58 protein-coding genes, 1 tRNA gene and 1 pseudogene (1 of these 60 cut by a window edge) are annotated in these 55167 nt (G+C 69.9%); 32 read left to right on the top strand and 28 right to left on the bottom strand.

From position 1 onward, the window contains the following. Positions 1-788: the 5' portion of an ATP-dependent DNA helicase gene (locus FKR81_RS10055; protein ID WP_235921425.1), read on the bottom strand. The gene continues 1216 nt to the left of window position 1, outside the view; only the first 788 of its 2004 coding nucleotides appear in the window; it begins with the start codon at positions 786-788; its stop codon lies beyond the left edge, outside the window. Between the two features lie 78 nt (positions 789-866). Here FKR81_RS10055 and FKR81_RS43460 point away from each other — a divergent pair, with 78 nt between their 5' ends. Beyond that, positions 867-1295, top strand: coding sequence for a hypothetical protein (locus FKR81_RS43460; protein ID WP_186762885.1), 429 nt, complete (start codon positions 867-869; stop codon positions 1293-1295). Here the strand turns inward: FKR81_RS43460 and FKR81_RS10045 are convergent. The 4 genes from FKR81_RS10045 to xrtP all read right to left on the bottom strand — a co-directional run bounded on the left by FKR81_RS10045 (position 1292) and on the right by xrtP (position 4637). Then, positions 1292-2005 carry a hypothetical protein gene (locus FKR81_RS10045; protein WP_146350691.1) on the bottom strand — a complete coding sequence of 238 codons (714 nt, stop codon included), beginning with the start codon at positions 2003-2005 and terminating at the stop codon, positions 1292-1294. The genes FKR81_RS43460 and FKR81_RS10045 overlap by 4 nt on opposite strands. Positions 2006-2015: 10 nt before the next feature. Then, the gene (locus tag FKR81_RS10040; RefSeq protein WP_146350690.1) at positions 2016-2600 is read right to left on the bottom strand and encodes a biotin transporter BioY; all 585 of its coding nucleotides are present in this window, start codon (positions 2598-2600) and stop codon (positions 2016-2018) included. 110 nt (positions 2601-2710) lie between these two features. Further along, positions 2711-4084 carry a glycosyltransferase gene (locus tag FKR81_RS10035; RefSeq protein ID WP_146350689.1) on the bottom strand — a complete coding sequence of 458 codons (1374 nt, stop codon included), beginning with the start codon at positions 4082-4084 and terminating at the stop codon, positions 2711-2713. A 34-nt stretch (positions 4085-4118) separates the two neighbouring features. After that, positions 4119-4637: an exosortase P gene (gene xrtP / locus FKR81_RS10030; protein WP_235921424.1), complete on the bottom strand. Its 519-nt coding sequence runs from the start codon at positions 4635-4637 to the stop codon at positions 4119-4121. Positions 4638-4932: 295 nt separating this feature from the next. Here xrtP and FKR81_RS10025 point away from each other — a divergent pair, with 295 nt between their 5' ends. The 4 genes from FKR81_RS10025 to FKR81_RS10010 all read left to right on the top strand — a co-directional run bounded on the left by FKR81_RS10025 (position 4933) and on the right by FKR81_RS10010 (position 7927). Next, complete coding sequence (locus FKR81_RS10025; RefSeq protein WP_146350688.1) at positions 4933-5706, top strand: choice-of-anchor P family protein; 774 nt, start codon at positions 4933-4935, stop codon at positions 5704-5706. Between the two features lie 10 nt (positions 5707-5716). Continuing rightward, positions 5717-5893, top strand: a complete 177-nt coding sequence (locus FKR81_RS10020; RefSeq protein WP_146350687.1) for an LPXTG cell wall anchor domain-containing protein — start codon at positions 5717-5719, stop codon at positions 5891-5893. Between the two features lie 61 nt (positions 5894-5954). Further along, on the top strand, positions 5955-7127 hold the full coding sequence (gene wecB / locus FKR81_RS10015; RefSeq protein ID WP_146350686.1) for a non-hydrolyzing UDP-N-acetylglucosamine 2-epimerase: 1173 nt from the start codon (positions 5955-5957) through the stop codon (positions 7125-7127). Between the two features lie 143 nt (positions 7128-7270). Beyond that, positions 7271-7927, top strand: coding sequence for a hypothetical protein (locus tag FKR81_RS10010; RefSeq protein WP_146350685.1), 657 nt, complete (start codon positions 7271-7273; stop codon positions 7925-7927). 192 nt (positions 7928-8119) lie between these two features. On the opposite strand, the gene FKR81_RS10005 is transcribed toward FKR81_RS10010, so the two are convergent. Beyond that, positions 8120-8677, bottom strand: a complete 558-nt coding sequence (locus FKR81_RS10005) for an isochorismatase family protein (RefSeq protein WP_146350684.1) — start codon at positions 8675-8677, stop codon at positions 8120-8122. A 1-nt stretch (position 8678) separates the two neighbouring features. Beyond that, complete coding sequence (locus FKR81_RS10000) at positions 8679-9968, bottom strand: nicotinate phosphoribosyltransferase (RefSeq protein WP_146350683.1); 1290 nt, start codon at positions 9966-9968, stop codon at positions 8679-8681. 79 nt (positions 9969-10047) lie between these two features. On the opposite strand from FKR81_RS10000, the gene clpS reads away from it, so the two are divergent. The 6 genes from clpS to FKR81_RS09970 are packed head-to-tail and all read left to right on the top strand — an operon-like array spanning position 10048 to position 13586. Then, positions 10048-10347 (top strand): ATP-dependent Clp protease adapter ClpS, encoded by a 300-nt coding sequence (gene clpS, locus FKR81_RS09995; RefSeq protein WP_146350682.1) that lies wholly within the window; start codon positions 10048-10050, stop codon positions 10345-10347. Beyond that, the gene (locus FKR81_RS09990) at positions 10344-10901 is read left to right on the top strand and encodes a DUF2017 domain-containing protein (protein WP_146350681.1); all 558 of its coding nucleotides are present in this window, start codon (positions 10344-10346) and stop codon (positions 10899-10901) included. Before clpS ends, FKR81_RS09990 begins: the two co-directional genes overlap by 4 nt. After that, entirely contained in the window at positions 10898-11824 is a 927-nt protein-coding gene (locus FKR81_RS09985; RefSeq protein ID WP_146350680.1) for a P1 family peptidase, read from the top strand. Before FKR81_RS09990 ends, FKR81_RS09985 begins: the two co-directional genes overlap by 4 nt. Before the next feature lie 45 nt (positions 11825-11869). Further along, a complete protein-coding gene (locus FKR81_RS09980; RefSeq protein ID WP_146350679.1) occupies positions 11870-12175 on the top strand; it encodes a hypothetical protein in 306 nt (101 codons plus the stop codon). Further along, positions 12172-13107, top strand: a complete 936-nt coding sequence (locus FKR81_RS09975) for a hypothetical protein (RefSeq protein WP_146350678.1) — start codon at positions 12172-12174, stop codon at positions 13105-13107. Before FKR81_RS09980 ends, FKR81_RS09975 begins: the two co-directional genes overlap by 4 nt. Further along, the gene (locus FKR81_RS09970) at positions 13104-13586 is read left to right on the top strand and encodes a YbaB/EbfC family nucleoid-associated protein (protein ID WP_146350677.1); all 483 of its coding nucleotides are present in this window, start codon (positions 13104-13106) and stop codon (positions 13584-13586) included. Before FKR81_RS09975 ends, FKR81_RS09970 begins: the two co-directional genes overlap by 4 nt. A gap of 17 nt (positions 13587-13603) precedes the next feature. Here FKR81_RS09970 and FKR81_RS09965 read toward each other — a convergent pair whose 3' ends face one another. Beyond that, positions 13604-14146 (bottom strand): SRPBCC family protein, encoded by a 543-nt coding sequence (locus tag FKR81_RS09965; protein WP_146350676.1) that lies wholly within the window; start codon positions 14144-14146, stop codon positions 13604-13606. After that, positions 14143-14487: an ArsR/SmtB family transcription factor gene (locus tag FKR81_RS09960; protein ID WP_146350675.1), complete on the bottom strand. Its 345-nt coding sequence runs from the start codon at positions 14485-14487 to the stop codon at positions 14143-14145. Before FKR81_RS09960 ends, FKR81_RS09965 begins: the two co-directional genes overlap by 4 nt. Positions 14488-14595: 108 nt before the next feature. Between FKR81_RS09960 and FKR81_RS09955 the strand changes: the two genes are divergently transcribed. Genes FKR81_RS09955 through FKR81_RS09945 form a run of 3 tightly spaced genes read left to right on the top strand, consistent with a single transcriptional unit; the run spans position 14596 to position 16277 of the window. Next, positions 14596-15006: a Mov34/MPN/PAD-1 family protein gene (locus tag FKR81_RS09955; RefSeq protein ID WP_146350674.1), complete on the top strand. Its 411-nt coding sequence runs from the start codon at positions 14596-14598 to the stop codon at positions 15004-15006. A 42-nt stretch (positions 15007-15048) separates the two neighbouring features. Next, entirely contained in the window at positions 15049-15321 is a 273-nt protein-coding gene (locus tag FKR81_RS09950) for a MoaD/ThiS family protein (RefSeq protein WP_146350673.1), read from the top strand. Positions 15322-15326: 5 nt separating this feature from the next. Further along, positions 15327-16277 (top strand): PLP-dependent cysteine synthase family protein, encoded by a 951-nt coding sequence (locus FKR81_RS09945; protein WP_146350672.1) that lies wholly within the window; start codon positions 15327-15329, stop codon positions 16275-16277. Positions 16278-16316: 39 nt separating this feature from the next. Here the strand turns inward: FKR81_RS09945 and FKR81_RS09940 are convergent, their stop codons facing one another. Beyond that, positions 16317-17177, bottom strand: a complete 861-nt coding sequence (locus FKR81_RS09940; RefSeq protein ID WP_328593136.1) for an SMP-30/gluconolactonase/LRE family protein — start codon at positions 17175-17177, stop codon at positions 16317-16319. A gap of 32 nt (positions 17178-17209) precedes the next feature. Between FKR81_RS09940 and FKR81_RS09935 the strand changes: the two genes are divergently transcribed. Genes FKR81_RS09935 through FKR81_RS09915 form a run of 5 tightly spaced genes read left to right on the top strand, consistent with a single transcriptional unit; the run spans position 17210 to position 20256 of the window. After that, positions 17210-17821, top strand: coding sequence for a rhomboid family intramembrane serine protease (locus FKR81_RS09935; protein WP_146350670.1), 612 nt, complete (start codon positions 17210-17212; stop codon positions 17819-17821). Beyond that, positions 17818-18582: a glutamate racemase gene (murI, locus tag FKR81_RS09930; RefSeq protein WP_146350669.1), complete on the top strand. Its 765-nt coding sequence runs from the start codon at positions 17818-17820 to the stop codon at positions 18580-18582. The genes FKR81_RS09935 and murI overlap by 4 nt, the downstream gene beginning before the upstream one ends. 1 nt (position 18583) lies before the next feature. Then, entirely contained in the window at positions 18584-19345 is a 762-nt protein-coding gene (locus FKR81_RS09925; protein ID WP_146350668.1) for an MBL fold metallo-hydrolase, read from the top strand. 19 nt (positions 19346-19364) lie between these two features. Then, positions 19365-19856 (top strand): hemerythrin domain-containing protein, encoded by a 492-nt coding sequence (locus FKR81_RS09920; protein ID WP_146350667.1) that lies wholly within the window; start codon positions 19365-19367, stop codon positions 19854-19856. After that, the gene (locus FKR81_RS09915; protein WP_146350666.1) at positions 19846-20256 is read left to right on the top strand and encodes an OsmC family protein; all 411 of its coding nucleotides are present in this window, start codon (positions 19846-19848) and stop codon (positions 20254-20256) included. Before FKR81_RS09920 ends, FKR81_RS09915 begins: the two co-directional genes overlap by 11 nt. Here the strand turns inward: FKR81_RS09915 and FKR81_RS09910 are convergent. Then, positions 20214-20714 (bottom strand): DUF2231 domain-containing protein, encoded by a 501-nt coding sequence (locus FKR81_RS09910; RefSeq protein ID WP_146350665.1) that lies wholly within the window; start codon positions 20712-20714, stop codon positions 20214-20216. The genes FKR81_RS09915 and FKR81_RS09910 overlap by 43 nt on opposite strands. Before the next feature lie 49 nt (positions 20715-20763). Here FKR81_RS09910 and rph point away from each other — a divergent pair, with 49 nt between their 5' ends. Both rph and rdgB read left to right on the top strand, forming a co-directional pair. Then, positions 20764-21528 carry a ribonuclease PH gene (gene rph / locus FKR81_RS09905; RefSeq protein ID WP_146350664.1) on the top strand — a complete coding sequence of 255 codons (765 nt, stop codon included), beginning with the start codon at positions 20764-20766 and terminating at the stop codon, positions 21526-21528. Next, complete coding sequence (gene rdgB, locus FKR81_RS09900; protein WP_146350663.1) at positions 21525-22127, top strand: RdgB/HAM1 family non-canonical purine NTP pyrophosphatase; 603 nt, start codon at positions 21525-21527, stop codon at positions 22125-22127. The genes rph and rdgB overlap by 4 nt, the downstream gene beginning before the upstream one ends. On the opposite strand, the gene FKR81_RS09895 is transcribed toward rdgB, so the two are convergent. From FKR81_RS09895 to FKR81_RS09870, 6 genes are all read right to left on the bottom strand, one after another. Beyond that, positions 22124-25189, bottom strand: a complete 3066-nt coding sequence (locus tag FKR81_RS09895) for an NACHT domain-containing protein (RefSeq protein WP_146350662.1) — start codon at positions 25187-25189, stop codon at positions 22124-22126. The two genes, rdgB and FKR81_RS09895, sit on opposite strands and share 4 nt — an antisense overlap. A gap of 17 nt (positions 25190-25206) precedes the next feature. Then, positions 25207-25524, bottom strand: a complete 318-nt coding sequence (locus FKR81_RS09890; protein ID WP_146350661.1) for a DMT family transporter — start codon at positions 25522-25524, stop codon at positions 25207-25209. Between the two features lie 94 nt (positions 25525-25618). Beyond that, a complete protein-coding gene (gene bcp, locus FKR81_RS09885) occupies positions 25619-26086 on the bottom strand; it encodes a thioredoxin-dependent thiol peroxidase (RefSeq protein WP_146350660.1) in 468 nt (155 codons plus the stop codon). An 11-nt stretch (positions 26087-26097) separates the two neighbouring features. Next, entirely contained in the window at positions 26098-26619 is a 522-nt protein-coding gene (locus FKR81_RS09880; protein WP_146350659.1) for a hypothetical protein, read from the bottom strand. A gap of 348 nt (positions 26620-26967) precedes the next feature. Beyond that, on the bottom strand, positions 26968-27996 hold the full coding sequence (locus tag FKR81_RS09875) for an LLM class flavin-dependent oxidoreductase (RefSeq protein WP_146350658.1): 1029 nt from the start codon (positions 27994-27996) through the stop codon (positions 26968-26970). Positions 27997-28107: 111 nt separating this feature from the next. Further along, on the bottom strand, positions 28108-28998 hold the full coding sequence (locus FKR81_RS09870; RefSeq protein ID WP_235921423.1) for a serine hydrolase: 891 nt from the start codon (positions 28996-28998) through the stop codon (positions 28108-28110). A 79-nt stretch (positions 28999-29077) separates the two neighbouring features. On the opposite strand from FKR81_RS09870, the gene FKR81_RS09865 reads away from it, so the two are divergent. Next, complete coding sequence (locus FKR81_RS09865; protein WP_146350657.1) at positions 29078-30106, top strand: NAD(P)-binding domain-containing protein; 1029 nt, start codon at positions 29078-29080, stop codon at positions 30104-30106. Here the strand turns inward: FKR81_RS09865 and FKR81_RS09860 are convergent. Beyond that, a complete protein-coding gene (locus FKR81_RS09860; RefSeq protein WP_146350656.1) occupies positions 30083-31381 on the bottom strand; it encodes a styrene monooxygenase/indole monooxygenase family protein in 1299 nt (432 codons plus the stop codon). The genes FKR81_RS09865 and FKR81_RS09860 overlap by 24 nt on opposite strands. A 53-nt stretch (positions 31382-31434) precedes the next feature. Then, the gene (locus FKR81_RS09855; protein ID WP_235921422.1) at positions 31435-31845 is read right to left on the bottom strand and encodes an SRPBCC family protein; all 411 of its coding nucleotides are present in this window, start codon (positions 31843-31845) and stop codon (positions 31435-31437) included. A gap of 35 nt (positions 31846-31880) precedes the next feature. Here FKR81_RS09855 and FKR81_RS09850 point away from each other — a divergent pair, with 35 nt between their 5' ends. After that, positions 31881-32432, top strand: coding sequence for a TetR/AcrR family transcriptional regulator (locus FKR81_RS09850; protein WP_146350655.1), 552 nt, complete (start codon positions 31881-31883; stop codon positions 32430-32432). Here the strand turns inward: FKR81_RS09850 and FKR81_RS09845 are convergent. Then, positions 32374-33165, bottom strand: coding sequence for an SDR family NAD(P)-dependent oxidoreductase (locus FKR81_RS09845; RefSeq protein ID WP_222598212.1), 792 nt, complete (start codon positions 33163-33165; stop codon positions 32374-32376). The genes FKR81_RS09850 and FKR81_RS09845 overlap by 59 nt on opposite strands. Positions 33166-33213: 48 nt before the next feature. Between FKR81_RS09845 and FKR81_RS09840 the strand changes: the two genes are divergently transcribed. Then, positions 33214-33519 (top strand): winged helix-turn-helix transcriptional regulator, encoded by a 306-nt coding sequence (locus FKR81_RS09840; RefSeq protein ID WP_222598211.1) that lies wholly within the window; start codon positions 33214-33216, stop codon positions 33517-33519. On the opposite strand, the gene FKR81_RS09835 is transcribed toward FKR81_RS09840, so the two are convergent. Next, on the bottom strand, positions 33473-36115 hold the full coding sequence (locus FKR81_RS09835; protein ID WP_146350653.1) for a glycoside hydrolase family 97 catalytic domain-containing protein: 2643 nt from the start codon (positions 36113-36115) through the stop codon (positions 33473-33475). The two genes, FKR81_RS09840 and FKR81_RS09835, sit on opposite strands and share 47 nt — an antisense overlap. 181 nt (positions 36116-36296) lie before the next feature. Here FKR81_RS09835 and FKR81_RS09830 point away from each other — a divergent pair, with 181 nt between their 5' ends. Continuing rightward, on the top strand, positions 36297-38591 hold the full coding sequence (locus FKR81_RS09830) for an ATP-binding protein (protein ID WP_186762883.1): 2295 nt from the start codon (positions 36297-36299) through the stop codon (positions 38589-38591). A gap of 175 nt (positions 38592-38766) precedes the next feature. On the opposite strand, the gene FKR81_RS09825 is transcribed toward FKR81_RS09830, so the two are convergent. Next, positions 38767-38843 (bottom strand) — tRNA-Leu (locus FKR81_RS09825). 63 nt (positions 38844-38906) lie between these two features. Here FKR81_RS09825 and FKR81_RS09820 point away from each other — a divergent pair. Next, positions 38907-39128: a DUF3618 domain-containing protein gene (locus FKR81_RS09820; protein ID WP_146350651.1), complete on the top strand. Its 222-nt coding sequence runs from the start codon at positions 38907-38909 to the stop codon at positions 39126-39128. Positions 39129-39158: 30 nt separating this feature from the next. Here FKR81_RS09820 and FKR81_RS09815 read toward each other — a convergent pair whose 3' ends face one another. After that, positions 39159-39773 (bottom strand): TetR/AcrR family transcriptional regulator, encoded by a 615-nt coding sequence (locus FKR81_RS09815; protein ID WP_146350650.1) that lies wholly within the window; start codon positions 39771-39773, stop codon positions 39159-39161. A 240-nt stretch (positions 39774-40013) separates the two neighbouring features. On the opposite strand from FKR81_RS09815, the gene FKR81_RS09810 reads away from it, so the two are divergent. From FKR81_RS09810 to FKR81_RS09800, 3 genes are all read left to right on the top strand, one after another. After that, a complete protein-coding gene (locus tag FKR81_RS09810) occupies positions 40014-42311 on the top strand; it encodes a glycosyl hydrolase family 95 catalytic domain-containing protein (protein WP_146350649.1) in 2298 nt (765 codons plus the stop codon). Between the two features lie 37 nt (positions 42312-42348). Further along, the gene (locus FKR81_RS09805) at positions 42349-44013 is read left to right on the top strand and encodes an NPCBM/NEW2 domain-containing protein (protein WP_146350648.1); all 1665 of its coding nucleotides are present in this window, start codon (positions 42349-42351) and stop codon (positions 44011-44013) included. A gap of 165 nt (positions 44014-44178) precedes the next feature. Continuing rightward, positions 44179-45213: a zinc-dependent alcohol dehydrogenase family protein gene (locus FKR81_RS09800; protein ID WP_146350647.1), complete on the top strand. Its 1035-nt coding sequence runs from the start codon at positions 44179-44181 to the stop codon at positions 45211-45213. Here FKR81_RS09800 and FKR81_RS09795 read toward each other — a convergent pair. Beyond that, on the bottom strand, positions 45203-45781 hold the full coding sequence (locus FKR81_RS09795; protein WP_146350793.1) for a TetR/AcrR family transcriptional regulator: 579 nt from the start codon (positions 45779-45781) through the stop codon (positions 45203-45205). The genes FKR81_RS09800 and FKR81_RS09795 overlap by 11 nt on opposite strands. A 100-nt stretch (positions 45782-45881) precedes the next feature. Here FKR81_RS09795 and FKR81_RS09790 point away from each other — a divergent pair, with 100 nt between their 5' ends. Beyond that, the gene (locus FKR81_RS09790; RefSeq protein WP_146350646.1) at positions 45882-47375 is read left to right on the top strand and encodes a flavin-containing monooxygenase; all 1494 of its coding nucleotides are present in this window, start codon (positions 45882-45884) and stop codon (positions 47373-47375) included. On the opposite strand, the gene FKR81_RS09785 is transcribed toward FKR81_RS09790, so the two are convergent. Next, positions 47335-48042 carry a type 1 glutamine amidotransferase gene (locus tag FKR81_RS09785; protein ID WP_146350645.1) on the bottom strand — a complete coding sequence of 236 codons (708 nt, stop codon included), beginning with the start codon at positions 48040-48042 and terminating at the stop codon, positions 47335-47337. The genes FKR81_RS09790 and FKR81_RS09785 overlap by 41 nt on opposite strands. Then, entirely contained in the window at positions 48035-49282 is a 1248-nt protein-coding gene (locus FKR81_RS09780) for a MurT ligase domain-containing protein (protein WP_328593135.1), read from the bottom strand. The genes FKR81_RS09785 and FKR81_RS09780 overlap by 8 nt, the downstream gene beginning before the upstream one ends. Before the next feature lie 27 nt (positions 49283-49309). Between FKR81_RS09780 and FKR81_RS44935 the strand changes: the two are divergent. Then, a pseudogene (locus FKR81_RS44935) lies at positions 49310-49459 on the top strand (transposase); the annotation flags it as partial. Between the two features lie 117 nt (positions 49460-49576). On the opposite strand, the gene FKR81_RS09770 reads toward FKR81_RS44935, so the two are convergent. Together FKR81_RS09770 and FKR81_RS09765 are read right to left on the bottom strand one after the other, a co-directional pair. Next, positions 49577-50056, bottom strand: coding sequence for a helix-turn-helix domain-containing protein (locus tag FKR81_RS09770; RefSeq protein ID WP_146350644.1), 480 nt, complete (start codon positions 50054-50056; stop codon positions 49577-49579). A 140-nt stretch (positions 50057-50196) separates the two neighbouring features. Beyond that, positions 50197-51738: an LCP family protein gene (locus tag FKR81_RS09765; RefSeq protein WP_235921421.1), complete on the bottom strand. Its 1542-nt coding sequence runs from the start codon at positions 51736-51738 to the stop codon at positions 50197-50199. Positions 51739-52164: 426 nt separating this feature from the next. On the opposite strand from FKR81_RS09765, the gene FKR81_RS09760 reads away from it, so the two are divergent. Continuing rightward, complete coding sequence (locus FKR81_RS09760) at positions 52165-55095, top strand: glycine--tRNA ligase (RefSeq protein WP_146350790.1); 2931 nt, start codon at positions 52165-52167, stop codon at positions 55093-55095. Positions 55096-55167 lie beyond the last annotated feature (72 nt).

The raw sequence follows: 55167 nt of genomic DNA, 5'->3' as shown, positions 1-55167 counted from the left end.
GTCGCCACCAGCGAGCCGCTCAGCTCCTCAGTGGCCACCGACGTCACGCGGTCGACCAGGTCGTGCGCCTCGTCGATCACCGCGACGTCGTGGTCGGGCAGGACCTGGTAGCCCTCCAGCGCGTCGATGGCGAGCATCGCGTGGTTCGTGACCACGACGTCCGCCTTGCCCGCCTCGGCGCGAGCGCGTTCGGCGAAGCAGTCGGCGCCGATCGGGCACTTGCTGACGCCCAGGCACTCCTTGGCCGTCACCGACACCTGGCGCCACGCCTGGTCGCTGACGCCGGGCACCAGCTCGTCGCGGTCGCCGGTCTCGGTGTCCGACGACCACTCGTGCAGCCGCTTCACCTCCCGGCCGAGCCGCGACACCGCGAACGGGTCGAACAGCGCCGCCTCGTCCGGCTCGTCCGGCGCGCCGTTGTGCACCCGGTGCATGCACAGGTAGTTGCGCCTGCCCTTGAGGATCGCGAACGTCGGCGTCCGCCCCAGCTCGGGCTTCAGCGCCTTCGCGAGCCGCGGCAGATCCCGGTCGACCAGCTGTCGCTGCAGCGCGATGGTCGCCGTCGACACGACCACGGTCTCGTCCTCGGCCACGGCGTGCCTGATCGAGGGAACCAGGTACGCCAACGACTTCCCAGTACCCGTCCCCGCCTGCACCGCCAGGTGCTCGCCGGTGCGGATCGAGTGGTCGACCGCCTCGGCCATCTCCACCTGGCCTGGCCGTTCCGCACCACCGACGGACTCGACGGCGGAGGCGAGCAGGCTGCGGGTGGGGGGTACTTCGGGCACGGGTGAACCGTACCTGGACGCACCGACAGGTTCGGGCGGCACGGCCGCACCTGTGGACAACTCCGTCATGATGTGCGCATGAACCGGAGACTGGGGGCGGTCCTGGCCGGGTGTCTGGCGCTCAGCGCGTGCTCGCCGGGCAGCGACGGCAAGGTGATCGTGGGCAAGGGCGAGAACGGCGACGTGGTGGCGGTGCTCGGCATCTGCGCCACCGACCGCTCCGTGCACCTCCAGGTGGCAGGCCCGGTCGGCGCGGCCGGTCCCGGCCACGACGAACAGCTGCTGGTGAACGAGCACGCGTTCGTCTCGGGCGACGTCGGCAGGATCGTGCTGGAGGAACTGCCCGGCCGGGGGACCGTCAGGGTGGGGGCGAGCGTCAAGGTCGCGAAGGTGAGGGGGAGCGACGGCGAGCTCATCGACCACCACATGCAGCCCGTGGTGCTCGACCTGGCCACCGTGCCGGACCTCCCGCCGGACGTCGACGAGGTGGCGCGCTCCTACTGCTAGCCAGCGGCCAGCACGCGCTTGCCCAGCTCCAGCGCGGCGGCGCCGTGGTCGACGGTCAGCTCGACCGACGACGGGTCACGGCGCGCGGCGACCAGGTCCAGCAGCAGCGGAGCCAGGTCCGGCCACCGAGCGGCGGCCAGTTCGGCGGCGCGCGACTTCGACACGATCTCGCCCGTCCGGATGGTGTGCCACAGCCGGGCGGGCCCGAACGCGATCCACAGCAGCGGCTCGCGGAACACCGGCCGGTGCTCCTCGCGGTTGGTCAGCACGCGGTCGGCCTGCTGGAGCAACGGCTCCCAGTACGACCGCAGGTTCTCCCGGCAGTGCGCCACGACGTCCTCGCGCGTCACCGGGCAAGCGGGCCGCGTCCCGCGCACCGTGGAAGAAAGCGTGCGCAGCTGTTCCCACAGCACCGGTGTGAGGTCACCCTGCGACGACGCGTCGACCTTCCCGTCCCGGCCCCACGCCACGGTCGACGCCGACGAGACGGGCTTCACCAGCTCGCCGGCCAGCACGTAGATCACGTCCACGTCGACGGGGGCCATCAGCACGGAAAGATCGGCGGGCACGTGCGCCAGCTCGATGACGACGTCCAGGTCCGAGTCGGCCACGACGTCGTCCATGACCGCGGACCCGACGACGTGCGCCCCGACGACAAGCCCGGGAGCAGCGGAATCGAGCTGCGCGAGCAGCTCATCAGCGGAAGTCACGCGATCGACGCTACCGGCGGAAGCGGTGCACCAGCGCCCACGCGCCCGGCAGCAGACCCGCCGCCAGCGCGATCTTGACCGCGTCACCCAGCAGGAACGGCAGCACCCCGACCGCGACGGCACGGGAGAAGCCGATCGACGCGGCGGCCATCAGCCACGGCACACCGACCGCGTAGATCACCAGGTTGCCGAGCGCCATCGTGCCGACCGTCCGCAACGGCGTGCGGTCACCACCGCGCGACGCCAGCCCACCCACGAGCGCGCCCGCGAACACGAACCCGACGACGTACCCGAGCGACACCGGCGCACCGGACGTGCCGCCCTGGAACCACGGCACACCGGCCACACCCGCGATCAGGTACAGCAGCATCGAGGTGGCACCGCGCTGCCAGCCGAGCGACGCGCCGACGAGCAGCGCGGCGAACGTCTGACCGGTCAGCGGGACAGGGGATCCCGGGATGGGCACGGCGATCTGGGCGGCGAGCCCGACCACGACGGCGCCGGTGGCGACCAGAGCGAGGTCGCGCACGACAGAGGTCGACACGAGGTCGGCGAGCACCACGCGACGCCTTGACGACACGGCGAGTACGGACACCACGGCCTCCTGCGGTTTCCACCTGTTCCACTTCGGAGGCTAAACGGCGAACAGCCGCAGGTCTTTGTCGATTGCCTACAAATCACATCCGAGTGACACGACACACACCATCAGTGATCCAGTGCCACCTTGCCTGCGACGTGCTCGGTGTTGCGGCGGGTCTTCGTCCACCCGTTGTGCCCGCGCACCAAGCGAATCAGCGCGCGCCACGACGTGATGTAGAAGGTGTAGATGTAGAGCGCGTAGCCGAATCCGTAGCCGATGGACCGCCACACGGACGTACCCGGTTCGCACCTGGCGCGGTAGACGGGTCCCCAGAGGACGAACGGCAGTAGTCCGAACGCACCATAGACCGCGAACAGAATCCAGGCACCGTCGAAGAACCACGCCGCGACCTCGCCGGGATCTGTCAGGAACCGCCACCCCATCAGGAACATCGGGATCGGGTAGATGAGCGTGCCGAGCAGCTGCATCCACGGCTGGGCGAGGTAGTACATCATCTCCGCGGCGCCCAGCGTGGACAGGTGCTCGGAGTCCCAGATGCGGCGCAGGTACCGCATGCACTGCATCGTCCCCTGACCCCAGCGCGTGCGTTGCGCGAGGAACCGCCGCAGGCTGTACAGGCCCTCCTGGTTCACGTGCGTGTCCATGGTGAACCCGGTGCGCCAGCCCGCGGTCAGCAGGTGCACGCCGAGCTCGAAGTCCTCCAGCAGCGACCCGCGCCACGGGCTGCCGGTCGGGCCCGCGATCGAGTCCAAAGCGGACAGTCGGGTGAACTGGCCGTTGCCGCCCATGGAGATCGTGCCGCTGACGCCGCGCGACATCTGGATCGCCGCGATGGCCGTGCGGAACTCCAGGTCCTGCATGCGCACCAGCGAGGCGCCGAAGAACCGGCGCCAGCGCGCGACGCCGACCTGTCGCTCACCCTTGTTGATCATCCGGACGTCCACCTGCACGGCACCGATCCGCGGGTCGCCGAACAGGTGCTCCGCCGCGCACACCTCGAGGCAGTTGGTGCCGGGACGGCCGTCCGCGTCCACCACCACGATGATCGCGCGGTCGGCGTCCGCGTGCCGCCCCATCCACATCTTGACCGTGCGGTAGGCGTCGTTCAGCGCGTCGCCCTTGCCGGTGCGCGCCTGCGGGCGGTGCCGCTGCACCAGGTGGATGTGCTTGTCGGTCTCGCCGCCGTTGCGCCGCAGCATCCGCACGACACCGGCGGTCTTGTCGTCGGAGTCGTCGTCGATGACCCACACGTGCGCGATGGGGAAGTGCCCGCGCAGGTACCTGATCGTGTCGCCGATGACGGCCTCCTCGTCGCGGCAGGGCACGAAGAAGTGCCACTCCAGCGAGTTCGGCACGCCCAGCGGCGCCGGCTTGCGTCTCAGGTACGGCACCACGATCACGAAGACGTACGTCACGAAGGCCACGCTCATGGTGAGAGCGAGCGCCTGCGTGAACCCGAGAACCAGGTCCAAGTTCATGGCGCCTCCGCTGCGAAAAGTACGTCGGCGCGGTTCACTTCCGCGTGGCCAGCCAGACGAAAGCGACGAGCGCGGCCGCGCCGCCGAACACGCTGACCATGGAACCCAGCAGCGTGTGGCCCCAGTAGTACCCGGTGTCGACGCCCAGCCACTTCACCAGCCCGACGAGCGTGAGCACGCGGAACTGGTTGACGATCACCACCGCCAGCGCGGCGACCCCCAGTGCGACCAGGACGCGCTGCTGGATGCGCGGCCGCAGCGCGATCATCACAGCACCGACCACGAGCAGCGGCAGCACCAGGAACGCGGACGTGCACTCGGGCGTCATGCGCAGCCCGAGCGGCGTGTCCGAGCCGAGTCCGAAGTAGACGGTCTGCCGTTCAGCGGCCACGTGCACGCCGTCCGAGCTGAGCAGTGCGAGCACCGCGCCGGACAGCGAGATCTCAGCAGTCCGGTACAGGCGGTGCGCGAGCACCAGACCGGCGGCTGCGGCGAGCAGGACGACGACCGTCACCCGGCTCGGGAAGGCGGTGCGGCGGACGGCAAGCGTCACCCCAGGATCCTTTCCACCGATGGAGAGCGCCCAGACGGGCTACACCCAAGGCCATCGGTCCACACAACGTCAGCCCTCACCCCCGGATCGGGTGACGCCTTCACCCGTTTTCGCCACAGAAACGCACGATGAGTGGTCTCGATTGGGCGTTCTGGGTGGTCGCGTCACTAGATACGGGGAGTAACCCTCAATTCCCCCGTTGGAAAGCCGATCTGGGTAATTGCCCCCCAGATGCGTGAACCAGATTGGTTCGACCGCGCTCTGGAAGGCCCCGGAGGAAAGGAAAAAGAGCTACATGCGTGTGCGAATGACGCGTCGCGGTGGCCTGGCCGGTGTGGTCGCCATCGCGGCGCTGCTGGTCGGTGCCGCACCGGCCTCAGCTGCACCGGGGGACGCCTCGGCCTACGGCGCGAAGCTCAACCTGACGCTGCTGAACAGCCCGGCGGTGTCTGCCGGCCCGTTCGCCGCAGCCGATGCGAACGGTCCCACGAAGAACACGTTCGTGGGCGTGGACCTCACCGGCGTCCTGAAGACCGGCGTGATCAACACGTCGGCGTCGCGGGACGAGAAGACCGGCGGGGTGTACTCGCGGGCGAGCACCGCGGACGTCCGGCTGGACCTGCTGAGCAAGGTGACCGGCAAGATCACCGCGGAGCTGGTCGAGGCGGAGTGCGAGGCCACCCAGAAGGGTGTCACCGGCAAGTCGAAGCTGGCCGGGGTGAACCTCGGCAAGCTGGGCCAGGTCAACGCCGATCCGGCGCCGAACACGAAGCTGGACGTGCAGCTGCTCGACATCGCGATCGCCGAGGTGATCTTCAACGAGCAGATCAAGAACAAGGACGGCAGCCTCACCGTCAACGCGATCCACGTGAAGTTGTTGCAGGGCAAGCTCGGTTCCATCGGGACCGGCGACCTGATCCTGTCATCGGCCACGTGCGGCCCGGCCGGCCTGCCCATCCCGATGGCGTCCGGTGCCGGCCTGTGGATCGGACTCGGCCTGCTGGGTCTCGTCGCGGTGCCCGTCGGGTTCACCGCGATCCGCAGGCGCAACGCGCTCAACGCCGCCTAGGAGCCAGCGCATGTACAAGGTCCCCGGTAGCGGGGTGGCCGTAGGCACGGGCGTCGGCTCGCTCGCGGTCACCGGAGCGGACGTGACGTGGTGGATCACCGCCGGCGTCGTGCTGCTCGTGGCCGGAGCGCTGCTCCTGCACGCGACGCGCAAGCGCCGTCGCGCCGTCTCGGTGAAGGCCGAGTGAAGAGGGGGTCCGGCGGGGTCGCCCCCAACCCCGCCGGATCCCCTTCCCACGGAAGGAAGACATGAGCAAGGAAGTACTTCTAGTAGCAGGAACCAGACCGGAAGCCGTCAAGATCGCCCCGGTGGCGATCGCACTCAGGGGGCACCCGTCGCTGCGCCCCACGATCGTCCACAGCGGACAGCACGCGGGCATGGTCGAGCAGGCGCTCGACGCGTTCGACCTCGTCCCCGACGTCCGGCTGGACGTGCCGAGGCAGACCGGCACCCAGGCCGAGCTGGTCGCGAACCTGTTACCCGAGTTCGACCGCCTGCTCACCGACCGCGACCCGGCCGTCGTCCTGGTGCAGGGCGACACGACCACCACGCTGGCGGGCGCGCTCGCCGCGTTCTGGCGCGGCATCCCCGTCGCGCACCTCGAAGCCGGCCTGCGCACCGGCGACCTGTACGGCCCCTTCCCCGAGGAGGGCAACCGGCAGATGATCTCGCGCATCACCTCGCTGCACCTCGCCCCGACCGACGACGCGGCCAACGCGCTGGAGCGGGAGTCCCTGCCGGACAGCGACATCGTGGTCACCGGCAACACCGTCGTCGACGCCGTGCAGCGCGTCGCGCTGGCCAACCCGCCCGCGCACGACCCCGAGCTCGCCGCGCTGGAACGCCGCCTCGACGCGCGCGGCGACCGCCTGGTCCTGCTCACCGTGCACCGCCGTGAGTCGTGGGGACGTCCGCTCGCCCGCGTGCTGCACGCCGTCCGCTCGATCGCGGACCGCCACCCCGACGTGCACGTGCTGGTGCCCGCGCACCCGAACCCCGAGGTGCGCGACCAGGTCCGCACCGAGCTCGGCGGCCACGAGCGCATCGTCGTCACCGAACCGCTCGACTACTCCGACCTCGTGCGCGTGCTGCGCCGCGCGGCGCTCGTGCTCACCGACTCCGGTGGCATCCAGGAGGAGGCGCCGACGTTCGGCGTCCCGGTGCTGGTGCTGCGCGAGACCACCGAACGCATGCTCGCCGTCGACGCCGGGTGCGCCTGGCTCGTCGGCACGGACACCACCCGGATCCTCGCGGAGGCCGGCTGGGTGCTCGGTTCCCGGCTGCGGCTGCCGCTGGGGCGCAACCCGTTCGGCGACGGGCGTGCCGCCGTGCGGGTCTGCGCCGCCCTCGAACGGCTCGCCGGACTGCCCACCGCGTTGCCGCGCCGCGATCCCCACAAGTCACTCGCGGGCGTTCGTTGAATTCATCCAGTGACTAACAGCCCGCTGTGCACTCGGTCGGGTAATTGCGATTGCACGACCGAGTGACATGGGGTGCCGAGCTGTTACTGACTGGCTCATTGAGCGCAAAGATCGAGCGGAGGGATTCTGGAAGGGGACAATCAATGAAGCGGATCGGTTTGCTGTCGGCGGCAGTAGTCGCGGGCATGCTGGTCACCGCGGTACCCGCGCTGGCCACTCCGGCAGGTGAGGCATCGGCGGGCGCGGCCAACTTCGCCAGGGGCAACAGCGCCCCCGTCGTGATCGGCACGCTCGCGCCCTGCGCTATCAACCCGGACGCGGCAGGCACCGTCAACGGCGGCTCGCCCGCCGTCACGAAGACGGGCGTCAAGTTCGGCGCGACCACCTCGACGTGCACCACCACGGTGGTCAACGAGGAGGAGTGGGTCACCACGACCAAGTCCGAGGCGAAGGGCACCGGCTTCGAGCTGTCCGCGCTGGTCGCGCAGGGCGGCCCGCGTCTCAAGATCGGCTCGTGGCGGCTCACCTGCGACGCGACCCAGAACGGCACGAACGCCGGATGGGCGCTCGGCGGCATGAGCGGCTGGACCGGCCTGCCCCAGCAGATCCCGGCCAACTACGTGCACGAGATCAAGAAGGGCGGCACGGTGCTCGCCAAGGCCAAGTTCGCCGAGGTGATCCTGCCCGAGCCGAACGACGGCAGCATCACGATGAACCTGATCAGGATCACGTTCGAACCCGCGTCCGGGTACAGCGGAACCGTCAGCATCGGTTCCGCGGCCTGCTCGCCGACGCCATGAGGGATCGTGAGTGGTTGGGGTCGTGAACGACCCTGCGCGGTGGCCACAATCCTCACCGGCAATTCCGCGCCCAGAGGCCAGCTCGCGGCACCGCGCAGCGCTCCATCACCTGGCGCCCCCGTACTGCCAGTACGAGGACGTGGGGGCGGCACCACGATCCGGCCGCCTGAACACGAAATGGCACGGCAAGGGTTAGTGGCCACCGCGCTGGCCACTCACGGCCACACCGGCCTCGCGCAGCTGGGTCAGTGCGGTCTCCACGGTCGCCGGAGCCACCCCCGCGGTGAGCCCGACGAGCACCGTGGTGCGGAAGCCCTCGCGCTGGGCGTCCAACGCCGTCGCGCGCACGCAGTGGTCCGTCGCGATCCCCACGACGTCGACGGTGTCCACTTCGTGCGCGCGCAGCCAACCGGCCAGGTCGTTCTCCGCCTCGAAACCCGAGTAGGCGGCCGCGTGCCTGCCCTTCGAGAACACGGCCTCGATCCGGGCGACGTCCAGCTCCGAGTGGAACGACGCACCCGGCGTGCCGACGACGCAGTGCACCGGCCACGTGTCGACGTAGTCCGGCGTCTCGCTGAAGTGCGCACCCGGATCGACGTGGTAGTCGCGGGTCGCGACCACGTGGTCGTAGTCGTTCTCCGCGATGTGCCGCGAGATGGCCGCCGCGACGGCCGCGCCACCCGCGACCGGGAGCGAGCCGCCCTCGCAGAAGTCGTTCTGCACGTCGACGACGATCAGCGCCTTGCTCACGTCAGGACTCCTTCTTCAGGTGGACCGTCGGGATCGCGGGCTCGCCGCGGGACAGCTTGAGGCCTTCCCACGGCACGCTCACGAGCGCGGCGCGCAGGCGTTCGCGGCTCTGCTCCAGGGTGGGCACCTGGTCGGTCTGCTGTCCATCGCGCACCAGGGGGATCTGCAGCAGCCGGTCGTGCGGGCCGACCTCGGGCTGGTCGGCGGCCTGGAAGACGACCTCCTCCAGCGCGGTGCCGGTGTCCTTGTGCCTGCGCACCGCGCCCTTCCAGCCACCGCGGGACTCCTTGTGGGAGCTGCGCTTCTCGACCGGGCGACCGTCCACTTCGACCAGCTTGTAGACCATGCCCGCGGTCGGGGCGCCGGAACCGGTGACGACCGACGTGCCGACGCCGTACGCGTCGACCGGCTCGGCGCGCAGCGCGGCGATCGAGTACTCGTCGAGGTCGCCGGACACGACGATGCGGGTGTTCTTGGCGCCCAGCGCGTCGAGCTGCTCGCGGGCCTGCCTGGCCATGACGCCGAGGTCGCCGGAGTCGATGCGCACGGCACCCAGTTCGGCGCCCGCGATGGCGACGGCTTTGTTGATGCCCTCGGTGATGTCGTAGGTGTCGACGAGGAGCGTGGTGTCCGCACCGAGCGACTCCACCTGGCTGCGGAACGCGGCCTCCTCGCTGTCGTGCAGCAGCGTGAAGGCGTGCGCGCAGGTGCCCGCGGTCGGGATCCCGTGCCTGCGCCCCGCTTCGAGGTTCGACGTTGCGGTGAACCCGGCGAGGTACGCCGCGCGGGCGCATGCCACGGCGGCTTCCTCGTGCGTGCGGCGCGAGCCCATCTCGATCATGCGGCGGCCGTTGGCGGCGCTGACCATGCGTGCGGCGGCGGACGCGATCGCGCTGTCGTGGTTGAGGATCGACAGCGCGAGCGTCTCCAGCACCACGCCCTCGGCGAACGACGCGCGCACCGTGAGGATCGGCGAGCCGGGGAAGTACAGCTCGCCCTCGGGGTAGCCGTCGATCTGTCCGGTGAACCGGTAGTTCGCGAGCCACTCGAGCGTTGCGTCATCCACAACGGCGTGGTCGCGGAGCTGGGTGATCTCGGCTTCGCCGAACGTGAAGTCTCGAATGGCGGCCAGCAACCTGTTCACACCGGCGACCACGCCGTATCGTCGTCCATCCGGAAGTCGCCGGGCGAACACCTCGAACACGCAGGGACGATCGCCGGTGCCATCCCTGAGCGCGGCGGCCAGCATGGTCAGCTCGTAGTGGTCGGTGAGCAACGCCGTGGAGGTCATGAGGGTGAAGCCTAGGGTCGTGAGGCTTTTCGGTGCAGGCGGTCTACGTCACGTCCCGGAACATGACACCATTGGCGGTATGACCACGCCCGTCGAGCAAGAGCGGACGCAGGTTGAACCGACCGGCGCGGAGATCGCAGCCGAGGACCGGCCATGGCAGACCGTGGTCTGGAACGACCCGGTGAACCTGATGTCCTACGTGACGTACGTGTTCCAGAAGCTGTTCGGGTTCAGCAGAGACCAGGCCACGAAGCTGATGCTCGACGTGCACCACAAAGGCAAGGCGATCGTGACATCGGGCACCAAGGACAAGGTGGAGGGCGACGTGGCGAAGCTGCACGCCGCCGGCCTGTGGGCGACGATGCAGCGGGCCTCGTGAAGCGCTGGATCCGCGACGGCGACATCGTCGTCGGCAGGCTCGACCGCCAGGAAGCAGCGGTCGTCCGGGGTCTCGTGAGCCAGATCCAGGACATGCTGATGGCGCGCGCCGAGGAGGCACCGCAGGACGAGCTCGCCGAGCTCACCGGCATCCGCACCGGCCCGTCGACAGCGCCCGACGACCCGATCCTCGGCCGCCTGCTCCCGGACTTCCACCGGCTGGACCCCGACGCGCCGGACCCGGCCGACGTCGACTCGGCCGCCGCGCTGCGCTCGTTGCACGAGCCGGAACTGCTGGAGCAGAAGGTGAGCGCGTGTGACGTCGTGCTGTCGACGTGCGCGCCGGACGGCGGCGAGATCCGGCTGAAGATCGCCGAGGCCGAGGCGTGGCTGTCGTCGCTGAACGACGTGCGGCTCGCGCTGGGCACCGCGCTGGACGTCACCGAGGACATGCCGGACGAGCTGCCGCCGGAGGACCCGCGCTCACCTCACCTCGGCGTCTACCACTGGCTGACCTGGGTGCAGGACACGCTGGTCGAGGCGATGATGGCGTGATAACCGACGTGCCAGGTGTCCTCGTCGGTCACCACACCCGCGTCGAGGAGGGCTGGGCGACCGGCACGACCGTGGTACTGGTGCGCGACGGCGCGGTCGGCGCGGTCGATTCACGCGGTGGCGCGCCGGGCACGCGGGAGACGGACCTGCTGGAACCGTCGAACCTGGTGTCGTCGGTGCACGCGGTGTGCCTGTCCGGTGGCAGTGCGTACGGGCTCGCCGCCGCGGACGGCGTGATGCGCTGGTTGTCGGAGCAGCACGTCGGGTTCCCGGTGGGGCCGCGGCCGCACCAGGTCGTGCCGATCGTGCCCGCGGCCGTGCTGTTCGACCTGGACATGTCGTCGTGGGGCAACTGGCCGGACTCGTCGTTCGGGTACTCGGCGTGCGCTTCGGCTGCCGAGTCCTTCGAGCTGGGCTGCGTCGGCGCGGGCGCCGGTGCGCGGACCGGGTCGCTGAAGGGCGGTGTCGGCTCGGCTTCGGTCCGGGTTGGACAGCACGTCGTCGGCGCGCTCGCCGCGGTGAACGCCGTCGGCGAGGTGGTCGACCGCTCGACCGGCCTGCCGTGGCTGCCGTCGCTCGGCACCGTGCCCGTGGAGCTGCCGCCGTTCGTCGGCTCCCGGCTGAACACGACGATCGGCGTGGTGGCGACGGACGCCGCACTGTCCAAAGCGGAGTGCAGGCGGCTCGCGATGGCCGCGCACGACGGGCTCGCCCGCGCGGTGCGTCCCGCGCACTCCATGTTCGACGGTGACACGGTGTTCGCGCTGGCGACGGGAGCGGTCCCACTGGCCGAGCCCAGGCCGTTCGCGCTCGACGCATTGTGCACAGCGGCGGCGGACGTGTTCGCGGAATCGATCGTTTCGGGTGTCCTCGCGGCCACCTCCGTTGCTGGTGTGAAGGCTTTCCGCGACCTCCTGCGGTGACCGTCGGCCGCCGATACGGTGGCTCGCGGACCGAAGGAGGGAATCATGGGGGACCAGTTCTCAGTCCAGCTGGACAACCTGGACAGCCTGGCGAAGAACCGACTGCCCGGCATGAGCCGATGCTTGTCGCAGGTGCTCGGGCACCTCAACCGGACCGTCGACGAGTCGTACGGCGCGTTCGTCGCGGTGGGCTCGCAGGAACACCTGTACGAGGGTGTCAAGCGGGAGTGGGATCCGACGGCGGACTTCATGCAGCGGGTGCTGCGGGACAACGTCGAGAACCTCGAGCTCGCGGCCAGGGCGATCGGCGAGATCGCGCACCGCTACCGGCAGGCGGACGGTCAGGCATGAGCACCTACGAAGAGTGGTGCCGCAACATGGACGCCCAGGCGAGCCACATCATCGGTGTGTACCGCGAGGAAGACCCGCTGGGCGGTCGTTTCCCGGAGCCCGAGCAGTGGCTGCGCCGGTACTTCGAGTGCATGAAGTGCGGCGACCCGGACCGCGTGCAGGTGATGGTCGACGAGCTCACCGAGGCGAAGTACGTGCTCGGCAAGGACCTGCGCGAGCACCTCGGCGGTGCGCAGCTCGACATGAACGGCTGGACCGGTGCGGCGGCCGACGACTTCCGCAACTACCTGCTGAAGCTCGAGGACGCGGTCAACGTCCTGGTCGAGTGCATCGACTCGCTGCTGCTGATCGTGCGCAGCTACCAGGCGCTGGTGCTGAGCATGCGCAACGACGCGCTGAACCTCATCGACCAGACGCTGAAGGCCATCGACAACGCGGGTGCGGACGGCTGGAAGATCGCACTGGCCGTGGTCGGCGCCATCGCGGGCGTGGTCGGCACGGTCGCCACCGGCGGTGCGGGAGCCGGCGTCGCGGTCGCGGTGTTCAGCAGCCTGGTCAGCGGTGCCGCGGGCGTCGCGAACGAGACCATCGACGGTGACAGCGAGTTCACGGTGTGCCTGTCGATGGCCAAGTCGAGCGTCAACGTGATCCACGGGATCGACGTCGAGCGCGCGAAGATCGAGAACGCGCTGTCGACGCTGTCGACGTTCGTGTCCGGCTCGAAGCTCGCCGAGGTGCGCCCGGATCGTCCGGTGATCATCACGGCGCCGTCGTTCGACCCCGGCTCGTTCGGCATGACCGACGAGGCGCAGGGCAAGCACAGGCGGCCGACCGACAAGAAGGACCTCGTGCCGGAACCGAAGCGGCACGAGGACGGTCCCTACGACGATGGCGTTTTCGGTGACAGGTATGAGGAACAGGGGCCTGCATGAGTTCTCCCGACCACCTGAACGCCGAGCTGATCAACGCGCGGGCGGCCCAGCTGACCGATCAGGCCGCGCACGTCTACTCCCGCGTGCACCGGCGCAACGAAACCCTTGCCGCGGCTAGGGGACAGGCGGTGGCGGCCACCGGTTCCGCGTCCTCTTCGGACGGTGCTGTGCGGGTGTCCGTCGACGCGGGCGGGATGCTGACCGACCTGGTGCTCGCGCCCGGTGCGCTGCAGCAGAACCCGCGTCAACTGGCGGCCGTCGTGGTGCAGGTGGCGCAGCAGGCCGCCGCTGTCGCACGGGCCGCGGTGCGCGACGTCTACACGCCGTTGCAGAACGAGGGTGTGGTGCGGGAGGCGCCGGTGCTGCTGCCCGAGGTGGCCGCTCCGCCGCCCGTTGCCGCGCCGCCTGCGCGTCCTCGTCGCCCTGAGGTGTCGGACGACGAGTTCGGCGGTCCGGTGATGAAGGAGCAGGGCTGGTAGTCAGCCGCCGGCGTACGTCACTTCCCGATCACCTCGGTCCACACGTCACTGATCCGGATCGCCTCCACGCCCGCGGCCATGAGGTCCTCCTGGCTGGCGGTGGCGATCCAGTCTTTGGCGTTGCCATCGGGGAGCTCGCCGTTGAGGAGCTTGCCGAGAGCGCGCAGGCCCATCTCCCAGCCGGCGCCGAGGCCCCACATCCGCGGCGAGGCGTTGGGGATGAGGTCTGCTGCGACGGGGGAGTGCTCGAGGGTGAGGACGGTGGCCTCGTCGCCGTCGGGGGCGAGGCGCACGATGACGTCCGTGCTGCCGCCGCCCATCTCCCAGGTCAGGCCGATCTCGGTGGGCCGGTCGCAGCGGACGATCTCGCCGCTCGCGTTGCCTTCGAGCTGGTAGCGGCCGCCGACCCGGAGGTCGCCGGTGATCGGCAGGAACCAGCGGACCAGGCGGTCCGGGTCGGTGATGGCGTCCCACACGTCGTCCGGCGTGGCCTTGTAGTGGCGGCGGATGACGAGCTTCTTCAGCCCGGACTCGTGGTCGTGCAGCTCGCGTTCGGTCACGCCTCGTCCTCCTTGAGCCTGCGTTCGCGCTTGCCGCGCGCCAGTTCGGTGGCCAGTGCGTCCAGGTGCGGCTCCCAGAAGCGCCGGAAGTGGTCCAGCCAGAGGTCGACCTGCTGGAGCGGCTCGGGTGCCACCGCGTAGAGGCGGCGCGTGCCCTCCGGCCGCACCTGCACGAACCCGTGCTCGCGCAGCACCTTGAGGTGTTGCGACACCGCGGGCTGGCTGATGCCGAACTCCCGCTGCACGTCGTGCCCGACGTCGCCGGCCGCCCGTTCGCCGCTCGCCAGCAGCTCCAGGATGCGCCGGCGGACCGGGTCTCCCAGTACGTCGAAGGCGTGCACGCAGGCGAGAGTAGTAGTGAGGACTTATATAAGTCAATGCTGAAACAAGCTGGTGCGTGCGGGTTCTCACAGAGCGGGACAGCTCTTGCCAGCCCGTAGGATGGGCTCGTGCTGGTGATTCGCCGTGACCTGGTGGACGCGATGGTGGCCCACGCTCGCCGTGACCATCCCGACGAGGCGTGCGGTGTCATCGCCGGCCCGGCCGGAACGGACTCGCCCGAGCGGTTCATCCCCATGGACAACGCCGAGCGGTCGCCCACGTTCTACCGCTTCGACGCCGCCGAGCAGCTCAAGGTGTGGCGCGAGATGGACGCCAACGACGAGGTGCCGGTGGTCGTCTACCACTCGCACACGGCGACCGAGGCCTACCCGTCCCGCACCGACGTCTCCTTCGCGGGCGAGCCGGACGCGCACTACGTGCTGGTCTCCACCAGGGACCCCGTCGAGCACGAGGTGCGCTCGTACCGCATTGTCGACGGAGTCGTGACCGAGGAGCCGGTCAAGATCATCGAGCCCTGAGCTCACCGCAGTTGTCACGCCTGTTCCCGGAGGTTTCCAGCAATGGCCGTCACCGTCTCGATCCCCACGATCCTGCGCACGCACACCGGCGGGGAGAAGTCCGTCGCCGCCGAGGGCAGCACGCTCGCCGAGGTCATCGAGAGCCTCGAGACCAACCACGGCGGCCTGAAGGCTCGCCTGGTCAAGGAAGGCGTGCTGCACCGGTTCGTCAACGTCTACGTCAACGACGAGGACGTCCGCTTCGCCGGTGGTCTCGAGGCCGCCGTGAAGGACGGCGACAACGTCACCATCCTCCCGGCCGTCGCCGGCGGCTGATCCTCGTGGCCCGTTACGACTCCCTGCTGGACGCGCTGGGCGGCACCCCGCTGGTCGGGTTGCCGCGCCTGTCGCCGTCCGAGCGGGTCCGGATCTGGGCGAAGCTCGAGGACCGCAACCCGACCGGCTCGATCAAGGACCGGCCCGCGCTGGCCATGATCGAGGCGGCGGAGCGCGACGGCGTGCTGCGCCCCGGCGCGACGATCCTCGAGCCGACCTCGGGCAACACCGGCATCTCGCTGGCCATGGCCGCCAAGCTCAAGGGCTACGGCCTCGTCTGCGTGATGCCGGAGAACACGTCGACCGAGCGCAAGCAGCTGCTCCAGGCCTACGGCGCCCGCATCGTGTTCTCCCCGGCGGCGGGCGGCTCCAACCAGGCCGTGGCCGCGGCCAAGGACCTGGCCAAGCAGAACCCCGACTGGGTGATGCTCTACCAGTACGGCAACCCGGCGAACGCCGAGGCGCACTTCCGCGGCACCGGCCCCGAGATCCTGCGCGACCTGCCGACGATCACGCACTTCGTCGCCGGTCTCGGCACCACCGGCACCCTGGTCGGGGTCGGCCGGTACCTGCGCGGGGAGAAGCCCGATGTGCAGATCATCGCGGCCGAGCCCCGGTACGGCGAGCTCGTCTACGGCCTGCGCAACCTCGACGAGGGGTTCGTGCCCGAGCTCTACGACGAGTCCGTGCTCACCGGCCGCTACTCGGTCGGGTCGTACGACGCGCTGCGCCGCACCCGCCAGCTGCTGGAGACCGAGGGCATCTTCGCCGGCATCTCCACCGGAGCCATCCTGCACGCCGCTCTCGCGGTGGCGCAGAAGGCCGAGGTGGCCGGGAAGGTCGCCGACATCGTGTTCGTCGTCGCTGACGCGGGGTGGAAGTACCTGTCCACCGGTGCTTACGCGGGGACGCTCGACGAGGCCGCCGAGCGGCTGGACGGACACCTCTGGGCGTGAGCTGAGGTCAGGTGGCGGAGGTGGCTTTCACGAGCCACTTCAGCCGGCGAAGGCCGCCGACGGAACTCCCGAGCCGACACCGGGCAGCACGAGCACCGACCCGGACAGCGGTCGCGCCGCCAAGGCGTCCTCGGACAACCCGACCCGCGCGGAAGTCACGTACAGGTCGGCGAAGTCGTCGCCGCCGAAGCAGCAGGCGCTCGGCTGGTCGACCGGCAACCGGATCTCCCGGTCCAGCTCGCCGGAAGGCGTGTACCGCCGCACCGCGTGCCCGCCCCACAGCGCGACCCACACGCACCCGGAAGCGTCGACGCACAGCCCGTCGGGCCACCCGTCGGTCCCGCCGACCATGCACAGCGTGCGCCGGTTGGACACGTCACCGGACGCGTCGTCGAAGTCGAACACGTCGATCCGGCGGGTGGGCGTGTCGATGTAGTACATGAGCCGTCCGTCGGGTGACCAGCCGACGCCGTTGGACGTGTTGACCTTCTCCACCATCACCTTGGCGGACCCGTCGCCGGACACGCGCGCGAGCCAGCCCTCGTCGGCCGCCTGGTCGTAGCGCATCGTCCCGGCCCACAGCCTGCCCGACGGGTCGATGCCCGCGTCGTTGCCGCGGACGCCCTCGCGAGCCCAGTAGACGAGCCACCGGCGGGTGCCGTCGCGGTCGATCAGCGCGATGCCGTCGCGCAGGTTCGCCACGATGCCGCCCATCGTGCGCGGTTTCGCGGCGCCGACGTGTTGCGGCACGGTGAGCACCGCGTCGTCGTCGCGCGCCGGGGCGTAGCGGTGCACCTCGCTGGACAGGATGTCCACCCAGAGCAACGTCGAGCTGCCGTGGTCCCACGTGGGGCCCTCGCCGAGGACCGCCGGGGTGCGCACCGCTACTTCGATCTCCACCGGCACAGCTTAGGTGGACGTACGCTGGGACTGTGGACCCCATCGCCGTTCGCAGAGACGTCTCCAAGCGCGTCATTCCGCCGCACCCGGTGCTGTCCGCACTCGTCGTGCTCGGGTTCGTCGGGCTGCTGTTCGTCGTCGAGACGATCGACACCCTCACCGGCGGGTCGCTCGAGGACGACGGCGTTCTCCCGCGCGACTTCAGCGAGTGGGACAACGTCATCTGGTATCCGCTGATCCACGGCGACTGGGGACACCTCATCGGCAACGCGGGTCCGTTGCTGGTGCTCGGTTTCCTGTCCAGCTCCGGCGGGATCAAGCAGTTCTTCCAGGTCACCGTCGTCATCTGGCTGTCCAGCGCGCTGGGCGTCTGGGTGTTCGCCCGCGAGGCCAGCCACATCGGCGCGTCCGGGCTCGTGTTCGGGTACCTGGCCTTCCTGCTGGTGCGCGGGATCTTCGCGCGGAGCGCGCTGCAGATCCTCATCTCGGCCGTCGTGTTCGCGATCTACGGGTACGCGCTGTGGGGCGTGCTGCCCGGCCAGCCCGGCGTCTCGTGGGAGGGCCATCTGTTCGGCGCCATCGGCGGGATCTTGGCTGCATGGGGCGTCGCGAGGGACAACCGCGCGGGTAATCTCACGAAGTGACAATCGGCATCATCGACTCCGGCGTGGGAGGTCTGACGGTCGCGCGCGCGATCATCGACCAGCTACCGGCCGAGTCGATCCGCTACGTCGGTGACACCGCGAACGGGCCGTACGGGCCGCTGCCCATCGCGCAGGCTCGCAAACACGCGCTCGAACTGTGCGACCAGCTCGTCGACGACGGCGTGAAGATGCTGGTCATCGCCTGCAACACCGCGTCCGCCGCATGTCTGCGCGACGCGCGGGAGCGCTACGACGTCCCGGTGATCGAGGTGATCCTGCCCGCCGTGCGCCGGGCCGTCGCCACCACGCGCTCCGGGCGCGTCGGCGTGATCGGGACGGTCGGCACGATCAACTCGGGCGCGTACCAGGACGCGTTCCAGGCCGCCCGCGACATCCAGGTGACCGCCGCCGCGTGCCCGCGGTTCGCGGACTTCGTCGAGCGCGGCATCACCACCGGACGCCAGGTGCTCGGGCTCGCGCAGGCGTACCTGGAACCGTTGCAGCGCGCCGATGTGGACACGGTCGTGCTCGGCTGCACGCACTACCCGTTGCTCACCGGCGTGCTGCAGATCGTCATGGGCGACCAGGTGACGCTCGTGTCGAGCGCCGAGGAGACGGTCAAGGACGTCGTGCGCGTCCTGACCGACCGCGACGAGTTCAGCGAAGGCCCGGCCGAGCACCACATCACGTGCACGGGTGAGTTCGAGCCGTTCGCCAAGATGGCCAACCGATTCCTGCCGTCCTTCGAGTACTGGGGCTGACTTGAAGCTCACCGTCCTGGGCTGCTCCGGCAGCGTGCCCGGACCGGGCGCCGCCGCGTCCGGCTACCTCGTCGAGGCCGAGGGGTTCCGGCTCGTCGTGGACTTCGGCAACGGGGTTTTCGCGCGCTACCAACAACTCCACGGCCCGTTCACGATGGACGCGCTGCTGCTGTCGCACCTGCACCCGGACCACTGCATCGACGTGACCGCGCTGTACGTCGTGCGCAAGTACCACCCGGTGCCGCCGCGGGACCGGCTCCCCGTGTACGCGCCCGCCGAGGCGCCGTCGCGGTTCGTCGCCGCCTACGCGCCGAACGCGGCCGAACGCGACGAGCTCGACTTCTGCGACGTCTTCGACTTCCGCGCGCTCGCCGACGAGACGGTCCACATCGGACCGTTCGAGGTCACGTCCGCGCTCGTCGCACATCCTTGCGAGGCCTATGGTTTCCGCATCTCGGCCGGCGGTGTGTCGCTCGCGTACACCGGCGACAGCGGGCCGTGCGCCGGTCTCGACGCCATCGCGCGCGGCGCGGACGTGCTGCTGTGCGAGGCCAGCTGGACGCACGCCGACGGCCGGGTGCCGGACCTGCACCTGTCCGGGCGCGAGGCGGGCGAGCTCGCGACCCGCTCGGGAGCCGGGCGGCTCCTCGTGACGCACGTGCCGCCGTGGACGGACCGCGACGCCGTGTTCGCCGAGGCCCGCGAGGCGTTCGACGGGCCGTCGGAGCTGGTGCGCGAGGGTGACGTGTTCGAAATCGGCTGATGCCGGGTACCACTCGGGCATGGCTGATGTCGTTGAACTGATCCTGGCCGACCACCGCCGCTTCGAGGAGATGTTCCGCGAGCTGCGGGACCGGACCTCGAACCGCGCCACGGTGCTCGGCGAGCTCGCGGCCGTGCTCGTCGCACACGCCGAAGCCGAGGAGGCCGAGGTCTACCCGGCGCTCAAGCGGTACTCCGCGGTGGAGAACGAAGAGGTCGACCACGGCGCGGAAGAGCATCACGAGGGCAACGAGAAGCTGCTCGCGCTGATGGAGGTCGCCGACACCTCGTCGGAGGAGTGGGAGGCCAAGCTGGAGGAGCTCGTCAAGGCGACCAACCACCACCTCGACGAGGAGGAGCGGACGATCCTCAACGACGCGCGCTCCGAGGTGCCCGCCGAACGCAAGGACGAGCTGGGCAAGGCGTTCTGGGAGGCGCGCAACCGCAGGCTGGACCAGCGGTGCGGCGAGATCGAGTACGTCCGCAAGCTAGTTTCGAAGCATGGAAGTTGAGGTTCGCCGCGTAGGACAGCACGAGTTCGTCGCGACCAACGACCGCGGGGCGTCGGTCCGGGTGGGACGCAAGGACCAGCCCGGCTCGTTCAGCCCGGTCGAGCTGCTGCTCGCCGCGGCGGCCGGATGCGCCGCCGTGACCGCAGAAACGCTGATCACCCGCACCACCGACGGGCCGATCGTCGCGCGCGCGTCGGACGTCCGGCCGCCGGGCGCGCACCAGCTGGACGCCGTCCCCGTCGTGCTCGACTTCGACGCGTCCGGTGTGGACGAAGAGCGGCTCGCGGTGATCCGCAGGGCCGTCGAGCAGCTGTGCACGGTCACCCGCACCCTGAAGCAGGGCGCCGACGCGCCGCTTCAGCTGCCGATGCCCTTCCAGACGGCCTCCGAACCGGAGTGACCGGTGCGGACCGTCTCCACGGTCGTCATCACCGCCAGCCCGACGACGAGCACCGCCACGACGACCGAGATGCGCCGCCACGTCTTCGTGACGCCGGGGCCGTCGGCGCTGCGCTCGCGGTCGGCGAGTCGCCCGGCGACCACCAGCGCGATGACCGCGACGCCGAAGCTGAGCGCCCACAGCTGCAGGGTCGTGCCGAGCTCGGCGTGCTTCTGGATCAGCTCGTTGTCGACACCGTTCTGCTTGAGCTTCTCCTGGAAGTCCTCACCTGCGATTTTGGCGACGACAGCGGCGCCGACGCCGCCCAGCGTGACGAACAGGACGGGCCAGGCGTAGCGCTGGCGCCAGCGCGGAACGACCGCGAGCGCGATGGAGCTGACCGAGGCGAGGGGCAGGAGCACAACGACGGCGTGCACGAGCAGCGGATGTGCCGGAAGACCGAAGACCGTCTGGAACATGTCTCTCCCTACGCCGATGGCCCGGTAAGGGTTCATTAGGGTAGGGCGCGTGGCGAGGACCGACGGCAGAAACGATGACGTGTTGCGTGACATCCGGATCACGCGTGGGTATCAGCAGTGGCCTGCGGGGTCCGTGCTGGTCGAGTTCGGGAACACCAAGGTGCTGTGCGCCGCGAGTGTCACCGAAGGGGTGCCGCGCTGGCGCTCCGGATCAGGCCTCGGCTGGGTGACCGCGGAGTACGCGATGCTCCCGTCGGCGACGCACACCCGCTCCGACCGCGAGTCGGTCAAGGGCCGCGTAGGCGGCCGCACGCACGAGATCAGTCGCCTGATCGGGCGATCTCTGCGCGCGTGCATCGACCTCGCCGCGCTCGGCGAGAACACCATCGTGATCGACTGCGACGTCATCCAGGCCGACGGCGGCACCCGCACCGCGGCCATCACCGGCGCGTACGTCGCGCTGGCCGACGCCGTCACGTGGCTCGGCGCCGCGGGCAGGCTGGCCGACCCGCAGCCGTTGTCGTGCGCGGTGTCGGCGGTGTCCGTCGGACTGGTCGACGGCCGCGTCCGGCTCGACCTGCCCTACGAGGAGGACTCGCGCGCGGACGTCGACATGAACGTCGTCGCGACCGACCTGGGGACGCTGATCGAGGTCCAGGGCACCGGCGAGGGCGCCACGTTCGCGCGCTCCACTCTGGACAAGCTGCTCGACCTGGCGCTCGCCGGGTGCGCGGAGCTGAACCGCATCCAGGCCGAGGCACTGTCGGCGCCGTACCCCGGCGTGCTGCCCGAGCCGAAGGCGTCGAAGAAGTGACCCGGATCCTGCTGGCCTCCCGCAACGCCAAGAAGTTGCGGGAACTGCAGCGCATCGTGGCCGCGGAGGGCCTGTCCGGTATCGAGGTGCTGTCGCTGGACGACGTGCCCGCGTTCCCAGAGGCGCCCGAGACCGCCCCCGACTTCGAGGGGAACGCTCTCGCGAAGGCGCGCGACGCGGCCGCGGCCACCGGCCTGCCGTCGGTTGCCGACGACTCCGGCATCTCGATCGACGCGCTGAACGGGATGCCCGGCGTCCTGTCCGCGCGGTGGTGCGGGAAGCACGGCGACGACGAGGCCAACATCGACCTCGTTCTCGGGCAGCTCGGCGACGTGCCTGATGAGCGGCGTGGCGGCGCGTTCGTGTCCGTCGTGGCCCTGGTCGTGCCCGGTGGCGACGAGGTCGTCGTGCGGGGCGAGTGGCCGGGGACGATTCGGCGCGAGCGGTCCGGGGCGAACGGGTTCGGGTACGACCCGATCTTCCAGCCGGAGGGCTACGACGTCACCTCGGCCGAGATGACGGCGGAGCAGAAGGACTCGCTGTCGCACCGCGGCAGGGCTTTGCGGCTCCTCCTGCCCCACCTGGGCAAGCTCGCCTAGATCCAGCGGTCGACCGTCACCCGGTCCAGCCCGACGTGCCGGTCGCTCCGGTCCAACCGGATGCGCAGTGGCAGACCCTCGAGCGGCCTCAGGTCGAGGGTCATGCCCTTCCCCCAGAGGACGAGCAACCGGAGGTTCGGCAGCACGCGTGCCACGGACAGCCCTTCGGCGACCGGCCCGAGCAGGCGCAACGTCACCAGCTTCGGGGCGTACCTCTCCAGTCCCAGCACCGCGCTCGAGGCGGTCGAGCCGAGCAACGCGAGGTCGGTGAGCCGGGGCAGCAGCGCCAGCAGGCTGAGGTCGTCGTAGGGCGGCCAGTCGTGCAGCCCGAGGTAGTCGAGGGGCAGACCGTCGAACGGGCTGACGTCGGCTCCCGGCTCGACCGCGCTGAGCGAGACGTGCTCCAACCTGGTCCCGCGCAGGAACTCGATGTCGGCGAGTGCTTTGTCCTGGTGGATGTTGGCGGTGCGCAGCTCGCGCAGGCCGGTGATCGTGTCGAGACCCGTGAACTCCCGCGCGCCGAACAGCGCCACGACGCTGAGTCGCGGATGGGCGCCGAGCGGTGAGAGGTCGACTTCGCCTCTGAGCGACAGCGACACCTGCACCAGGCTCGGCACGTCGTCGAGGAAGCTCAGGGTGTCCGGTGTGTCCTCGCGTGACACCGCCACCTTGACCGCGGCGAGGTGTTGCAGGACGGGCAGGTGCGGAAAGAGGCGCCGCGCCTTCACCATGATCGCCCCGCGCTGCAGTGGTGCGTCGGCGAGGACTTCCTCGGCGTAGCGCTGCGGATCGAAGTGGAGCCATCCCTCGGCGAGCTCCCGCTGCACCTCCGACCTCGGGTCGTTCGCGTACCCGGCCAGCTTGGTCAGCGCCTCGGGGGTCGCCGTCAGCGCGGCGGTGCGGACGGTCGCGACCGCGGCCGCCTCGGACAGTTCGTCGAGGCAGGCCGGCAGGTAGCGCAGCACCCGGTGCCCGATCGTCACCAGGGAACGGGTTTCCTTCTTGCTGCGGGGAGGAACCAGCCTGGTCCTGATCACCTCGTCGACGCGGTCGTGCACACCGGCGTCGATGTCCGTGATGGTTTCCAGGCAGGCGGCGGCGAGGAGACGCAGCCGCCGGGCGCGGGTGGGTTCGCGGTCGGCGCGGTCCAGCACCTCCGTGAGCAGCTCGCTGACCTGGGCGCGCTGGCCGTGCCCGCAGGCGAGGACGATCGTCTCGGACCACGAGTCCTGGTGCGCGTGACCGGCGAGCGTCTCGACCTGGCCGTCCTGCATGGCTTCCTGCCCGGCCAGGTACTCCTGGAACGTGCGGTGCACGAAGTCCACCTGGCCGGGGACGGGCTCGCGCACGACACCACTGCGTTCGAGCAGGTGGGTGACGATCGCGTCCGGGTCCGCGTCGACGTTCGGCATCGAGCCGACCTTGCGCGCGACGTGCTCGCGGACCTTGAGCGTGGGGAGCTGACTGCGGCCGCCGAGCGTGAGGCGCCACGCGAGGTCGCGCAGCAGCACGGTCTTCTCGGTGGTGGTGAGGAGTCCGGCGATCTCGCGCTCCGCGTCGCGCAGGTCCAGCAGCATGGTGAGCGCGGCTTGGTACAGCTCCATCCGGTTGCGCGGGAGTTCGGACGTGCGGCCGAGGTTCAGCGCGCACAACATGGCGCACAGCAACGGGTTCGCGGCCAGTGCGCGCAGGTGTTCGCGGCTGTCGAGCTGGCTGAGCAACTTGCGCTGTGCTTCGGGCAGCGCGTCCACCGGGCACGGCAGCGAGGCCGCGCCTCGGGCCGCTTCGTGCCAGCGCTCGATGAAGACCTTGACGTCCGTCGGGCCCATCTGTTCCAAGAGGACGGACGCGAATCCCTGTTCCCCCAACCACTCCTGGTCCGCCGCGGCGGGGCGTGACGTCACGACGACGCGTGCGTCCGGGAAGGCGAGGCACAGCTCGCGCAGCCAGTCGCGGACGACGTGGCGCTTGCCGGGCGGGACCTCGTCCACGCCGTCGACGAGCACGAGCGCGCGGCCGGACCGGAGGCAGCGGTGCGCCCAGCCCTGCGGCATCAGGCCGGCCAGCCACGGCGCGGCGTGGTCGAGGAACTGCTCGGGCGCGGGCAGCGGTGCGTCGGCGTAGCGGCGCAGGCGGATCGGGAAGGGGACGCGATCGTTCCACTCGCTGAGGTCGCCGGTGAACCCGGCCCGCGCGGCCGTGACGGCGACCCAGTCGAGCAGGGTCGTCTTGCCCGAGCCCGCCTCGCCGCGCACCAGCGTCCGGTGCCGCAGCGCGGACTCGATGCGCACACCGCTGTGGGCGCGGTCGTCGGGGGAGCCGAACCAGTCGCGGTTCCCGCGGCCTGTGCCGGACACCGTGAGGCTCAGGTAGGCGACGCTCAGCGCGAGCTTCGGACGGTTCTTCATGCTGAGGCCGAGCAGTTCGAGGCGGTCCAGCGACGCGGCGAGGTAGCGCAGGTACTCGTCGCGGAACTCGTCGTCGGTGCTGGTGCCCTGCGGCGCGTGCAGGCTCGTGCGGGGGAGACGTGCCAGGATCTCGTCGAGCTGCGCGGTCTGGGCCGATGCGCGGCTCAGCACCTCGGCCAGCGCCCGCGGCTGGAACGACGGCAGCTGGCGGACGACCTGCACGAGGTACCGGCACGCCTGGTCGAGCGCCAGGTCGTACAGGCGGACGGCAGGCCCGTTCTCGGCGGGGATCTGCCTGCGGATCCGGCGCGCCAGCACCTCGGGGTCGGCGTCGTCGGCGAGCAGCGCGTCGTCGGAGAGGTCGATCTCCCGCAGCGCGTCGAGCACGGCGGTCAGCGCGGCCTCGATCTCGTTGTCCGGCAACGAGCCGCAGCGTTCGAGCACGGGCTCCAGCTGTTCGGTGACCTGGTGGCCGATGCCTTCGACCAGGTGCTCCAGCCTCGCGCGCTGGTGGGGTTTCGCCAGTTCCTCGGCCGCCAGCTCGGCCAGCGAGGCGGTGCGGTCGCGGTCCTTGCGGCGCTTGGCCAGCCAGGCTCGAGCAGCCTGTTGCGCGACGGCCTGACCGATCTTGCCGGCAGCGATCTCCAACCCCACCCGCGCGACGTTATCGGTCAGGCGTTGGCCTGTGCGACGGAAACCACCCAGACGCCCGCGGTGATCAGGACGATTCCGGACACCATCGCCAGGTTGAGCGGGTCACGGCTCACCACCGCCACGAGCGCGATGCCCGCGCCCGCCCAGATCGCGTAGGTGATCGCGACGGGCAGGCCGAGGCGGATCACCACCGACTCGAGGTAGAGGGCGACGGCGAAACCCAGCGCGACGCCGAGTATCGGCAGCGGCTTGGTGAAACCGTTCGACGCCTTGAGACACAGGGTCGCGAAGACCTCCGCGCCGACGGCGATGGAGAGAAGAATCCACTTGAGCATGAAGAGTCCCTGCTTGAGAGGGTCTTCCGCCCGCGGACGAGAGTACTGGGGGAAAGGGTTGCCGCCGCAAGACCTGCGGCGACAACCTGGGGAATCACGCAGGAAGTTCGCGCAGCAGCTTGGCGACGTGACCCGTGGCGCGGACGTTGTACATGGCCTTGACGATCTTGCCGTCGGGGCCGACGAGGAACGTGGAACGGATGACGCCCTGGACCGTGCGGCCGTAGTTCTGCTTCTCGCCGAACGCGCCCCACGCCGTCAGCACCTCGCGCGACGGGTCGGACAGCAGCGGGAAGTTGAGCTCCTCCTCGGCCGCGAACTTCGCCAGCTTCTCGGGCTTGTCCGGGGAGATGCCGAGCACCTCGAAGCCGGATTCGCCGAGCACGGACAGGTTGTCCCTGAAGTCGCACGCTTGCTTGGTGCAGCCGGGCGTCGATGCCGCCGGGTAGAAGTACACGACCACGGACTTGCCCAGGAAGTCCGACAGCGACACCGGCTTGCCCTCGCTGTCGGACAGCGTGAAGGCCGGCGCCTGGTCACCGGGTGAGAGGCGATCACTCATGGCGCTAGAACTTACGCCTGGCCCTCGAAGTCGGTCGCGGTGTCCTGTCCCGGTCCACCAGGTAGGACGGTCAGCCGCAGGTCGACCGGGTTCTCGGGGACGGCGAACGCCAGCGTCAGCTTGGTGTCCTGCCCCGGCTGGAGCTCTCGCACGGCCGCGGCGAGGCCGTTGAGGCCCTGCACGGAGTCGGTGAGCTCAGGAGTCGGCTGACCGCCCGCCAGCGCCCGCACGGACAGCTGGGAGGGGCGGAACGTCACCTTCGAGCCGTTGAACACGGTCACCGTGAACACAGCGGTCCTGGCCGCCTGCGGGAAAGCGGTTTCACTCGGCTTGAGCGACTGGGGTGGTCCCACGGTGATGGAGAGGCCGCTGGCCCACACGCGCTGGGTGCCGAAGTCGGCGAAACCACCGCGCGGCTCAGCGCGCTGCAGAACAGCTGGGTTCTCATCGGGGGCTACCGCAACACTGGGGCCCGCACATCCCGCCACGGCCAACAGCAGGCACAGGCCCGCGGCCTTCACGGCGAACTTCACGAACTCCCCCTTCCCGCCCCGGCGGCGGGCGTCACGACTCCCCGTCAACGATGACGGTGCGGAGCGTGAACTGGGGACGAAAACCGGCCCTTGGAGCCGAATGGGTGCCGGGCCGTGGCCGTCTCGTGATGGGCGGGCCATGTCGGCGTGGGCGGCGCCACACGGTGGTGGCGGCACCCACGCCGACCGCGGCGGCGGCCGTGTTGAGAAGTTAGGGAGCGCGTCGGGGGGCGTGCGCGCTCACACCGATCATCGCGCAGGGTGTGCCCCGCGCTACAAGCGGAGCCGTTTATCACCCGTTCAGAGCAACGCCATACGTGCGAAACGTGAAGCTCCCGCGTGGCCGACTCACGTACGTACGGCTGAACGGCCCAGCTGCGGCGTCCGTTCGGCCAGACCGCTGAGCAATTCGAAGGAACGGAGGCGGTCCGAGTGCCCGTGGACGATGGTCGTGACCATCAGCTCGTCGGCGGCCGTGTCCTCCAGCAGTCGGTCCAGCTGAGCGGAGACCGTCTCGGGGGATCCGATCACCTGGGTGGTCATCCGGTCTTCGATCACCAGGCGGTCGATCTCGGTGTACGGGTACTCCGCGGCCTCCTCCGGGCTCGACAGCGGACCGGGACGACCCTGGCGCAACCGCACGAACGACAGCGCGCCCGGACCGGCGATCCAGCGGGCGTGCTCGTCGGTGTCCGCGACGACGACCGACGCGCAGACCATGGCGTACGGCTCGCTCAGCACCTCGGACGGACGGAAGTGCTTCCGGTACAGGGCCAGCGCGGGCAGCGTGTTCTGCGCGCTGAAGTGGTGGGCGAACGCGAACGGCAGGCCGAGCACGCCGGCCGCCTGCGCGCTGTAGCCGCTCGAGCCCAGCAGCCACAGCGGGGGCTTCATGCCGGTCGCGGGGACGGCCGCGATCTCCGCGGTGCCGTTGAAGTACTGCATCAGCTCGGTCAGCTGCTGCGGGAAGTCCTCCGCCGACAGGCCCGCCTCCGAGCGGCGCAGTGCCTTGGCGGTGCGCTGGTCCGTACCGGGTGCGCGGCCGATGCCCAGGTCGATGCGGCCGGGGTGCAGTGCTTCGAGCATCCCGAACTGCTCCGCCACCACGAGCGACGGGTGGTTGGGGAGCATCACGCCGCCCGAGCCGACCCTGATCGTCTTCGTGGCGTCCGCGATGTGGCCGATCAGGACCGCGGGGGCCGAGCTCGCGATGCCCGGCATGTTGTGGTGCTCGGCGACCCAGTACCTCGTGTAGCCCAAGGTCTCCGCGTGCTGGGCCAGTTCGCGCGTGTTGCGCAGGGCCGTCGTCGCGTCCGACCCCGAGGTGATCGGGGCCAGGTCTAGAACGGACAGCGGGATGTCACGAAGTCGGCTCATAGTACGAGCAACATCGAACCTGCCGTTCGTATTTCTGTGACCTGTGCCATGAGGGGAGCTTTCCCAGCGTTGACCGCTGTGAAAGCTCCCCTCATGGCGAGTGGCGAGTTGTCAGTCGGCGTGGCGGTCGGCCAGGTAGACGGCGCGCGTGAGCTTCGTGATCCGCTCGGTCGAGACGTCCCACGTGGTGCCCTCGGGCTCCAGCGTGAGCACGACCATGATCTTGCGGTCCTTCTTCCCGTAGGTCCCGCTGGTGTGCATGGCGGGCCTGGTCAGGTCGATGTCGGCAGCGGCACCGGACCGCGTCACGGGCCCGTCCTCGGCGGCACCGAGGTCGGTCCGCGGCTTCTGCGGCTCGACGCACGGACGGGGCGGCGTGTCGCCGAAGCGCGACCACCCCTGCTTGAACGCCACCTCACCGGGCACCGCGCTGGGGATGCCGAAGGACTGGTCGAACCCGTCCGTGGCGCACTTGGTCGCCTCGTGCAGGTTGCCCATGATGAAGTCGCGGAACTTCGGGTGCGCCTGCTCCAGCACGTACCGGTAGATCTTGACGACGTCCGACGCGCTCAGCGCCGTGTAACCCCAGAAGCCGACGTTGACGGGCGGTGCGGTGTCCTCGAGGCCGAGCTTGACGACCATCCGCTCGACGATCTTCTCCCAGCCCTCCTGCACCCACAGCTCGGAGGCGGCGTTGTCGTCGCTGGAGCGCAGCATCGGCACCAGCCGCTTGAGGTCGGCCTCCGGGATCTCCGCGGACGGGCCGCGCGTCTCCAGGTAGTCCAGTGCGATGAGGATCTTGACGATCGACGCCGAGCGGATCTGCTTGTGCTCGTTGTAGGCCAGCGTCGTGCGGCCCGTCGTGCGGTCGAACACGGCGAACGCCGCGGTGGCGTCCGGCGCGATCTCGGCGCGCGGGTCGGCGCCCGCGGGCATGGTTGAGGTGAGCATGGCCACGGATGCCACGGTCGCGACCGTGGCCAGAGTGCGGAAGACCTTCACGGGTGGAAAGTTACCGACCGCCGCTGACTTCTCGCTCACATTCGGGCAGAAATCACGACAGTGACAGGTTGCAGTCATCATGACGGACGTCGTCGTGATCGGAGCGGGGCAGGCTGGCCTGTCCAGCTCGTACTTCCTGCGCAGGCACGACGTCGACCACGTGGTGCTGGACGCCGAGCACGGGCCCGGCGGCGCGTGGCGGCACCGGTGGGACACGCTGCGGATGAAGACCGTCCACGGCATCTACGACCTGCCCGGCATGGAGTTCGAGCCGCCCGACGACGACGCGCGCGCCAGCGACGTCATCCCCGCCTACTTCGCCCGCTACGAGCGGGAGTTCGGCCTGCCGGTCGTGCGGCCCGTTCAGGTCCGCACGGTCACCGACGAAGGCGAGCGGCTGCGGATCACCACGGACAGCGGCACGTGGCTCGCCAAGGGCCTGATCAACGCGACCGGCACGTGGCGCAGGCCGTTCTGGCCGCACTACCCCGGCCAGGAGACGTTCCGCGGCCGCCAGCTGCACACCGCCGACTACCGCGGACCCGAGGAGTTCGCGGGCAAGCGGGTCGTCGTGGTCGGTGGCGGCGCGTCGGCCGTCCAGCAGCTGCTGGAGATCGCGCAGCACGCCGCGGAGACGCGGTGGGTCACGCGCAAGCCGCCGGTGTGGCGAGAGGGCCCGTTCACGCACGAGTACGGCCGCGCGGTCGTCGCGATGGTCGACGAGGCCGTGCGCGCGGGACGTCCGCCCACCAGCGTCGTCAGCGTCACCGGGCTCGCGCTCACGCCCGAGGTCCGGGAAGGCATCCGCGCCGGAGTGCTCGACCGCAGGCCGATGTTCGACCGCATCACGCCGACCGGCGTCGTCTGGGGAGACGAGACGTTCGACGCGGACGTGATCCTCTGGGCCACCGGCTTCCGGCACGACCTCGACCACCTCGCGCCGCTGCACCTGCGCGCACCCGGCGGCGGGATCGTCGTGGACGGCACGCGCGTCGTCGTCGACCCGCGCGTCCACCTCGTCGGCTACGGGCCGTCCGCGAGCACGGTCGGCGCGAACCGGGCGGGCAGGGCCGCGGTCAAGCAGCTAACCGAACACCTTGTGGCGTAACACCTTCCACGCGACGTCGAGCTTGTAGCGCAGCACCGAAGACCGTCCAACGCCGTGGTCGGCGAGGAACCCGCGCGCCCGCGTGCGGTCGGTGAACCAGGGCGTGAAGCTGGCCGGGTCGTTGAACCCCTCGAACACGCACCCCGCGATCTCCTGGTTGCGCGACGCGGCGAGCAGCAGCTCCTGCTGGAACGGCTCCAGCGGCTCCAGCAGCACGTTCGAGAAGTCGTTGACGTGCCTGCCGTAGTCCCAGAAGTCGTCGAACTGCGCGGCCAGCCACTCGGCTGTGAAGTCCTTGCCGCGCGCGGTGATCCGCGACGTGAAGAACGTCGCCATGCGGGTCGCGTTGTTCGCGCCCTGGCCGGCGAGCGGGTCGTTGAGCACGACGGCGTCACCGAGTCCGAGCACGTGCCTGCCGGACGGCAACGTGTCAACGGGTTGCCGCACGATCGGCACGACCGAGCCGTTCAGCCACGTCACCGGTGACGTCGGCCGCGCTGGTGCGAGGAAGTCCGACTCCCACGGCAGCAGGTCGCGCACCAGGCCCCGCAACACGTCCAGGCCCTCGTCGGCGGTCTTCACGTCGCTGAACCGGTCGGCGGGACCGCCCGGCACCGCCTCGACGACGATGCTGCGCGTGACGCCGCGGTCCTTGTCCAGGAACGGGACCCAGAACAGCTCCACCACGCCGGGCATGAACGAGAACGCGAGGTCCGCGTGCTCGCTCCGCGCGGACAGGTCGTAGTCCGCGACGTTCATCATGAACAGGGAACGCCGCGGCTCGGTGTGCACGCTGCGCGCGTCATCACGCGGGAACAGGTCGCCGAGCGAGCGGTGCCCGGCCGTCACGACCACCAGGTCGTGCTCCGCGGCCACCTTCTCCAGCTTCTGCGCCGAGATGTGGTCGACGACGATCCGCGCGCCGCGCTCGGCCAGCGCGCGCATGCCGTGCGCGAACTTCAGCCGCTGGTCCACCGCGAGCGCGGGTGCCCGCAGTCCGGCGCTGATCGAGAACGCGATCATCGGGTCCGGCAGGCACAGGTCCAGGTGGATGCTGGTGATCGCGGGCGCCGTGTCGTCCCAGAAGTCGAGCCCGAGCTCGCGTTCCGCGACGACCTGGTCGCCCCACAGGCAGGCCGTCGGGCGGCCCCGGTCGTGCAGGTAGTCGTCGGGTGTCCGGTCCGAGTAGACCGTCACGTCGAACCCGTCGCGCAGCAGACCCGCGCCCAGCACGATGCCGGCCTGACCCGCTCCGACGATCCCAATCGAACTCACGGGGAATCATCATTCGCAGCCGTTGGATCCGCTGCCAAGCCCACAATCGGGTACTACGCCGCACCTTCCGCGACAGCGGCCAGGCCCGTCGCGAACGACTGGATGATCTTCTGGAGCGCGATCCGGTAGAGCCACCCGGTGCCAGGCACCTTCGGCTCGAACGACGAGTACCAGTGGATCCGCGTGCCGCCGCCGTCCGGTTCGAGGTCGACGAACCCGCGGTACCCCTTGAGCGGCAACCCGGACAGCAACACGTAGCTGAGTCGCTTGTCCGGCACGAGCTCGACGATCTCCTCGCGGCTCACGACGTTCTTGCGCCGGAACACGCGGACGCCACCGACGTCCTCGGGTCCCTTCTCCAGCTCGAACGACTCGAGCGACGTCCACGACGGCCAGGTGGCGCCGTCGCGCACGTACGCGTACACCTCGCTCGGCGCGGCGGCCGAGCGCACCGTGACGTCCACTCTCTGTACCATGTGGTACATGTACCATCTGGTACATGCAGAAGCAACGGTTGCTCGATGCAGTGGTCGGCCACCTGGCGTCCGGCGGGTCGGGCGACGTCACGCTGCGCGGGATCGCGGCGGCCGTCGGCACGAGCCACCGGATGCTGATCTACCACTTCGGTTCCAAGGAGCAGCTGCTCGTCGACGTCGTCCGCGAGGTCGAGGCCCGGCAGAAGGCCGCGCTCGCGGACCTCGCCGACTGCCCGCCCGAGGAGATGGGGCGGCTGTTCTGGAAGCGGCTCACCTCGCCGGAGCTGCGGCCGCTGGAGCGGTTGTTCTTCGAGCTCTACGGGCAGGCCGCGCAGGGCAGGCTGGGGGAGACGGGACTGCTGGACGGCATCGTCGACGACTGGCTGCCCGCGCTCGTCGCACTCGGTCTCAGCCAGGGGATGACGCCGCAGCGCGCGAGGGCCAGCGCACGGCTGGCCCTCGCCGTCTCGCGCGGGCTGCTGCTCGACCTCGTGGCCACCGACGACCTCGAAGCGGTCAACGAGGCGATGGAGCTGTTCCTGGACCTGTACTCAACCGCTTCGACACCTCGCTGAGCCGCCGCGCGTCGGCGGGGTCGAACGTGCGCAGCCCGATGTCGACCGGCTTGTTCCGGTCGAACGCGGCGAACGGCACAGCGGGCGGATCGTCGATCCACTCGACCAGCGGCGCGACCACCTCGACCACCGGGCTGGCCGCCACGCGGGCCAGCAGCCGCACCAGCCCGCCTGCGCGCAGCACGCCGTCGGTGGCGGTGAAGCGCGGGTTGTAGATCACGAACGGCACCCGGCCACCGGTCTCCTCGGCGAACGCGACCCCGAGCAGGTCGTTGGCCCTGCCAGCCTGGAGCTGCGCGCGGACCCGGCTCCAGCGGCGGGTCAGCCGCAGGTCGTCCCAGTGGATCCGGCCCACCCGCATGCCGGGCGCGGACACCGAGATGATCACGTCGGTGACCGGTAGCCCGTGCGCCAGCAGGTATCGGCTCAGGTAGTAGAGCGCGAACGTCGCTTCCAGGCCCTCCGGCGTCTCGCGCCGGTGCCGTTCGATCCGGTTCGCCGTCAGCAGCAACGCGTTGACCGACGGGAACTCGTCGCCGATGTCGCGGACCACCCGCCGCACCTCGGCGACCGAGCTGAGGTCCGCCTGGACGAACCTCCACGGGTGCGCGGCACCCTTCTCCGCGGAACTGCCGATCACGACGACGTCGTCGCCGCGCGCCATCCGGTCGAGCGCGACGGCCCGCCCCATGCCGTCGGTGCCGCCCGCGATCACGATCGTCTTCTTCCCCATGTCAGGCATCCTGGAACCACGAGCGCGCCCGCGTAAGGAGGCACATTCGTGTTCCCGCCCGAAGACCACCCCGTGACGCCGGTGCTGCGCCGCATCGGCGACCGCTGGAGCATGGTCGTCGTGTGCCTGCTGCACCAGCGGCCGCACCGGTACAACGAGCTCCGCCGGGAGATCACCGGGATCTCCCAGCGGATGCTCACCTACACGGTGCGCGGCCTCGAGGACGAGGGCTACGTCGAGCGGACGGTCTTCCCGACCGTGCCTCCCGGCGTCGAGTACGCCCTCACCGAACGAGGCCGCGACCTCGTCAGCTCGATGCTGCCGTTGCTCCGCTGGGCGAACAACGCACCCTGACGTCGCCCCACGAGGCGTGGTCGTTCTGCGTGCCGTCACCGCCGTCGCCGACCCGCAGGGTCAGCACCTTCACGCCGGACACGTCCACCGCGAGATCGCGCACCGGCGTCCGCACGCCGAGCACACCGGTGTCCGCCAGCACCACGCCGTCGCCGAGCACCTGGAACGACACGGTGCCGCCGACCCGCTGCCGCGCCACGTCCAGCCCGGCCTCGTCGTCGACGCCCACCGACGCCGCGAACGACGTGCACCGCGCGTCCAGCGCCACGGTCACCTCGGACGACGCGTGCGTCCCGATGCCCTTGCCGAACGTCGCCCGGCGCACCGCGATGCCACGCCCGTCACCGGCCGCCGCACCACCGTTCGACAGGTCGCGCTCGACCGGTCCGTCACCGCCGACCGCGGTCAGGAACGGCTTGTCGCTCACGTACGACCAGCCGGCCTCGAGCGGTTTGACCAGGTGCACGCGCGCCGTCTTCTCGTCCTCGACGCCGCCGTTGAACGACGCCACGACGGGCACGTCGAAGTAGCCGAACGAGGACGGTGAGGCGGGCGGCGTGACGGTCCACTTGCCGGAGATCGACGCGCCGGCCACCAGTCGTGGCGCGGTCACCGGTGCTCCGGACAGCGACCACCCAGCGGGCACGCGCGGCGCGAACGACACGCGGGACACCGCCTCGTCCGCCTTGAACGTGCCGGTCACCTCGAAGCCGCGAGCGGACGCGGTCACCGTCGTGGCGGGCACCCGGCGCACCGGCTCGTCGCACGTGCGCGCACCGGCCCGGCACGCGATCGCCGCGAAACCGCCGTTGTCCTTGACGTCCAAGGTCAGCGCGTCGCCCGACCGCACGGTCCGCTGCTCGCGCACCAGCCCGGCTGGCCCGTCGCGGACGATCTCCACCAGCCAGCGGCCGGACGGCAGCGACAGCGGCACCTGCACGGTTCGCGCCGCGCCCGCGTAGCCGCCGCCGAGGAACCAGCGGTCACCGCTGCGCCGCGCGAACACCGCGTGGTCGGCGGGACGGCCGCTCAGCAACCGGGTCTCGTCCCACGTCGTCGGCACCTGGTCGAGGAACCGCTCCGCGAGCGGCCGCGCCGCGTAGTCGGCCGGCTTGCCCGCGAAGTTCGCCAGCGCCGACTCGTAGACGACCGCGAGCCCCAGCTCGTGCGCGTCGGACGACGTGCGGCTCGGCCGGTGCCACGCCATCGGCGTGTAGTCCATCGAGCCGACCACGTTGCGGGTGAACGGCAACGCCGTCAGGTGCTGGCCGGTCAGCCCGCTCGACTTCTCGCCGCCGTGCACCGCCTCCATGGTCATCACGTGCGGCCACGTCCGCTGCAGGCCGTGCGGGATCGTCGAGCCGTGGAAGTTGACCATCAGGTGGTGCTGGGCGGTCTCCGGCAGGATCTGGTCGTACCAGCGGTACCGGTCCTGGCCGTCGGAGTCCATGAAGTCGATCTTCAGGCCGGAGATGCCCCACGACTCGAACAACGCGAGCCGCGTGGCCCGTTCCGCCGCGGTGTCCAGCTCGTCGTAGTGCACCCAGAGGTGGATCTTCACGCCGCGCGCCTTGGCATACGCGACGAGGTCGGGGATCCAGCTCGTCTTCTCCCACGCCGGGTCGTAGTCCCAGTTCGGGTCGAAGTACCACCCCGCGTCGACCAGCGCGTACGGCCAGCCGTGCGCCGCCGCGTAGTCCACGTACTCCTTCTGCAGCGCCAGGCTCTGCCCCGCCTCGCGGCCGCCCGCGAGCCAGCTCCAGAACACCTTGCCCGGCTTGATCCACGACGTGTCGCGCACCCGCGACGGCGCCGCCAGGTCGTCTACCAGCGTCGACGCCGACACGGTCGCCAGGTCGCCGATGATCGCGGTGCGCCACTGCGAGGTCCACGGCCCGTCGACCAGCACCTTCTCGTCCCAGTACTTCACCTGGAACGCGCCGGAGCCCGCCGTGTGCACGAGTCGCGCACCCGAGTGGCGTCCGTCCACATCGGACTCGGTGAGCAGCGCGTACGAGCCCGCCACCTCGAACAACGCCGGGTGCAGGTACTCGGCCGTCTCGGTCGCACCGGCCGTGGTCTGCACGAACGGGTTCTCGTAGTCGCGCCGGTACTTCGCCAGCCACGCGGTCGCCGCCGTGTGGAACACGAACGCCGAGGTCTCGCTCAGCACGGCACCGGTGTTCTGGGGCAGCTCGTAGCGGTAGGCGACGCCGTCCGCGGACGTCCGCACCACCACGTCCAGCCGCGCCGCGCCCTGGAGGACGTAGCGGTCCTCGCGGTGCTGGACCGTGCGGCGCCGCTCCTTGCCGGTCGTCGCCGTGTACTGCTCGAACACCTGCCGCGACGTCCGCCGCACCAGCTTCAGGTCCTTCGACAGGTCGGCGCGTTCGGTGACCACGCCGAGCGGTCCGGGTTCCAGCACCGTCCGGCCCTCGCGGCTCACCCCGAGTGTCACCACGCCGTTGTCCACCCGGACCTCGGCTTTCGGCCACGCCGCACCGGATCTGTCCGCGACGGCCTGCGGTGCCACCGCGGCTGACAGAGTCAGCGCCAGTAGCCCGACCGCGCACCGCCGCGCGGCTGAAGACAGCATCGTCGAGTCCTCCAACGTCACATCGCGGCGGCGATAGATCCGATGTATACGCAACAAAGCTCGTCCGGTCTACGCCCTTGCGTCCCATTCGGCATGCAGAGATCGGGTGGGGGCAGCGATGTGACCCGCGTGTGCCGGAAAGCCCTTTCCGCCATGTAGTCGCTTGATTACGATGCGTGTGGTGAGCGAGCTGGCGGGTACCTGTGAGACCTGCGGAGCCGCGACTTCCTCCAGCAGGCGAAGGCACGCGAGGTACTGCTCGAACGCGTGCCGTCAGCGGGCTTACCGGGAGCGCGCCTCTCGCGAGATCGAGCTTTCGACGTCGCTGGACAGCTTCATCGGCCGTGCGGACGAGCTCCACTACCTGCACCGCCTGGCCGGTGCGTGCCGGATGCTGACGCTCGTCGGACCGGCAGGCGTCGGGAAGACCAGGCTCGCCAAGGAGTTCGCGCCGGACGCCGTGTGGGTGGAGCTCGGGTCGGTCTCCCAGGGCGAGTTCGTGGTGCAGTCCGTCGCCACCGCGCTGGGCATCGCCGAGGTCGCCCGCGAACCCGTCGTGCGGACGCTGCTCACCGCGCTCGCCGAACGATCGCTGCTGCTGGTGCTGGACAACTGCGAGCACCTGGTCGCCCAGTGCGCGCACCTCGTCGAGGCGCTGCTGCTCGGTTGTCCCGGCCTGCGCGTGCTCGCGACCAGCAGGGAAGCGCTGCGGGTGCCCGGCGAGGTCGTCTACCAGGTGCACCCGCTGCCGATCGCGAGCGCCGTCGAACTGTTCTCCGACCGCGCGCGGGCCAACAACCTCGGCCTCACGTTCGACCTCGCCGACCAGGAGATCATGTCGAGCGTGTGCGCCCGGCTCGACGGGCTGCCGCTCGCGATCGAGCTGGCCGCGCGGCTCGTGACGGTCCTGCCGGTCGCCGAGGTGCTGGCCCGGCTGGACGACCGGTTGGCGCTGCTCAACCGCGGCAACCGCACCGCGGCCGAACGACATCAGAGCCTGCGCGCCGCGATCGAGTGGAGCTACGACACGCTCGACGGCGACGAGCAGCGCGTGTTCCGCAGGCTGTCGCTGTTCTCCGGCGGCTTCAGCGTCGACATCGCGGTCGCCGCGTGCGCGGACGAGGCGCTGCCGCCGGACCGGGTGCTCGGTCTGCTGTCCGTGCTCGTCGCCAAGTCGCTGCTGGTCGCGACGACGTCGCCGAGCGGCGTCGCCCGGTTCGACCAGCTCGAGTCCGTTCGCCTGTACGGCAAGGAGAAGCTCGTCGAGTCCGGCGAGCACGGCGCCACCTGCGAAGGCGTCGTCACCTGGTTCATGGTCGTGTGGCGGCGGTTCTCGCTGGCCATGTTCAGCCCGTCCGAGCTGCTCGAACCGCTCGCGGGCGACTCCGGCGCGCTGCAGCTCGCCGTCGACTGGAGCACGTCGCGGCACGACCAGCGCGAGCTGCCGCTGGCGACGCTGCTCGCCGTCACGTGGCGCGACCAGGGCTACGTCTCAGAAGGCCGCAGGCTGCTGGACAACGCCGTCCGCTCGTCCGACGCCACGCCGGAGGACCGCTGCATCGCGTTGTGCCACCTGGCGTTCCTGGCGGGCACCGACCTCAACGACTCGGCGGGCTTCCGGTTCGCCGAGCAGGCCGTCGAGCTCGCCCGCGGCCTCGACTCGCCGATCGCGCTGGCCCGCGCGCTCAACGGCCTCGCGGGCGAGCACACCCGCGCCGAACGGCTCGACGCCGCGCGGAAGTACTACGAGGAGGCCATCGCGCTGCTCGCGCCGGTCGGCGAACCGCTCGACATCGCGATCGTCGAGCACAATCTCGCCTGGGTGGCGCTGCAGAGCGGCGACACCGAGTTCGCCGACGAGCTGATCGACGACGTCCTGCCCGTGTACCGCAGGCTGGCGCCGCCGCCGCGGCTCGCGATCTTCCTGCACACCGTCGGCATCCGCGCGCTGCGCCGCGACGACCTGGACGAGGCGCTGGCCCGGTTCCAGGAGTCCGTCCGGACGTGCTCGGTGGGCAGTTTCTGGTTCTCCCACGTCATCGAGGGCCTGGCGATGGTGGCGCTGCGGCGCGGTGATCCGCGGCGCGCGTTGCGGCTCGTCGGCGCGGCGTCGCGCGTGCGCACCGTCGGGCAGGCGAAGCAGGACGCCCAGTGGCAGGAGGAGCTGCACGCGACGATCACCGCGTGCCGTGCCGCGCTGTCCACGTCCGAGGCCGAGGACGTGCTGGCGTCCGGCCGGGAGATGACGCAGGAGCAGGTCGTCGACTACGTGCTCGACGAGGAACCCGAGCAGGTGCTCAGCGACCGCGAACGCCAGGTCGTGTCGCTCGTCGCGGCCGGTCACACGAACCAGCGCATCGGGTCCACGCTGCGCATTTCCGAGCGCACGGTCGAGGCTCACCTGCAGCGCGTCCGGCAGAAGCTCGAACTGAGATCGCGAACTCAGATCGCGGCCTGGGCGGCGCAACACCTGTAACTGGCCGTCTCGTGTTACGGGTGCGGGTTTTCGCGACTAACGCATGATCACCTGTCGGCCTAGCGTTGTCCCTGCGGACGTCACAGGTCCGGGTACCCGTCACCGGTGAGCGGGGCCCACGTGGCCCGCCGCGGGTCCAGCCCCCGCGGCGGGCCACGTTGCGTTCGTTTCCGAGTGGTGGGGTCAAGGGGACTCGAACCCCTACTGGCTGGAACCTAAATCCAGTGCCTCTGCCAATTGGGCTATGACCCCGGCGCGCGCAAGCCTATAGGTCTGTCCACTACGGTGTTCCGTACACCGCAGCTAGGAGGACATGTGGCCCGCGATCCTGACATCATTCAGCGCGAGATCGAGCAGGCGCGCGACGCGCTGGCCGCCACCCTCGACTCGCTGGGCGAGCGGGCCAACCCGCAGAAGCTGGTCGACACCGGCAAGGCCGGCATCCTGGCCACGCTGAACGAGCCCAAGGTCAAGTACACGCTGATCGCCGTCGGTGCGGTGGTCGGTTTCGCGCTCCTGCGCAAACTCTTCCGCTGAAAGTGGGGGTCGCGAACGGACCCCCACCTTTCACGACTTGATCAGCGGAACCAGCACCTGATCGACGATCTTGTTGACGAACGTCTCGTCGAGCGGATCACCCGTCAGCATGAGGCGGTAGGTGAGTGCGGCACCCGCCAGCTCGACCGCCATCCCGCGCGGTGCGTCCGGACGCAGCTCGCCGCGGTCGCCCGCGCGGTCGATGATGCCGCGCAGCACGTTGCGCTGGGAGATCAGGAACGTCTCGCGGAACGCGGCGGCCAGCTCGGGTTCGTGCGGCAGTTCGCCGACGAGCGCCTGAGCGGCCTTGCCGATCGGCCCGGACAGGAACGCGGCGAACGAGGACAGGAACTCGCGCAGGTCACCGTCCAGCGTGCCGGTGTCCGGCGTGGCGAGGTTCTGCGACGCGAGCTGCGTGCAGGTATCGATCACCAGGTCTAGCTTGGACTCCCAGCGCCGGTAGATGGTCGCCTTGCCCGCGCGCGCCCGTGCGGCGACGGCGTCCATCGTCAGTGCGCGGTACCCCACCTCCGCCATCACTTCGAGCGCCGCCTGACGTAAGGCGTCGTCCCTGCTGGCGTCCCGCGGCCGTCCGCGTTGCGCGGATCTGTTGTCGCCGCTGTACGCCGCTGTCGTCACGGCCATGCCACCTCCTCGCGAACGGGCACAGCACGCGCTTTCCCGCCCTTAGGGCGGACATCCTAGGCGTCCCCGGTCGCGGGCAAGGACAAACCTCGCCGACAGCCCGATGTTGCTTCATGTTTCTTGTAGTTGGCTCTTGCGCGATGTGACGTAGAACTCCTACCTTTCCGGTTGTCTGGACCAGGCTGCACCGCCGCGCACCTGGACCGCTGTTGTCAGCGTGCGCGGTGAGGAGCGGGAGAAATGGTCGTGGACAGAAGGGCTTTCATCGGAGGCACCACGGTCGCGGTCACGGCGGGGCTCCTCACGCCCGCCACCGCGGCGGCACGAAACGAGAGTGTGTCCTCGGAGGTCTTCGGCTGCGACGGCATGTCCGAGCGCGACTGGCGCGAGTTCATCGGACAGCAGGACCTGATCTGGAAGAAGGGTCCGACGGGCTACGGGCAGGCGCCGTTCCTCGGCGACGGCAAGCTCGGCAGCGTCGTCTACGCCGAGGGCAACACCGTCCGGTTCACCGTGCAGCACGCGCACTCGCAGGACCACCGGCAGGTCAACGGCACCCAGTTCGGCCTGTGCCGCCTGCCGGTCGGCAACCTCGTGCTCACCGCGACCGGCACCGTCACCGGCGTCGACTGGCGGCTCGACCTGTGGAACGCGGAGCTGCGCGGCAAGGTCGTCACCGACAAGGGCGTGATCGAGTTCCGGGCTTACGTCCACACCTCGCGTTCGGTCTTGGTGTTGTCCGTGACCGGATCGGGTGATGAGGATCCGGCGCTCGTGTTCACCCCTTCGAAGGCCATTCCACCGCGCGCGGCCTTCAACCCGCTGCCCGAGGGGTACGTGTTCAACCCGGACCCGACGACGAAGACGGACGGCAAGGAACAGCTGGCGCTGCAGTCGTTGCTGGTCGGCGGGCAGACCGCGACCGCGTACCGGCTCACGAAGCGCCGCCGCACCCAGGAGCTGCTCCTCGGCGTCGCGCACACGTTCCCCGAGGCGACCGCTGAGACGGAAGCCTTGAAGCTGGTCCGTTCGGCAGCCGCACTGGGTGACCGGATGCTGGAGCGCACGCACCGCATGTGGTGGAACGACTTCTACCCCAAGAGCTTCCTGTCGATCCCCGACCAGCGGCTGCAGAGCTTCTACTGGATCCAGCTGTACAAGGTGGCGGCCGGTTCGCGCGCGGGCAGCCCCGTCATGGCGACGACCGGCCCGTGGCTGGAGAGCACGCCGTGGGCCGCCGCCTGGTGGAACCTGAACATGCAGCTGCAGTACTGGGTGCTGCACGGTTCCGGCCACCTGGAGCTCGACGCGATCACCACGACGCTCAAGGCGAACCAGGAGCAGCTGGTCCGCAACGTCCGGCCCGAGTACCAGCACGACTCGGCCGGCGTGAACCGCAGCACCGACCGGTTCACCAGCAACGCGGGCTATCTCGCCGTGCCCAGCCCCGGCGGCGGCACGAAGGAGCTCGGCAACCTCACCTGGGCGCTGCACAACGTGTGGCTGTCGTACCGGCACACGATGGACAAGAAGATCCTGTCCGACGTCGTGTTCCCGTTGCTGCGCAGGGCGATCAACTACTACCTGCACTTCCTCACCAAGGGCAGCGACGGCAAGCTGCACCTCGACGAGACGACGTCACCGGAGTACGGCAACGCGCCGGACTGCAACTACGACCTCCAGCTGCTCCGCTGGGGCTGCCAGACGCTGATCGACTCGGCGAAGACGCTGAAGATCGACGACCCGCTGGCGCCGAAGTGGCAGGAGGTGCTCGACAACCTCGTGCCGTACCCGGTCAACGAGAACGGGCTGATGGTCGGCGCGGGCGTGCCGTTCGTCGTGTCGCACCGGCACTACTCGCACATGCTCGCGATCTTCCCGCTGATGACGATCAACTGGGAGCAGCCGGAGAACCGGGCGCTCATCGAGAAGTCGCTGAAGCACTGGATGTCGCTGGAGCCCGCGCACCGCGGTTACAGCTACTCGGGGTCCGGCTCGATCGCCGCCCGCATGTTCCGCGGTGACGAGGCCTACGCCTACTTCATCCAGATGTTCGACACCACCAAGCGGTTCCCGGTGCTGGAGAACACGATGTACCTCGAGGCCGGGCCGGTGGTCGAGACGCCGCTGTCCGGTGCGCAGACCATCCACGACTTCCTGCTGCAGAGCTGGGGCGGCGTGATCCGCGTCTTCCCGGCCGTGCCGTCCGCGTGGAAGGACGCCGTGCTCGACCGGCACTCCGCGGAGGGCGCCTTCGACGTCACCGCACGCCGTTCCGGTGGCAAGACCGACTTCGTCCTCGTGCGCAGCCGCGCCGGTGAGCCGCTCGTGCTGCGGCACGGCATCGCCGGTGAGGTCACCGTCCGCACCCCGTCCGGCCGACCCGTGAAGTACCGCGACCGCGGTGACGGGACGCTGGAGATCGAGCTGGCCAAGGGACGCGAGGTGCTCGTGCACCCGAAGGGGAAGCGCCCCGACCTCACCATCAAGCCCGTCGCCATCACCGCCCCGGGCAAGCCCTGGGGTCTGCCCGGCTGAAAACCGTCGCTTGAAAACCCCCGAAAGGAAAACCCCGATGCGCAGGCAAGTTCTCGCGCTGACCACCGCGCTGGCCACCCTGGTCAGCTCCGGTGTGCTCGCCCTGACCGCGGCCCCGGCCGCGCAGGCACTGCCCGACGGTCTGGCGCTCACCCCGCCGATGGGCTTCAACAACTGGAACACCACCGCCTGCCGGGCGGAGTTCAACGAGGCGATGGTCAAGGGCATCGCGGACATCTTCGTCAACAAGGGCCTCAAGGCCGCCGGCTACGAGTACGTCAACATCGACGACTGCTGGGCCGAGAAGACCCGTGACGCCAACGGCAAGCTCGTGCCGAACAAGACGCGGTTCCCGAACGGCATCAAGGCCGTGGCGGACTACGTGCACTCCAAGGGCCTGAAGTTCGGCATCTACACCTCGGCCGGCACCAAGACCTGCAACAAGGACAACGGTTTCCCCGGCGGTCTCAACCACGAGGAGTCCGACGCGCAGCAGTTCGCCTCCTGGGGCGTCGACTACCTCAAGTACGACAACTGCAACAACGGCGGCGTCGACGCCAAGCAGCGCTACCGCAAGATGCGCGACGCGCTGAAGAAGACCGGCCGTCCCATCGTGTTCTCGCTGTGCGAGTGGGGCCAGAACAAGCCGTGGGAGTGGGCGTCGGACACCGGCCACCTGTGGCGCACCACCGGTGACATCAACGACACCTGGCCGCGCACGATGGACATCTACGAGAAGAACGTCGTGCTGGACTCGTACGCCGGTCCGGGCCACTGGAACGACCCCGACATGCTCGAGGTCGGCAACGGCAAGATGTCCGCGACCCAGTACCGCAGCCACTTCACCCTGTGGTCGATCATGGCGGCCCCACTGCTGATCGGCTCCGACCTGCGCAAGGTCAACGCCGACACCTTCACCATCCTGGAGAACAAGGACGTCATCGACATCGACCAGGACAAGCTCGGCAAGCAGGGCAAGCGGATCAAGACCACCGGCAAGACCGGCGTGGACGTGATCGTGAAGCCGCTGGCCAACGGCGACAAGGCCGTGGCGCTGTTCAACAAGAGCGGCTCGACCCAGACGATCAGCACCTCGCTGTCGGAGATCGGCTTCGGTGCCGGGACGTACAACCTGAAGGACCTCTGGTCCAAGTCCAACCGCACCACCACCGGCGCGATCAGCGCCTCGGTCCCGACGCTCGCGACCGTGATCTACCGGGTGTCCAAGACCGACGGCGGCCCGCGTCCGACCCCGCCCGCGGGCACCACTGACCTGTCGGCGTTCGAGGCCTCGTCCAGCACCAACGGCTGGGGCCCGGTGGAGATCGACAAGAGCGTCGGCGGCAGCGGTGCGCTCGACGGCAAGGCGCTGACCATCAACGGCGTCACGCACGCGAAGGGCTTCGGTGCGCACGCCGCGTCGACCATCGAGTTCTACCTCGGCAAGAAGTGCTCGACGATCTCCGTCGCGGTGGGTGTCGACGACGAGGTCGCGGTCGGGAAGGGCAGCGTGGTGTTCCAAGTCTTCGCCGACGACGCCAAGGTCGCGGACAGCGGGAAGCTGACCGGGACCGATGCCCAGAAGACGCTGACGGCTTCGCTGGCCGACGCGGAGAACCTGCGCCTGGTCGTCACCGACGCCGGTGACGGCATCAACTCCGACCACGCGGACTGGGGCACGCCCCGCATCACCTGCGCGTAGTCGTTCGCCATGGGGGAGCTTTCCCAGCGCTGACCGCTGGGAAAGCTCCCCCCCACGGCATTCCCGGAAGTCCTGAGAGCAAGTCCACACCGTTTCGATTCGGCGTGACGTGGTCTCGAGGAGGACCATGGACTCTTCTGACCACTGACTTCGAGGAGGGGCCCGGTGCGGGCAACCACGATCCACGGCGCAAATGACATCCGAGTGGAAGAGGTGCCCGACGCGGCCGTCCGCCAGCCGACCGACGCCGTCGTGCGGGTCGAGCTCGCGTGCATCTGCGGCAGCGACCTCTGGGCGTACCGCGGCGTCGCCAAGCGCGAGGGCGGCGCGCGCATCGGGCACGAGTTCATCGGCATCGTCGAGGAGGTCGGCGGCGACGTCAGCTCCGTGCAGGTCGGCGACCGGGTCATCGCGCCGTTCGTGTGGAGCGACGGCACGTGCGCGTACTGCGCGGCCGGTCTGCAGACCAGCTGCCCCGAGGGCGGCTTCTGGGGCTCCAAGGGCTCGGACGGCGGCCAGGGCGAGGCCGTGCGCGTGCCGCACGCCGACGGCACGCTCGTGCGGGTGCCATCGGACGCCGAGGCGAAGCTGCTGCCCGCGTTCCTGTCGCTGAGCGACGTCATGGGCACCGGCCACCACGCGGCTGTCTCCGCGGGCGTGGGCCCCGGCTCGACCGTCGCGGTCGTCGGTGACGGCGCGGTCGGCCTGTGCGGCGTGCTGGCCGCCAAGCGCCTCGGCGCGGAGCGGATCATCGCGATGGGCCGCCACGAGGACCGCGCCGCTGTCGCCAAGCTGTTCGGCGCGACGGACCAGGTCTCGGTGCGCGGTGAGGCCGCTGTCGAGCAGATCAAGGAGCTGACCGGCGGGCTCGGCGCGACGTCCGTGCTCGAGTGCGTCGGCACCGAGCAGTCGTGGACGACCGCGATGGACATCGTCCGCGACGGTGGCCGCATCGGCTACGTGGGCGTCCCGCACGAGATGCCGGGCCTGCCGCTGGGCAAGCTGTTCGGCCGCAACATCAACGTCGGCGGCGGCGTCGCGCCCGCTCGCGCGTACCTGCCCGAGCTGCTGGCGGACGTGCTCGCCGGCCGCATCGACCCGAGCCCGGTGTTCGACAAGACGGTCTCGCTGGACGACGTCGCCGCGGGCTACCAGGCGATGGACGAGCGCACCGCGCTCAAGGTGATCGTCAAGCCTTGATCCGGGCGGCCACGCCGTTCCAGACGAGGTTCACGACGTAGTCGGTCGCGAGCGCGGGTCCCACCGAGGGCCTGCGCTCGCACCACAGCGCGAGCCGTTCGCAGGCGCCGACGACGATCTCTGCGAACGCCTCCGCCTCCAGCGCGTCGATGTCCGGCGCGAACCCCGACAGCACGGACGCGATCAGGTCCGTCTGCTGCTGCCGGATGCCTTCGACCTCCTCCTGCGCGGACGGCACGGTGATCGACGCCTCGTGCCGCAGCAGCGCCCACGACTTCGTGTGCTCGGCGATGAACTCGAAGAACGCCAGCAGGCCCAGCCGCAGGAACTCCTCCGGCGTCGACGCCTTCGCGATCGCCGCCTCCGTCCTCGTCCGCAGCTCGGTCCGCGCCTTGTGGACGCAGCCGATGAGCAGGCCTTCCTTCGAGCCGAAGTACTCGTAGAGCATCGGCTTCGAGACGCCGACGCGTTCCGCGATCTCGTCCATCGAAGCCGCCAGGTACCCGCGCTCGGCGAACACCTCTTCCGCGACGGACAGCATCTGCTCCATGCGCTGGGCCTTGGGCATGCGCCGCCGTTTGACGGTCTCCGCTTCCACGAAAAGGAGTCTACCGCTCGTAACTTACTTGGAGTAACCTACCGGCCAGTAGAGACGGGAGGATGCGCCAATGCACCGTGAGACCAAAGTGCTCATCGTCGGCTCCGGATTCTCGGGCCTCGGCATGGCGATCGAACTCAAGCGGCGCGGTGAGCACGACTTCGTGGTCCTGGAGAAGGCGGACGACCTCGGCGGCACCTGGCGGGACAACTCCTACCCCGGCTGCGCCTGCGACGTCCCGTCGCACATGTACTCCTTCTCGTTCGAGCTGAACCCGCGCTGGTCGCGGACGTTCGCCGGCCAGCAGGAGATATGGGACTACCTGCGGGAGGTGGCCAAGAAGTACGGCCTGCGGCCGCACATCCGGTTCGGCAGCAAGGTGTCCGGCGCGCAGTGGGACGACGAGGCCAAGCGCTGGCACGTCACCACCGAGCACGGCGACACCTACACCGCGCACGCTTTGGTGGCCGGTGTCGGCGCGCTGCACATCCCCAACATCCCGTCACTGCCGGGCATCGAGAACTTCAACGGCAAGACGTTCCACTCCGCCGAGTGGGACCACTCGTACTCGTTGGCGGGCAAGAAGGTCGCCGTCGTCGGCACCGGTGCGTCCGCGATCCAGTTCGTGCCGGAGATCGCCCCCGAGGTCGGTTCGCTGAAGATCTTCCAGCGGACGCCGCCGTGGATCATGCCCAAGGCCGACCGGGAGATCCGCGGCTGGGAGCACCGGATGTTCCGCGCACTGCCGTTCACGCAGCGCCTCTACCGGAACTTCGTCTACTGGGTGCGCGAGTCGAGCGCGCTGGGGTTCGCGGTCAACCCGAAGATCATGGAGTTCGCGCAGGGCATCGCGCTCAAGCACATGAAGACGCAGGTGCCCGATCCCGCGCTGCGCGAGGTGCTGAAGCCCGACTACACCATGGGCTGCAAGCGGGTGCTCATCTCCGACGACTACTACCCGGCGCTGCAGCGGCCCAACGTGTCCCTGCTGACGTCCGGCATCAGCGAGGTCCGCGAGTCGTCCATCGTGGACGCAGACGGCGTCGAGCACGACGTGGACGTCATCATCTACGGCACCGGGTTCCACGTCGCCGACTCGTTCGACTACCTGGACATCCAGGGCAAGGGCGGCGTCGACCTCGCGAAGAAGTGGCGCGAGCAGGGCATCGAGACGTACTTCGGGATCACCGTCGCCGGGTTCCCGAACCTGTTCTTCCTGCTGGGCCCCAACACCGGGCTCGGCCACAACTCGGTCGTCTTCATGATCGAGTCGCAGATCCGGTACGTGTCGCAGTGCCTGGAGCTGATGAACTCGTTGCAGGCCGAGGAGATCGACGTGCGCCCGGACGCGCAGCGGCGGTTCAACACCGAGCTGCACCGCAAGCTCAGCAAGGGCGTGTGGACGCAGGGCGGCTGCAAGAGCTGGTACCTCGACGCGCAGGGGATCAACCGGACCATCTGGCCCGGCTTCACCTGGCGTTATTGGATGCGCACCAAGAAGGTGCGCACCCAGGACTATTCCGTCAGCTCGCGGCGCGCTGCCGTTCGTTCCGCAGCTGGGTGACCGCGGGCAGGTCGAGCGGCGCGGGCTTCGCGCCCGTCGCCCACTCGATCAGCAGGTCCGCCAGCTGCGGGTTGCGGGGGAGGACCGGGCCGTGCAGGTATGTGCACACGATGCGCCCCTGCACGGCGCCCTCGACGCTGCCGTCGTTGCCCGTGCCGACCTTCACGTGCGCCAGCGGCTGGGCGGCCGGACCGAGGACCGTGCGGCCCTGGTGGTTCTCGAACCCGGTCAGCACGCCCTCGAACAGGTTGTTCGCCGGCGTCGCCAGCACCTCGCCGATCGCGCGGCTGCCGCCCGCGTGCGACGTGGAGTCGATCAGGCCCATGCCGGGATGCGTGATCTGGTCCGCGCGGGTGAACGACTCACCGAAGATCTGGATGCCCGCGCACACGCCGAGCACCACCGCGTTCTTCGTGACCGCGCGCTGCAGGCCGGGGTGCTCGCGCAGGTGCTTCACGGCCAGCGTCTGCGCGGTGTCCTCGCCGCCGCCGACCACGTAGATGTCGCAGGAGTCCGGCACCGGCTCGCCGAACATGACCGGCACGATCTCGGCCTTGATACCGCGCCAGTTCATCCGCTTCTCGAGCACGACGGCGTTGCCGAAGTCGCCGTAGGTGCCGAGCAGGTCGGGGAGAACGAGTGCGATCTGGACTGTGGACTCACTCATTCTCGGCCGCCCTGGCGTTGAGGTCGCGGAACGCGGTGTAGTTGGCGATGACCTCGACGTCGCCCTGCGGCATCGCGTCGACGGCCTTCAGCGGGTCGGGCACGATCGAGTGCTCGACCTCGGCGTAGGTGAGCCGGACGGCCAGGTCGGTCGCGCGCTCGCCGGACGCGATGACCGTGCGCCCCTGCAGCCGCTCGAACGGCACGTCCCACAGCCACGACAGGTCGCGGCCGTCGGCCTCCTGCGCGTTGATCACGAGCACGGCCGGGTGGTCGGCTTCCTTGACCACGGTGAGCGTCTCGCTCCAGCCGGCCGGGTTCTTCGACAGCAGCAGCCTCGCCTTGCGGCCGTTGCGCTCGATCGTCCGGTAGCGGCCGGACACGTTCGACACGCCGCGCAGCCGGCGCACCGCCTCGTCGACCGGGACACCCATGGTGTGCGCGGCGGCCGTGGCCATGACCGCGTTGGCCTGGTTGAACTTGCCGGGCAGCCGCAGCGCCAGCTCGACCTTCACGCCCTCCGGCGTGACGAGCGCGTTGTCGACGGTCAGCCAGTCCGGCTTCGGGCGCTGGAGATCGCACCCGGTGCAGTGCCAGTGCTCGCCTTCCCAGCGGATCGGGTCGCCGCAACGGGGGCAGCTCGCCGAGTCCTGGTGCCAGCCCGTTCCGGTGGCGACCCAGATGACCGTCTTCGCGTCCTTGGCGGCACTGGTGACCATGACGTCGTCGCAGTTCGCGACGATCGTGCAGTTCTCCAGCGCGTTGATCGCGTCCCGCAGCGAGCGCTCGATCGTGCGCACCTCGCCGACCCGGTCCAGCTGGTCGCGGCTCAGGTTCAGCAGCACGGCGACCTCGGGCGACGACGCACCGGCGACGGCGGGGAAGTAGCCCTCGTCGCACTCCAGCACGGCGTACGGCGCGTCCGGCTGCTTGGACAGCGCCGTGACGTGGCCGTCGGGCATGTTCGCGCCGCTGTGGTTCGTCGCGACCTCGCCGAGCGCACCTGTCGCGCGGGCCAGCATCATCGTGCTCGTCGTCTTGCCGTTGGTGCCGGTGACGACGGCGACGTGCCGGCCGTCGGTGAGGTGGGCGAGCGCCTGCGGGTCGAGCTTCAGCGCGATGCGGCCACCGATCATGCCGCCGGCGCCGAGGCCCATCTTCTGCGACAGCTTGGAGCTCATGTTGCCCAGCCGCACGGCGGCGGCGGTCCGCAGGGGCAGGCGGGCGGGCGAATCGTTCACCCCGGCGATGCTACCGGCGGGCTCTGCGTGGCCTTCGGCCGGTCGCGCGAGCACGCCCGCCCGAAGGGCGCACGTTGGCACGCGCGGGTAGCCGACGCGCGACACGACTTCCACCACCAGTTGTCCACTGCCCTGATCCGCGAAAACCAAGCGATTGCGGTGGAAGACCTGGCGGTGTACGGGCTCGCCCGCACGTGCTCGGCCAAATCTGTGCACGATGCCGGATGGTCGACATTCGTGGCGGTGTTGGAGTACAAAGCCGCCCGCGCCGGACGGCAGTTCATGACGAGGGTGTCAACGGGGCGCTTTTCCCAGCCCCCTGAGGGTCCTGATCAGCTCGACAGTGCTGAGCTGGCACAACTGGGCCATGTACTCGAGCGCGGGCAGGTCGAGGTGCACCTCGCGGGTGTGGCCGGGCGGCAGCTGCAGCAGGCGCCCCTGCGCCCACCGCCGCAACGGCCCCAGCTTCGGGGTGTCGTTCGCGACGATCTCGTCCAGGTTCAGCGCGAGGTGCCCGTCCGGGGTGTCGCCGAAGACGCGCTCGTGCACGCGGGCCATCACCTCGTGGGCCGGGATGTCCAGCGCGTGGCAGATCTCGACCAGGCGCACCACCGAGCACTGCCTGGTGCCCAGCTCGTAGGTCGCCAGCGTCTGCAGCGAGATCTCCGTCTGCAGGCGCTTGTTCAGCTCCTTGCGCGTCCAGCCGCGTTGCTTGCGCAGAGTGCGGAGCTCATCGCCCAGCACCCTCTGGTACGCCGCTGTGTCGATCTCCACCGTCGTCCTCCACCCCGTGAGCGGGTTTCACGGTGATGGAAGGCGTGAAAGCTTCGTCGCTTACGCAACTTACCGAGAGAATCCCCCGAATGGAGTATAGATCTCTACTCTGGGTATCAGTTGGTGCAGCGCAGGCCCTGCTAGTTGACGCAGCGCACGCCATCGGCGCTGATGGGCGCCGGCGCTGTGGGGGTGGCCGGCTGCTGGTGCGCCCCGTCCAGCGCGACCAGCGGCTTCGGAGCCATCGACTGCGCCCCCGGACCCGCGTAGTCCGAGCCCACGTAGACGCGGACGCGACCGGCGGGCAGGTTCGGGTCCTGCTCGGTCTTCATCCCGCCCAGCGCCTTCTGCACGGCGTCCGCACCGGTCTCGCCGCCCTTGCCGTACCGGACGACGGACTTGGCCATGTTGGACTCGGCGTTGGCCGCCTCACCCTCCACGAACCCCTTCGCCACGAGCGACTTCAGGACGCTGCCCGCCAGTCCGCCCACACCGGAGGCGTTGCGCACGTCCACGGTCAGCGTGCCGGGGTCGAACTTCGGGTCCGCGGGTGAGGAGGTGGACGCGGGTGCCTTGCCCAGGTTCGCGACGAACTTCTTGACCTCGCGCTCGTCGACCTCGATCGCGACGCCGTCCTCCTCGGTCTGCAGCTCGGGAGTGCCGGTCGGGATGGTCTGGAACGTCATGTTCCCGCCGGACAGGTCCTTCATCTGCAGCGCGAACTTGGTGATGTCCCAGTCCTTGTCGAGCACGATCGACTTCGTCACGGCCTGGATCAGGTCGGTGCGCTTCTTGCTGTCGGTCATGACGCCCGCGGACAGCATCTTCTTCGCCAGGCCCGCCATGAAGACCTGCTGGCGCACGACGCGGTCGAGGTCGCCCATCACCAGGCCGTGGCGCTGCCGGACGAACGCGAGCGCGTCGCGGCCCTCGATGGTCTGCTGGCCCGCCGGGAAGTTCGCGCCGGAGAACTTGTCCTTCACCGGGGCGTTCAGGCAGACGTCGACGCCGCCGATCGCCTTGGTGATGTCGTAGAAGCCGACCAGGTTGACCTCGGCGTAGTGGTCGATCGTCGCGCCGGTCAGGCCCTCGATCGTGGCGATCAGGTTCTTGGCGCCCTCGCGGCGGGAGTCCATCTCCCGCTTGGCGGCGTCCTTCTCGCCCTGGCTCTTCTCGAGCGCGGCCGACTTGCCGTAGCCGTACGCCGAGTTGATCTTGTGGCGGCCGAAGTCGCCGGCGATCTTCACGTAGGAGTCGCGCGGGAACGACACCGCGTACGCCTTGCCGCCGTCGTTCGGGATGTGCATCATGATCAACGTGTCGGTGTTCAGGCCGCCGTCGTCGCTGCCACCGGCCTGCAGCTCGTTCAGGATCTCCTGGGGCAACGGGTTGCCCTTCGAGTCCGTGCGGCTGTCCATGCCGACCAGCATGATGTCGATCGCACCGTCGGTGGGCCTCTCGCCGCCGGCGCCCTCGCCGATCACGTCCTGCGTCGTGAGCCCGTCGGTCAGCGATTTGATGTTCTTCCACGCGATGCCGGTGACCAGCAGGATCACCGCGGACAGCAGGCTGACGACGACCTTGCCGGTGTTCGACGCGCCGCGCTGCGCGCCGCTGGGCCTGCGCGGCGGTGGTGACGCAGGGCGACTGGGACGCTTGCGCGGAGCCGGTGCGGTCTTCACGGTGGGCCGGTCGACGATGCTGCGGCGTTCGTCGGGGGTGCGCCTGGGCGTGGGCTCGGCTCGCCGCGATGCCTCCGAACGGCGGGGCGGCTCGGCCCGGCGAGGGGGCTCCGAGCGGGGCGGTTCAGAGCGGCGCGGGGGTTCCGCGCGGCGGGGTTCCGAACGCGGAGGGACCTGGGGCCTGCGGGGCTGAGCCGCAGGTGGGCGGGGGTTCGCCGATGGTCGCCTGGGGTTCCCGCTCGGTTCGCCCGAACGTGGCGGCCGGTTCTCCACACCCTCTCCTCTCAGGTCAATCCCGGTACCCCAGAAGGACGCGGCGGATGTCCCCCAGGTTGTGCAAAGGGTGGCACAGTGGCAGATGCCACGTAGTCATGGGCCCTTGACCAGCTGTTTTGAGACGTTCGTAGACTCGTGGCCGTGCTGACGATGCAGGACGCGCTGCTCGCGCTGACCAAGTACTGGACCGATCGGGGCTGCATCGTGGTGCAGCCGTTCAACACCGAGGTCGGAGCCGGGACGCTGAACCCCGCCACCGTGCTGCGCGTGCTGGGCCCCGAGCCGTGGCGGGTGGCCTACGTCGAGCCCAGCGTGCGGCCCGACGACGCCCGGTACGGCGAGAACCCGAACCGCCTGCAGACGCACACCCAGTTCCAGGTGATCCTCAAGCCGGACCCCGGCAACTCGCAGGAGCTGTACCTGGGCAGCCTGGAGGCGCTCGGCATCGACGTCCGCGGGCACGACGTGCGGTTCGTGGAGGACAACTGGGCATCCCCCGCTCTGGGAGCGTGGGGTCTGGGCTGGGAGGTCTGGCTCGACGGCCTGGAGATCACCCAGTTCACGTACTTCCAGCAGGCCGGTGGCCAGACGCTCGACCCGGTGTCGGTGGAGATCACCTACGGCATCGAGCGGATCATGATGGCGCTGCAGGGCGTCGACCACTTCAAGAAGATCGCTTACGCCCCCGGCATCTCCTACGGCGAGGCGTTCGGCCAGTCCGAGTACGAGATGTCGCGCTACTACCTCGACGACGCGGACGTGGAGGCCAACAAGCGCCTCTTCGAGGAGTTCGCGGTCGAGGCGCGGCGGATGCTCGACGCGCGACTTCCCGTGCCCGCGCACAGCTTCGTGCTCAAGTGCTCGCACATCTTCAACGTGCTCGACGCGCGTGGCGCGATCAGCACCACCGAGCGCGCCCGTGCGTTCGGCCGGATGCGCGGCCTGGCACGCGAAGTCGCCGCGCTGTGGGCCGAGCGCCGCGAGGAGCTGGGTCACCCGCTCGGCCTCGCCGAGTCGCCCGCGCTCGCGCCCGCGCCGACGTCCTTCGTGGACGTTTCCGCGCCCGCGACGCTGCTGTTCGAGATCGGCACCGAGGAGCTGCCGCCCGCCGAGGTCACCAGGACCGTCGACGCGGTGCGCCAGGCCGTGACGGACAAGCTCGCCGCCACCCGCCTCACCCACGGCGACGTCACCGTCCACGGCACGCCGCGCCGCGTCGTCGTGCTGGTCGACGAGGTCTCGCCGCGCGAGCCGGACGCCGAGCGCACCGTCCGCGGTCCGCGCGTCTCGGCCGCCTTCGACGCGGAAGGCCAGCCCACCAAGGCCGTGCAGGGCTTCGCGCGCGGCCAGGGTGTCGACGTGACCGCGCTGGGCCGGGTCACCGAGAACGACGTGGAGTTCGTCGCGCTGGTGAAGACCGACACCGGTCGCGGGGCGGTCGAGGTGCTGAGCGGGCTGCTCGCCGAGGTCGTCGCCGAGCTGCGCGCCGAGAAGAACATGAAGTGGAACGACCCGAAGCTGTCGTTCACCCGCCCGATCCGCTGGCTGCTCGCGCTGCTCGGCGAGACGCCGGTGCCGGTCTCGGTGTCCACGCTCGCCGCGGACACGAAGACCCGCGTGCACCGCACGGCGAACGAGCCGGTCGTCGAGGTGTCCACTGCGGACGGTTACCTGGACTTCCTTGCTGGACACGGCATCGACGCCGACGCGTCGGTGCGCAGGCAGAAGATCGTCGACAAGGCCAACGAGCTCGCGGCGTCGGTCGGCGGCGTCGTGGAGTTCGACGGCGTGCTGGACGAGGTGACGAACCTCGTCGAGTTCGCGACGCCGATCCTCGGCTCGTTCGAGGAGCGCTACCTCGAGCTGCCCGGCCAGATCCTCACCACCGTCATGCGCAAGCACCAGCGGTACCTGCCGGTGCGCACGGCCGACGGCGCGCTGCTGCCGCACTTCGTCGCGGTGGCGAACGGTTCGGTGGACGCGGACCTGGTCCGCGCGGGCAACGAGGCCGTGCTGCGCGCCCGGTACGAGGACGCGGCGTTCTTCTGGCGCGCGGACCTCAAGACGCCGCTGGAGGAGATGAAGTCCGGTCTCGCCAAGCTGACGTTCGCCGACAAGCTCGGCTCGATGGCGGACCGCGCCGCCCGGATCGCCGCACTGGCGGGACGGCTGGCGCAGCACGTGTCCGTCGACGTCGAGACGCTCACCCGCGCGGGCCAGCTCGCGAAGTTCGACCTGGGTTCGCAGATGGTGATCGAGCTGTCGTCGCTCGCCGGTGTCATGGCGCGCGAGTACGCGACGCGCGCGGGGGAGACCCCCGAGGTCGCGCAGGCGTTGTACGAGATGGAGCTGCCCCGCTCGGCGGGCGACGCCATGCCGGCGTCGGCTCCGGGTGCCGTGCTCGCGCTGGCGGACCGGTTCGACCTGCTCGCCGGACTGTTCGGCATCGGCGCGAACCCGACCGGCAGCTCGGACCCGTTCGGCCTGCGCCGCGCGGCGTTGGGCGCGGTGAGCATCCTGCGCGCCTTCCCCGACCTGAGGGAGATCACGCTGACGCGGGCTCTTTCCCTTGCGGCGGAAGGGCTCGAGGTCACCCCCGAGGCACTGGAGACGGCGCGCGAGTTCGCCGTGCGGCGCTACGAGCAGCAGCTGCTCGACGCGGGCAACGACCACCGGTTCGTCAACGCGGTGCTGCCGCTGGCGGACTCGCCGGTGCTCGCGGACGAGACGCTCGCCGAGCTGACGAAGCTCGCGGGCGACCCGGACTTCGCGTCGCTCGTGGCCGCGCTGCAACGGGTTCGCCGCATCGTGCCCGCCGACGTCACCGCGTCCTACGACGCGTCGGCGCTGTCGGAGTCCGCGGAACTGGCTCTGCACAAGGCGTTCAGCTCGCTGGGCGAGCGACCGGCCGGACTCGCGGCGTTCGTCGCGGCGGCCGGTGGGCTCACCGCGCCGATCAACACCTTCTTCGACGAGGTGCTGGTGATGGCCGAGGACGCGAAGGTCAAGGCGGCGCGCCTGGGCCTGCTCGCGTCGATCCGCGACTACGCGGCGCCCGTGCTGGACTGGAAAGAGCTGTAAGACGGTCGTGTGTGTTTTGGTGCGGGATGACGCTCCCAAAGAAACAACACCCGGCGGGCCCATGTTATGGTT

The organism is Lentzea tibetensis (assembly GCF_007845675.1).
Lineage (GTDB): Bacteria > Actinomycetota > Actinomycetes > Mycobacteriales > Pseudonocardiaceae > Lentzea > Lentzea tibetensis.
The sequence above is the reverse complement of the archived record's forward strand: the minus strand, read 5'-3'. Positions and strand labels throughout refer to the sequence as shown.

Bases quoted from the DNA above. Each gene is read 5' to 3' on its own strand.
- FKR81_RS43460 (WP_186762885.1), top strand. From the start codon at position 867: ATGAACCGGAGACTGGGGGCGGTCCTGGCCGGGTGTCTGGCGCTCAGC.
- FKR81_RS10035 (WP_146350689.1), bottom strand. From the start codon at position 4,084: ATGAACTTGGACCTGGTTCTCGGGTTCACGCAGGCGCTCGCTCTCACC.
- FKR81_RS10025 (WP_146350688.1), top strand. From the start codon at position 4,933: ATGCGTGTGCGAATGACGCGTCGCGGTGGCCTGGCCGGTGTGGTCGCC.
- FKR81_RS10020 (WP_146350687.1), top strand. From the start codon at position 5,717: ATGTACAAGGTCCCCGGTAGCGGGGTGGCCGTAGGCACGGGCGTCGGC.
- wecB (WP_146350686.1), top strand. From the start codon at position 5,955: ATGAGCAAGGAAGTACTTCTAGTAGCAGGAACCAGACCGGAAGCCGTC.
- FKR81_RS10010 (WP_146350685.1), top strand. From the start codon at position 7,271: ATGAAGCGGATCGGTTTGCTGTCGGCGGCAGTAGTCGCGGGCATGCTG.
- FKR81_RS10000 (WP_146350683.1), bottom strand. From the start codon at position 9,968: ATGACCTCCACGGCGTTGCTCACCGACCACTACGAGCTGACCATGCTG.
- clpS (WP_146350682.1), top strand. From the start codon at position 10,048: ATGACCACGCCCGTCGAGCAAGAGCGGACGCAGGTTGAACCGACCGGC.
- FKR81_RS09980 (WP_146350679.1), top strand. From the start codon at position 11,870: ATGGGGGACCAGTTCTCAGTCCAGCTGGACAACCTGGACAGCCTGGCG.
- FKR81_RS09975 (WP_146350678.1), top strand. From the start codon at position 12,172: ATGAGCACCTACGAAGAGTGGTGCCGCAACATGGACGCCCAGGCGAGC.
- FKR81_RS09970 (WP_146350677.1), top strand. From the start codon at position 13,104: ATGAGTTCTCCCGACCACCTGAACGCCGAGCTGATCAACGCGCGGGCG.
- FKR81_RS09950 (WP_146350673.1), top strand. From the start codon at position 15,049: ATGGCCGTCACCGTCTCGATCCCCACGATCCTGCGCACGCACACCGGC.
- FKR81_RS09920 (WP_146350667.1), top strand. From the start codon at position 19,365: ATGGCTGATGTCGTTGAACTGATCCTGGCCGACCACCGCCGCTTCGAG.
- FKR81_RS09915 (WP_146350666.1), top strand. From the start codon at position 19,846: ATGGAAGTTGAGGTTCGCCGCGTAGGACAGCACGAGTTCGTCGCGACC.
- FKR81_RS09910 (WP_146350665.1), bottom strand. From the start codon at position 20,714: ATGTTCCAGACGGTCTTCGGTCTTCCGGCACATCCGCTGCTCGTGCAC.
- FKR81_RS09890 (WP_146350661.1), bottom strand. From the start codon at position 25,524: ATGCTCAAGTGGATTCTTCTCTCCATCGCCGTCGGCGCGGAGGTCTTC.
- bcp (WP_146350660.1), bottom strand. From the start codon at position 26,086: ATGAGTGATCGCCTCTCACCCGGTGACCAGGCGCCGGCCTTCACGCTG.
- FKR81_RS09875 (WP_146350658.1), bottom strand. From the start codon at position 27,996: ATGAGCCGACTTCGTGACATCCCGCTGTCCGTTCTAGACCTGGCCCCG.
- FKR81_RS09865 (WP_146350657.1), top strand. From the start codon at position 29,078: ATGACGGACGTCGTCGTGATCGGAGCGGGGCAGGCTGGCCTGTCCAGC.
- FKR81_RS09850 (WP_146350655.1), top strand. From the start codon at position 31,881: ATGCAGAAGCAACGGTTGCTCGATGCAGTGGTCGGCCACCTGGCGTCC.
- FKR81_RS09845 (WP_222598212.1), bottom strand. From the start codon at position 33,165: ATGGGGAAGAAGACGATCGTGATCGCGGGCGGCACCGACGGCATGGGG.
- FKR81_RS09835 (WP_146350653.1), bottom strand. From the start codon at position 36,115: ATGCTGTCTTCAGCCGCGCGGCGGTGCGCGGTCGGGCTACTGGCGCTG.
- FKR81_RS09815 (WP_146350650.1), bottom strand. From the start codon at position 39,773: ATGGCCGTGACGACAGCGGCGTACAGCGGCGACAACAGATCCGCGCAA.
- FKR81_RS09810 (WP_146350649.1), top strand. From the start codon at position 40,014: ATGGTCGTGGACAGAAGGGCTTTCATCGGAGGCACCACGGTCGCGGTC.
- FKR81_RS09805 (WP_146350648.1), top strand. From the start codon at position 42,349: ATGCGCAGGCAAGTTCTCGCGCTGACCACCGCGCTGGCCACCCTGGTC.
- FKR81_RS09795 (WP_146350793.1), bottom strand. From the start codon at position 45,781: ATGCCCAAGGCCCAGCGCATGGAGCAGATGCTGTCCGTCGCGGAAGAG.
- FKR81_RS09790 (WP_146350646.1), top strand. From the start codon at position 45,882: ATGCACCGTGAGACCAAAGTGCTCATCGTCGGCTCCGGATTCTCGGGC.
- FKR81_RS09785 (WP_146350645.1), bottom strand. From the start codon at position 48,042: ATGAGTGAGTCCACAGTCCAGATCGCACTCGTTCTCCCCGACCTGCTC.
- FKR81_RS09760 (WP_146350790.1), top strand. From the start codon at position 52,165: ATGCAGGACGCGCTGCTCGCGCTGACCAAGTACTGGACCGATCGGGGC.